Source organism: Allobosea sp. NPDC003192, from assembly GCF_050275675.1.
Taxonomy (GTDB): domain Bacteria; phylum Pseudomonadota; class Alphaproteobacteria; order Rhizobiales; family Beijerinckiaceae; genus Allobosea.
In genome coordinates this window covers 110,378-164,878 of record NZ_JBNNPK010000013.1, presented here as the reverse complement: position 1 = coordinate 164,878, position 54,501 = coordinate 110,378, and the positions used below count along the sequence as shown (strand labels likewise).

The 54,501-nt window shown below is 66.8% G+C and carries 56 protein-coding genes (2 of these 56 only partly in view); 29 read left to right on the top strand and 27 right to left on the bottom strand.

What is annotated here, in order from left to right; all coding sequences use genetic code 11:
- Positions 1–746, top strand: the 3' portion of a protein-coding gene (locus tag ACQKLX_RS18595; protein WP_427363035.1) for a type 1 glutamine amidotransferase. The gene continues 136 nt to the left of window position 1, outside the view; the window shows 746 of its 882 coding nt (coding positions 137–882); its start codon lies beyond the left edge, outside the window; its stop codon occupies positions 744–746.
- A 187-nt stretch (positions 747–933) separates the two neighbouring features.
- On the opposite strand, the gene ACQKLX_RS18590 is transcribed toward ACQKLX_RS18595, so the two are convergent.
- Positions 934–1,539, bottom strand: coding sequence for an NAD(P)H-dependent oxidoreductase (locus ACQKLX_RS18590; RefSeq protein ID WP_427363034.1), 606 nt, complete (start codon positions 1,537–1,539; stop codon positions 934–936).
- A gap of 77 nt (positions 1,540–1,616) precedes the next feature.
- On the opposite strand from ACQKLX_RS18590, the gene ACQKLX_RS18585 reads away from it, so the two are divergent.
- From ACQKLX_RS18585 to ACQKLX_RS18575, 3 genes are all read left to right on the top strand, one after another.
- The gene (locus tag ACQKLX_RS18585; RefSeq protein WP_427363033.1) at positions 1,617–2,225 is read left to right on the top strand and encodes a TetR/AcrR family transcriptional regulator; all 609 of its coding nucleotides are present in this window, start codon (positions 1,617–1,619) and stop codon (positions 2,223–2,225) included.
- 77 nt (positions 2,226–2,302) lie between these two features.
- The gene (locus tag ACQKLX_RS18580) at positions 2,303–3,925 is read left to right on the top strand and encodes an ABC-F family ATP-binding cassette domain-containing protein (RefSeq protein ID WP_427363032.1); all 1,623 of its coding nucleotides are present in this window, start codon (positions 2,303–2,305) and stop codon (positions 3,923–3,925) included.
- Between the two features lie 306 nt (positions 3,926–4,231).
- Positions 4,232–5,914: a mucoidy inhibitor MuiA family protein gene (locus ACQKLX_RS18575; RefSeq protein WP_427363031.1), complete on the top strand. Its 1,683-nt coding sequence runs from the start codon at positions 4,232–4,234 to the stop codon at positions 5,912–5,914.
- A gap of 217 nt (positions 5,915–6,131) precedes the next feature.
- On the opposite strand, the gene ACQKLX_RS18570 is transcribed toward ACQKLX_RS18575, so the two are convergent.
- The 3 genes from ACQKLX_RS18570 to ACQKLX_RS18560 form a co-directional block, all read right to left on the bottom strand.
- The gene (locus ACQKLX_RS18570; RefSeq protein ID WP_427363030.1) at positions 6,132–7,343 is read right to left on the bottom strand and encodes a M20 aminoacylase family protein; all 1,212 of its coding nucleotides are present in this window, start codon (positions 7,341–7,343) and stop codon (positions 6,132–6,134) included.
- Positions 7,344–7,529: 186 nt separating this feature from the next.
- A complete protein-coding gene (locus tag ACQKLX_RS18565) occupies positions 7,530–8,108 on the bottom strand; it encodes a tyrosine phosphatase family protein (protein ID WP_427363029.1) in 579 nt (192 codons plus the stop codon).
- 87 nt (positions 8,109–8,195) lie between these two features.
- The gene (locus tag ACQKLX_RS18560) at positions 8,196–8,762 is read right to left on the bottom strand and encodes a dihydrofolate reductase family protein (protein WP_427363028.1); all 567 of its coding nucleotides are present in this window, start codon (positions 8,760–8,762) and stop codon (positions 8,196–8,198) included.
- Between the two features lie 305 nt (positions 8,763–9,067).
- Here ACQKLX_RS18560 and ACQKLX_RS18555 point away from each other — a divergent pair, with 305 nt between their 5' ends.
- Both ACQKLX_RS18555 and ACQKLX_RS18550 read left to right on the top strand, forming a co-directional pair.
- A complete protein-coding gene (locus ACQKLX_RS18555) occupies positions 9,068–10,360 on the top strand; it encodes an adenylosuccinate synthase (RefSeq protein WP_427363027.1) in 1,293 nt (430 codons plus the stop codon).
- Between the two features lie 31 nt (positions 10,361–10,391).
- Positions 10,392–11,615, top strand: a complete 1,224-nt coding sequence (locus ACQKLX_RS18550) for a histidine kinase (protein ID WP_427363026.1) — start codon at positions 10,392–10,394, stop codon at positions 11,613–11,615.
- Between the two features lie 14 nt (positions 11,616–11,629).
- On the opposite strand, the gene ACQKLX_RS18545 is transcribed toward ACQKLX_RS18550, so the two are convergent.
- Together ACQKLX_RS18545 and ACQKLX_RS18540 are read right to left on the bottom strand one after the other, a co-directional pair.
- Positions 11,630–13,069 carry a S41 family peptidase gene (locus ACQKLX_RS18545; RefSeq protein ID WP_427363025.1) on the bottom strand — a complete coding sequence of 480 codons (1,440 nt, stop codon included), beginning with the start codon at positions 13,067–13,069 and terminating at the stop codon, positions 11,630–11,632.
- Positions 13,070–13,159: 90 nt separating this feature from the next.
- Entirely contained in the window at positions 13,160–14,782 is a 1,623-nt protein-coding gene (locus tag ACQKLX_RS18540; protein ID WP_427363024.1) for a peptide chain release factor 3, read from the bottom strand.
- Between the two features lie 180 nt (positions 14,783–14,962).
- On the opposite strand from ACQKLX_RS18540, the gene ACQKLX_RS18535 reads away from it, so the two are divergent.
- Positions 14,963–16,645: a methyl-accepting chemotaxis protein gene (locus ACQKLX_RS18535; protein WP_427363023.1), complete on the top strand. Its 1,683-nt coding sequence runs from the start codon at positions 14,963–14,965 to the stop codon at positions 16,643–16,645.
- Between the two features lie 4 nt (positions 16,646–16,649).
- On the opposite strand, the gene ACQKLX_RS18530 is transcribed toward ACQKLX_RS18535, so the two are convergent.
- From ACQKLX_RS18530 to ACQKLX_RS18515, 4 genes are all read right to left on the bottom strand, one after another.
- Complete coding sequence (locus ACQKLX_RS18530; RefSeq protein WP_427363022.1) at positions 16,650–17,411, bottom strand: ABC transporter permease; 762 nt, start codon at positions 17,409–17,411, stop codon at positions 16,650–16,652.
- The gene (locus ACQKLX_RS18525; RefSeq protein ID WP_427363021.1) at positions 17,408–18,334 is read right to left on the bottom strand and encodes an ABC transporter ATP-binding protein; all 927 of its coding nucleotides are present in this window, start codon (positions 18,332–18,334) and stop codon (positions 17,408–17,410) included. The genes ACQKLX_RS18530 and ACQKLX_RS18525 overlap by 4 nt, the downstream gene beginning before the upstream one ends.
- 295 nt (positions 18,335–18,629) lie before the next feature.
- Positions 18,630–19,130 carry a hypothetical protein gene (locus ACQKLX_RS18520; protein WP_427363020.1) on the bottom strand — a complete coding sequence of 167 codons (501 nt, stop codon included), beginning with the start codon at positions 19,128–19,130 and terminating at the stop codon, positions 18,630–18,632.
- A 107-nt stretch (positions 19,131–19,237) separates the two neighbouring features.
- Positions 19,238–19,864, bottom strand: a complete 627-nt coding sequence (locus ACQKLX_RS18515) for a hypothetical protein (RefSeq protein WP_427363019.1) — start codon at positions 19,862–19,864, stop codon at positions 19,238–19,240.
- 147 nt (positions 19,865–20,011) lie between these two features.
- On the opposite strand from ACQKLX_RS18515, the gene ACQKLX_RS18510 reads away from it, so the two are divergent.
- On the top strand, positions 20,012–21,307 hold the full coding sequence (locus ACQKLX_RS18510) for a DUF3422 family protein (protein WP_427363018.1): 1,296 nt from the start codon (positions 20,012–20,014) through the stop codon (positions 21,305–21,307).
- Here ACQKLX_RS18510 and ACQKLX_RS18505 read toward each other — a convergent pair.
- The 5 genes from ACQKLX_RS18505 to ACQKLX_RS18485 all read right to left on the bottom strand — a co-directional run bounded on the left by ACQKLX_RS18505 (position 21,304) and on the right by ACQKLX_RS18485 (position 26,080).
- Positions 21,304–21,861, bottom strand: a complete 558-nt coding sequence (locus ACQKLX_RS18505) for a L,D-transpeptidase (protein ID WP_427363017.1) — start codon at positions 21,859–21,861, stop codon at positions 21,304–21,306. The two genes, ACQKLX_RS18510 and ACQKLX_RS18505, sit on opposite strands and share 4 nt — an antisense overlap.
- A 65-nt stretch (positions 21,862–21,926) precedes the next feature.
- Positions 21,927–23,162, bottom strand: a complete 1,236-nt coding sequence (locus ACQKLX_RS18500) for an FtsX-like permease family protein (protein ID WP_427363016.1) — start codon at positions 23,160–23,162, stop codon at positions 21,927–21,929.
- The gene (locus ACQKLX_RS18495) at positions 23,159–23,884 is read right to left on the bottom strand and encodes an ABC transporter ATP-binding protein (RefSeq protein WP_427363015.1); all 726 of its coding nucleotides are present in this window, start codon (positions 23,882–23,884) and stop codon (positions 23,159–23,161) included. The genes ACQKLX_RS18500 and ACQKLX_RS18495 overlap by 4 nt, the downstream gene beginning before the upstream one ends.
- Positions 23,862–24,278, bottom strand: a complete 417-nt coding sequence (locus ACQKLX_RS18490; RefSeq protein WP_427363014.1) for a hypothetical protein — start codon at positions 24,276–24,278, stop codon at positions 23,862–23,864. The genes ACQKLX_RS18495 and ACQKLX_RS18490 overlap by 23 nt, the downstream gene beginning before the upstream one ends.
- Positions 24,279–24,340: 62 nt before the next feature.
- Positions 24,341–26,080, bottom strand: a complete 1,740-nt coding sequence (locus tag ACQKLX_RS18485) for an alkaline phosphatase (RefSeq protein WP_427363013.1) — start codon at positions 26,078–26,080, stop codon at positions 24,341–24,343.
- Between the two features lie 212 nt (positions 26,081–26,292).
- On the opposite strand from ACQKLX_RS18485, the gene ACQKLX_RS18480 reads away from it, so the two are divergent.
- Entirely contained in the window at positions 26,293–26,928 is a 636-nt protein-coding gene (locus ACQKLX_RS18480; protein ID WP_427363012.1) for a class I SAM-dependent methyltransferase, read from the top strand.
- A 151-nt stretch (positions 26,929–27,079) separates the two neighbouring features.
- Positions 27,080–27,697 carry a glutathione S-transferase family protein gene (locus ACQKLX_RS18475; protein ID WP_427363011.1) on the top strand — a complete coding sequence of 206 codons (618 nt, stop codon included), beginning with the start codon at positions 27,080–27,082 and terminating at the stop codon, positions 27,695–27,697.
- A 21-nt stretch (positions 27,698–27,718) separates the two neighbouring features.
- On the opposite strand, the gene cynS is transcribed toward ACQKLX_RS18475, so the two are convergent.
- Together cynS and ACQKLX_RS18465 are read right to left on the bottom strand one after the other, a co-directional pair.
- A complete protein-coding gene (gene cynS, locus ACQKLX_RS18470) occupies positions 27,719–28,207 on the bottom strand; it encodes a cyanase (RefSeq protein WP_427363010.1) in 489 nt (162 codons plus the stop codon).
- A 95-nt stretch (positions 28,208–28,302) separates the two neighbouring features.
- Entirely contained in the window at positions 28,303–29,244 is a 942-nt protein-coding gene (locus tag ACQKLX_RS18465; RefSeq protein WP_427363009.1) for a pentapeptide repeat-containing protein, read from the bottom strand.
- 234 nt (positions 29,245–29,478) lie between these two features.
- Between ACQKLX_RS18465 and ACQKLX_RS18460 the strand changes: the two genes are divergently transcribed.
- The 4 genes from ACQKLX_RS18460 (at position 29,479) to rnk (ending at position 33,160) form a co-directional block, all read left to right on the top strand.
- Complete coding sequence (locus ACQKLX_RS18460; RefSeq protein ID WP_427363008.1) at positions 29,479–29,847, top strand: DMT family transporter; 369 nt, start codon at positions 29,479–29,481, stop codon at positions 29,845–29,847.
- A 122-nt stretch (positions 29,848–29,969) separates the two neighbouring features.
- Complete coding sequence (locus ACQKLX_RS18455) at positions 29,970–30,962, top strand: NAD-dependent epimerase/dehydratase family protein (RefSeq protein ID WP_427363007.1); 993 nt, start codon at positions 29,970–29,972, stop codon at positions 30,960–30,962.
- A complete protein-coding gene (locus ACQKLX_RS18450) occupies positions 30,959–32,407 on the top strand; it encodes an aspartate aminotransferase family protein (protein WP_427363006.1) in 1,449 nt (482 codons plus the stop codon). Before ACQKLX_RS18455 ends, ACQKLX_RS18450 begins: the two co-directional genes overlap by 4 nt.
- 336 nt (positions 32,408–32,743) lie before the next feature.
- Complete coding sequence (gene rnk, locus ACQKLX_RS18445) at positions 32,744–33,160, top strand: nucleoside diphosphate kinase regulator (RefSeq protein WP_427363051.1); 417 nt, start codon at positions 32,744–32,746, stop codon at positions 33,158–33,160.
- 6 nt (positions 33,161–33,166) lie between these two features.
- Here rnk and ACQKLX_RS18440 read toward each other — a convergent pair whose 3' ends face one another.
- From ACQKLX_RS18440 to ACQKLX_RS18430, 3 genes are all read right to left on the bottom strand, one after another.
- Positions 33,167–34,477 carry an FAD-binding oxidoreductase gene (locus ACQKLX_RS18440; RefSeq protein WP_427363005.1) on the bottom strand — a complete coding sequence of 437 codons (1,311 nt, stop codon included), beginning with the start codon at positions 34,475–34,477 and terminating at the stop codon, positions 33,167–33,169.
- A complete protein-coding gene (locus ACQKLX_RS18435) occupies positions 34,474–35,364 on the bottom strand; it encodes a UbiA family prenyltransferase (protein ID WP_427363004.1) in 891 nt (296 codons plus the stop codon). The genes ACQKLX_RS18440 and ACQKLX_RS18435 overlap by 4 nt, the downstream gene beginning before the upstream one ends.
- A gap of 169 nt (positions 35,365–35,533) precedes the next feature.
- Positions 35,534–36,580: an MBL fold metallo-hydrolase gene (locus ACQKLX_RS18430; protein ID WP_427363003.1), complete on the bottom strand. Its 1,047-nt coding sequence runs from the start codon at positions 36,578–36,580 to the stop codon at positions 35,534–35,536.
- Positions 36,581–36,670: 90 nt separating this feature from the next.
- On the opposite strand from ACQKLX_RS18430, the gene ACQKLX_RS18425 reads away from it, so the two are divergent.
- Both ACQKLX_RS18425 and ACQKLX_RS18420 read left to right on the top strand, forming a co-directional pair.
- A complete protein-coding gene (locus tag ACQKLX_RS18425; RefSeq protein ID WP_427363002.1) occupies positions 36,671–37,600 on the top strand; it encodes a tyrosine recombinase XerC in 930 nt (309 codons plus the stop codon).
- Between the two features lie 80 nt (positions 37,601–37,680).
- Positions 37,681–38,262, top strand: coding sequence for a DUF4337 domain-containing protein (locus ACQKLX_RS18420; RefSeq protein ID WP_427363001.1), 582 nt, complete (start codon positions 37,681–37,683; stop codon positions 38,260–38,262).
- A 21-nt stretch (positions 38,263–38,283) separates the two neighbouring features.
- Here the strand turns inward: ACQKLX_RS18420 and ACQKLX_RS18415 are convergent, their stop codons facing one another.
- Entirely contained in the window at positions 38,284–39,084 is an 801-nt protein-coding gene (locus ACQKLX_RS18415) for an SDR family NAD(P)-dependent oxidoreductase (RefSeq protein ID WP_427363000.1), read from the bottom strand.
- Between the two features lie 198 nt (positions 39,085–39,282).
- Between ACQKLX_RS18415 and ACQKLX_RS18410 the strand changes: the two genes are divergently transcribed.
- The 5 genes from ACQKLX_RS18410 to ACQKLX_RS18390 are packed head-to-tail and all read left to right on the top strand — an operon-like array spanning position 39,283 to position 41,184.
- Positions 39,283–39,606 (top strand): ArsR/SmtB family transcription factor, encoded by a 324-nt coding sequence (locus ACQKLX_RS18410; RefSeq protein WP_092162722.1) that lies wholly within the window; start codon positions 39,283–39,285, stop codon positions 39,604–39,606.
- Positions 39,603–40,031, top strand: coding sequence for an SRPBCC family protein (locus ACQKLX_RS18405; RefSeq protein ID WP_427362999.1), 429 nt, complete (start codon positions 39,603–39,605; stop codon positions 40,029–40,031). The genes ACQKLX_RS18410 and ACQKLX_RS18405 overlap by 4 nt, the downstream gene beginning before the upstream one ends.
- A 38-nt stretch (positions 40,032–40,069) precedes the next feature.
- On the top strand, positions 40,070–40,291 hold the full coding sequence (locus tag ACQKLX_RS18400; RefSeq protein ID WP_427362998.1) for a hypothetical protein: 222 nt from the start codon (positions 40,070–40,072) through the stop codon (positions 40,289–40,291).
- 10 nt (positions 40,292–40,301) lie between these two features.
- The gene (locus ACQKLX_RS18395) at positions 40,302–40,754 is read left to right on the top strand and encodes a DUF1801 domain-containing protein (protein WP_427362997.1); all 453 of its coding nucleotides are present in this window, start codon (positions 40,302–40,304) and stop codon (positions 40,752–40,754) included.
- A gap of 25 nt (positions 40,755–40,779) precedes the next feature.
- Complete coding sequence (locus ACQKLX_RS18390) at positions 40,780–41,184, top strand: DUF1801 domain-containing protein (RefSeq protein ID WP_427362996.1); 405 nt, start codon at positions 40,780–40,782, stop codon at positions 41,182–41,184.
- A gap of 32 nt (positions 41,185–41,216) precedes the next feature.
- On the opposite strand, the gene ACQKLX_RS18385 is transcribed toward ACQKLX_RS18390, so the two are convergent.
- The 6 genes from ACQKLX_RS18385 to ACQKLX_RS18360 all read right to left on the bottom strand — a co-directional run bounded on the left by ACQKLX_RS18385 (position 41,217) and on the right by ACQKLX_RS18360 (position 47,454).
- Positions 41,217–41,660: an NUDIX domain-containing protein gene (locus ACQKLX_RS18385; protein WP_427362995.1), complete on the bottom strand. Its 444-nt coding sequence runs from the start codon at positions 41,658–41,660 to the stop codon at positions 41,217–41,219.
- Positions 41,661–41,736: 76 nt separating this feature from the next.
- Positions 41,737–43,146 (bottom strand): amidase, encoded by a 1,410-nt coding sequence (locus ACQKLX_RS18380; RefSeq protein WP_427362994.1) that lies wholly within the window; start codon positions 43,144–43,146, stop codon positions 41,737–41,739.
- 27 nt (positions 43,147–43,173) lie between these two features.
- Positions 43,174–44,031: an ABC transporter permease gene (locus tag ACQKLX_RS18375; protein WP_427362993.1), complete on the bottom strand. Its 858-nt coding sequence runs from the start codon at positions 44,029–44,031 to the stop codon at positions 43,174–43,176.
- The gene (locus ACQKLX_RS18370; protein ID WP_427362992.1) at positions 44,028–44,975 is read right to left on the bottom strand and encodes an ABC transporter permease; all 948 of its coding nucleotides are present in this window, start codon (positions 44,973–44,975) and stop codon (positions 44,028–44,030) included. The genes ACQKLX_RS18375 and ACQKLX_RS18370 overlap by 4 nt, the downstream gene beginning before the upstream one ends.
- 10 nt (positions 44,976–44,985) lie before the next feature.
- Positions 44,986–46,476: an ABC transporter substrate-binding protein gene (locus ACQKLX_RS18365; protein WP_427362991.1), complete on the bottom strand. Its 1,491-nt coding sequence runs from the start codon at positions 46,474–46,476 to the stop codon at positions 44,986–44,988.
- A gap of 240 nt (positions 46,477–46,716) precedes the next feature.
- A complete protein-coding gene (locus tag ACQKLX_RS18360; protein ID WP_427362990.1) occupies positions 46,717–47,454 on the bottom strand; it encodes a GntR family transcriptional regulator in 738 nt (245 codons plus the stop codon).
- A gap of 159 nt (positions 47,455–47,613) precedes the next feature.
- On the opposite strand from ACQKLX_RS18360, the gene uxaC reads away from it, so the two are divergent.
- The 8 genes from uxaC to ACQKLX_RS18320 all read left to right on the top strand — a co-directional run.
- Positions 47,614–49,017 (top strand): glucuronate isomerase, encoded by a 1,404-nt coding sequence (uxaC, locus tag ACQKLX_RS18355; RefSeq protein WP_427362989.1) that lies wholly within the window; start codon positions 47,614–47,616, stop codon positions 49,015–49,017.
- Entirely contained in the window at positions 49,014–49,865 is an 852-nt protein-coding gene (gene kduI, locus ACQKLX_RS18350; protein ID WP_427362988.1) for a 5-dehydro-4-deoxy-D-glucuronate isomerase, read from the top strand. Before uxaC ends, kduI begins: the two co-directional genes overlap by 4 nt.
- The gene (gene kduD / locus ACQKLX_RS18345; RefSeq protein WP_427362987.1) at positions 49,865–50,629 is read left to right on the top strand and encodes a 2-dehydro-3-deoxy-D-gluconate 5-dehydrogenase KduD; all 765 of its coding nucleotides are present in this window, start codon (positions 49,865–49,867) and stop codon (positions 50,627–50,629) included. Before kduI ends, kduD begins: the two co-directional genes overlap by 1 nt.
- Positions 50,626–50,967, top strand: a complete 342-nt coding sequence (locus ACQKLX_RS18340; protein WP_427362986.1) for a cupin domain-containing protein — start codon at positions 50,626–50,628, stop codon at positions 50,965–50,967. The genes kduD and ACQKLX_RS18340 overlap by 4 nt, the downstream gene beginning before the upstream one ends.
- Before the next feature lie 94 nt (positions 50,968–51,061).
- Positions 51,062–52,045 carry a TRAP transporter substrate-binding protein gene (locus ACQKLX_RS18335; RefSeq protein WP_427362985.1) on the top strand — a complete coding sequence of 328 codons (984 nt, stop codon included), beginning with the start codon at positions 51,062–51,064 and terminating at the stop codon, positions 52,043–52,045.
- A 185-nt stretch (positions 52,046–52,230) separates the two neighbouring features.
- A complete protein-coding gene (locus ACQKLX_RS18330; protein WP_427362984.1) occupies positions 52,231–52,764 on the top strand; it encodes a TRAP transporter small permease in 534 nt (177 codons plus the stop codon).
- Positions 52,765–52,767: 3 nt separating this feature from the next.
- Positions 52,768–54,048: a TRAP transporter large permease gene (locus tag ACQKLX_RS18325; RefSeq protein ID WP_427362983.1), complete on the top strand. Its 1,281-nt coding sequence runs from the start codon at positions 52,768–52,770 to the stop codon at positions 54,046–54,048.
- Positions 54,045–54,501: the 5' end (the start) of a mannitol dehydrogenase family protein gene (locus tag ACQKLX_RS18320; protein WP_427362982.1), read on the top strand. 1,013 nt of this gene lie beyond the right edge of the window; only the first 457 of its 1,470 coding nucleotides appear in the window; the start codon lies at positions 54,045–54,047; its stop codon lies off the right edge, out of view. Before ACQKLX_RS18325 ends, ACQKLX_RS18320 begins: the two co-directional genes overlap by 4 nt.

The following is a 54,501-nucleotide window of genomic DNA, read 5'->3' as shown; positions in this document are numbered from 1 at the left end:
CGTCGCTAATCACCGATATCTGCCTGCCCGCCGACGAGGGCGCCAACCTGCCCGACGGCGCCGGCCTTGCCTCCTATGACGGCATCGCCCTGACCGGCTCCTCGCTCCACATCCACAGCCCGGAGCCGGCGGTGACGAGGCAGATCGAACTGATGCGGGCGATCTACCGGAGCGGCACGCCCTGCTTCGGCTCCTGCTGGGGCATCCAGATCGGCGCGGTCGCCGCCGGCGGCACCGTCGGGCTCAATCCCAACGGCCTGGAGATCGGTTTCGCCCGCCGCATCGCCGTCAACGAGGCCGGCGCACGGCACCCGCTACTCGCCGGCCGCCCGGCTGCCTTCGACGCTCCGGCGATCCATTTCGACAGCATCGTCGCCCCGCCGGCCGACGCCACCATCCTCGCCTCGAACGCGATGAGTCCCATCCAGGCCGCCGAGTTCCGCCAGGATGGCGGCAGCTTCTGGGGCGTACAGTACCACCCGGAATTCTCGCTGCGCCTGATCGCCACGATCCTGCGGCGCCACAGCAAGATCCTGATCGAGCGCGGCTTCCGCAAGGACGAGACCGATACACAGGCCTGGCTCGCCGACCTCGACGCGCTCGACGCCGATCCCGCCCGCCGCGACCTCGCCTGGGCGCATGGCCTCGACGACGAGGTGCTCGATCCGGTCAAGCGCGTGACCGAGCTGCGCAACTTCCTGGAGATACGGGTGAAGCCGCAGGCGAGCGTGCGCGGGCGGGCTTGAGACGAGAGAGATTGTCGATCACCCAGACAGGTAGGCGAGGCAAGCGCGGGATCCCCTCTCCCGGATGGGAGAGGGCCGCCGCTGATCATATTGGCAAGGCGGCGCCGTCGCGTCTTCTGCGGATAGCGCAGGCCCTCATCCCTGCCCTTCTCCCACACGGGAGAAGGGTTCCCCGCGCCCTTTGCTCTCAAGCCGCGTCGGCCACTCGGGTTGCTGCTGTCCCGAACACCTTGCCGCCGAGCGCCCGCGCCGTGGCGAGATGCTCGGACATGTCCGCCACCGGCACCAGGAACTCCGAGGTCACGACCGGCGCGCCGCAATAGCCGAAGATACCGTGGTCGATCTGGGTCTTCATCGCGCCGTAATAGCCGTGGCGGGCGAAGGTGCGCATGTCGGCGCCGGCGAGGGCAACGAGGTGTACCGGCAGATGCTGGAGCTTCTTGACCGTCTTCATGTCCTCCAGCTCCTCATAGGCCCAGCCATTGGCGAAGACGCGATCGATCCAGCCCTTCATCAGCGCCGGCATCGACCACCAGTAGATCGGGTAGACCAGCATCAGCGCATCGGCCCGGTCGACCCGCGCCTGCTCGAAGGCGATGTCGGCTGGCTGCGCGATCTCGCGGCGGTGTACGGCGAGATCGTTCAGCGAAAAGCGCGGGTCGAAGCCTTCCTTGGCGAGATCGGCGATCTCGACGGTATGCCCAGCGCCGGTGACGCCATCAGCCAGTGCCTGCGCCACGGCATGGCTGAGCGAATTGGGATCGGGATGGGCGACAACGACGAGGGCGTGCATGGAATCTCTCCTGCGCTGATTGCGATCGGCCAGGGGCCGTTATATACTTTTAGTAAGTTACTTTTGGTACATAAGATATGTCAAGCCTCGAAATCGAACGCCCGCGCCGTCAGCGCCTGACGCGCGAGGATCGCCAGCGCCAGCTGATCGAGACCGCCTGGCGGATCGTCGGCGAGGAAGGAACGGATGCGCTAACGCTCGGCCGCCTCGCCGAGCGGGCCGGCGTCACCAAGCCGGTGGTCTACAGCCACTTCGTCACCCGCAGCGGCCTGCTGATCGCGCTCTATCGAGATTTCGACGCGCGCGAATATGCAGTCATGAACGCCGCGATCGACGGCAGCGAAGCCAACCTGGCCGGCAAGGCCGGGGCGATCGCCTCTTCTTACGTCGACTGCGTCCTGACCCAGGGCCGCGAGATTCCCGGTGTCGTCGCAGCCCTGGCGGGCTCGCCCGAGCTTGCCGCGGTCAAGCGCGACTGCGACCTGATCTTCCTCGAGCGCTGCCGCAACCTGCTCGCGCCTTTCGCCGGGGGCCGGACGATCCCGACCGCGGGCTTGCGCGCCATGCTCGGCGCCGCCGAGGCTTTGTCGCATGCCGCAGCGACGGACGAGATCGGCGCCGACGAGGCCAAGCGGGAGCTGTTCGAGACGATCACCGCCATGGTCGCGCGTAGCGCGCGGGGCTGATCCACGCTTCGGGGTTCCCCATACGCCGGGAGCCCTGTAAAGGCGCGGCAACTCCAGTTTCCAGCGTCCCGGACATCATGATTCGCCTCGAAAGCATCGGCAAGCAGAACGGCCAGCAGATCATCTTCATCGAGGCCTCGGCGGCGCTGCAGAAGGGCGAGAAGGTCGGCCTCGTCGGCCCCAACGGCGCCGGCAAGACTACCCTCTTCCGGCTGATCACCGGCGAGGACCTGCCGGACGAGGGCCAGGTCAGCGTCGATCGCGGCACCACCATCGGCTATTTCAGCCAGGATGTCGGCGACATGAAGGGCCGCAGCGCCGTCTCCGAGGTGATGGATGGTGCAGGTCCCGTCAGCGCCATCGCTGCCGAGCTCAAGGAGCTCGAGACGGCACTGGGCGACCCCGACCGCGCCGACGAGATGGAGGAGCTGATCACGCGCTATGGCGAGGTGCAGGGGCGCTTCGAGGAACTCGACGGCTATGCGCTCGACGGCCGCGCCCGCGAGGTGCTGGGTGGCCTCGGCTTCAGCCAGGAGATGATGGAGGGCGATGTCGGCGCCCTCTCCGGCGGCTGGAAGATGCGTGTCGCCCTCGCCCGCATCCTCCTGATGCGGCCCGACGCCATGCTGCTCGACGAGCCGAGCAACCATCTCGACATCGAGAGTCTGATCTGGCTGGAGAGCTTCCTCAAGGGCTATGATGGCGCCCTGCTGATGACCTCGCACGATCGCGAGTTCATGAACCGCATCGTCGGCAAGATCGTCGAGATCGATGGCGGCACGCTGACCAGCTATTCCGGCGACTACGAGTTCTACCAGCAGCAGCGTGCGCTCGCCGAAAAGCAGCAGCAGGCGCAGTTCGAGCGCCAGCAGGCGATGCTCGCCAAGGAGGTCGCCTTCATCGAGCGCTTCAAGGCCCGCGCCTCGCATGCGGCGCAGGTCCAGAGCCGCGTCAAGAAGCTCGACAAGATCGAACGCGTCGAGCCGCCCAAGCGCCGCCAGACCGTGCAGTTCGAGTTCCAGCCGGCGCCGCGCTCGGGCGACGATGTCGCCATGCTGAAGGGCGTGCATGTCCGCTATGGCGCCAAGACCATCTATGACGGGCTCGACTTCAACGTCCGGCGCAAGGAGCGCTGGTGCGTGATGGGCGTCAACGGCGCCGGCAAGTCGACGCTGCTGAAGCTCATCGCGGGGGCCTCGCAGCCGGATAGCGGCTCGGTCGCGATCGGAGCCAGCGTCAAGATGGGCTACTTCGCCCAGCACGCCATGGAGCTGCTCGACGGCGACGCCACCATCTTCCAGTCGCTCGAAGGCTCGTTCCCGCAGGCCGGGCAAGGCTCACTGCGCGCGCTCGCCGGCTGCTTCGGCTTCTCCGGCGACGATGTCGAGAAGCGCTGCCGCTTCCTTTCCGGCGGCGAGAAGGCGCGCCTCGTCATGGCCAAGATGCTCTACGACCCGCCGAATTTCCTGGTGCTCGACGAGCCGACCAACCATTTGGACATCGCCACCAAGGAGATGCTGATCACGGCGCTGGCGCAATACGAGGGCACCATGCTCTTCGTCAGCCACGACCGCCATTTCCTGGCGGCGCTCTCCAATCGCGTGCTGGAGCTGACGCCCGAGGGCGTCCACCTCTATGGCGGCGGCTACACCGAATACGTCGCCAGCACCGGCCAGGAGGCGCCGGGGCTGAGGGGGTGAGGCGCTGAACGCGCCGAGGCATCCCCTGACGTAGCGAAAACCGCGCTGGCGCCGGCAAGGGCCTGCCATCGTCGCCGGGCGGTGATGGCGCCTAGAGCCCGTTCCGATCAGCTTGCACTGCAAGCTGATCGGCAAAAAATACGGTCTCTAACCAAAAGTGAGAGACGGATTCACCGATCGGTTGGTTCAACCTGATCGGATCCGGCTCTCGCGGCGCTGTCCCGCGTTCCGGCCCAATTCTGCCCTCGCCGCGCCGAAATCCACCGGACAAATCGCGGCTGCCTGATTTGTCGGGGGACTAAAATGATGAAGACCGGACTGGCCGCAGCCTTGATGTTCGTGCCGAGCCTCGCCGGCGCTGCCGAGATCGAACTTGCCTCGAAGATCGACCGCGTCACCGTCTACCCAGACGGCGCGGTAGTGACTCGCCTCGGCAAGGCCTCGCTGCTTGAGGGCGTCTCGCAGATCGTGCTGCGCGGCCTGCCCGCAAGCGTCGACCCCGCTTCGATCCGGGTCGAGGCGCAAGGGACGGGCGCCTTCTCGATCGGCGCGGTCGATGTCCGCCAGGTCCCGGGCGAGGCCCGCCCCGCCCTCGACCAGGTGCTGGAAGGCAAGATCCGGGCGCTCCAGGGCGAAAAGGCCAAGCTCGCCGGCGAGGTCAGCGCGATCGAGGCCAAGCGCGCCACCATCGAGAATTTCGGCAAGATCGGCCCCGACAAGCTCGGTCCCGACGGCAAGGTCCTGCCCGTCAGCGATTGGCCGGCAGTGTTCGACGCGATCGGCACCGCGCTGGTCAAGGTCCAGGGCGAGTTGCTGACCCTGCGCAACCGCATCTCGGATCTCGATGCGGAGATCGCCGCTCTGGAGAAGGCAAGGCCGTTGGCGCCGCGCGCCAGCCAGCCCAGGCGCGACGTCGCCATCGCCGTCGAGGCGAAGGCGCCGGTCGCGGCCGATATTGCGGTCAGCTACCGCGTCGCCGGCGCGAGCTGGCTCCCGGTCTACGAGGCGAGGCTGACGACAGGCAATACCAATGGCGGCGCCGAGATTGCCTTCACCCGCCGCGCCGAACTGCGCCAGCGCACCGGCGAGGACTGGAGCGAGGTCGCGGTCGAGCTCTCGACGACACGCTCGGCGCAAGGCACGCGTGCGCCGGAACTCAATCCGCTGCGCATCGCCTTCTACGAGCCACCGGTGGTCTATGAAGAGCGGGCCCGCCTGCAGCGACAGGATTCCGAACGCGCCGCGAGGCCGCCTGCTTTGGCGATCGCACCGGCGCCCGCCGCGCCCGACCAGGCGCTCGGCGCCGCTGCGCCGAAGCAGGCGGAGGTGCAGACCGCCAGCGTCAGCGCTGGCGCCTATCAGGCGAGCTTCAAGGTGCCCGGCCGGGTCACCGTCCCGCAGGACGGCTCCAGCAAGGCGGTGGTCCTGACACAGGGCAAGGTCAAGCCGGAGCTCTCCGCCCGCGCCACGCCGGAACTGGAGGAGAAGGCCTATCTGGAGGCCAGCTTCAGCCATGAGGACGAGGCGCCGCTGCTCGCCGGCGAGGTCTATCTCCACCGCGACGGCGCCTATATCGGCAAGGGCCGGCTCGGACAGGTCGCGCCCGGCGACAAGGTCGAGCTCGGCTTCGGCGCCGACGACCGCCTCAAGGTGACGCGCGTCCCGATACGCCGGCGCGAAAACGATTCCGGTTGGCTCGGTTCGACCCGTACCGACCAGCGCGAGTTCAAGACGGTGATCAAGAGCCTGCACGCCCAGCCGGTGAAGCTCACCGTGACCGAGCGCATCCCCTTCTCGGAGAACAGCGCGATCACGATCGAATTGCTGTCGCAAAGCACGCCGCCGACCGAGAAGCAGGTCGGCGACAAGCGCGGCGTCTCGGCCTGGAGCTTCGAGCTCGCCCCCGGGGCGCAGAAGGAGATCCGCCTCGCCTACCGGATCAAATATCCCGGCGACCGCGAGGTGATCTTCGACCAGCCACGGCGGTAGGTGGCCGCCTCGGAATTCCTCCGCGCAAGGCTGATTGCCCAGACTCCTCCCTTCCCCCTTGTGGGGAAGGGTTGGGGATGGGGGTGGTGCCGCTTGGCGATTGGCTTCAGAAGATGGCTGGCGCTCGCGACTGCGCGTCAATTCCAACCGACCGCGCCGGTTTTGCGACCCCACCCCTGCCCCTCCCCACAAGGGGGAGGGGTTTCGCGTCGCGCCTCTACTCCGCCGCGATCGCCTGCCAGCCTTGGCCGAGCTCCTGCTCGACCAGCCCGACCCAGTAGCGCACGCCGGCCGGGATGATCTCGTCGTTGAAGTCGTAAAGCGGGGTGTGCAGGCCGGCGAAGGAGCCGTCCGCCGCCACGCCGTTGCCGATGCGCATGAAGGCGCCGGGGCAGACCAGCATCATCTCGGCGAAGTCCTCGCCGCCCGTGCCGCGCAGCATCTGGCCGTTGACATGCTCGGACCCGACTGCGCCCGAGGCTGCGGCGACTGCGACACCGACCTGCTCGGCGGCATTGACCAGCGGGCTGGTGCCGCGATGATAGTAAGCCTCGGCTTCACAGCCCCAGGCCTGCGCCGTCGCCGCGGCAAGCTCGCCGATGCGCCGCTCCACCAGATTGCGCACCTCCTGCGAATAGGTCCGCGCCGTGCCGCCGATGACGAGCTCGGAGGGTATGACGTTCGAGGCGTTCTCGTCGCCGCCATGGATGAAGCCGACACTGATCACGGCGGTATCGAGCGGCGCGACATTGCGGCCGATGATGCCTTGCAGCCCGAGCACGAAATGCGCCTGCGCATAGGTGATGTCGGTCGAGCGGTGCGGCTGCGAACCGCCATGGCCACCGACGCCGCGGAAGGTCACCCGCCAGGAATCGGCCGCGGCGAGGAAGGGGCCGACCGCCGTGCCAAAATGCGATGCGGGCAGGCCCGGCGTATTGTGCAGGCCGTAGATCGCGTCGCAGGGGAAGCGCTCGAACAGCCCGTCGGCGAGCATGGCGTTGGCACCGCCGCGGCCTTCCTCGGCCGGCTGGAAGATCAGGTTGACCGTGCCGCCGAAATCCCGGTTCTCGGCGAGATAGCGCGCGGCGGCGAGCAGCATGGTGGTGTGGCCGTCATGGCCGCAGGCATGCATTCGGCCGGGAAACTTCGAGGCGTGCGGCAGCCCAGTCAGCTCTTCCAGGGCAAGGCAGTCCATGTCGGCGCGCAGGCCGATGGCGCGCTGGCCGGGCTGGTTGCCGCGAATGACGCCGACGACGCCGGTCTTGCCGATCGTCTCGGTGACCTCGACGCCCCATTCGCGCAGCCTGTCGGCGACGAGCCTGGCCGTGCGATACTCTTCCAGGCCGAGTTCGGGATGCGCGTGGATGTCGCGGCGGATCGCCGTGAACTCGGCGTGATGCGCGCCGAGCCAGTCGTCGAGCTTCGTCATGATCGGTGTTCCCCAGCCGCGGCGCTCCTTTTTTGCAAGCATGGCTCATGCCATGCCCGCCGCCGCCCCCTCCTTCTCATACGGCCGAACGCCGCCAAGTCATTCTGCGAACACGGCAAAACAGCCATGCTCCAGAAGACTGACGGCGCGTTGCAGGGTATTGAGCGGGTGGCCAGCGCTGAGCGCTCAGCCCGCCATCGCGACTTCGGCACCGCGCCCGAGATCGGCCATCCACTGGCGATAGCGCGGCTGCGCCTCGAGTTGGTGAGCATAGTGCCGACGCAGGGCGTCGGTGAGCCGACCGCCGCGCTTCAGCTGCGCGTCGGCAAAGCCGATCATCACCGAGTTCGGCCAGGCCTGCGGCCGGATCGCGCGCAGGCGGGCGAACAGGGCGTCCTCGCCTTCCTCGGGCTCCACCTGCGCCATCAGCGACAGCATCGCCGCCGTCGAACGCGAGATGCCCATATGGCAATGGACGAGCAGGTGTCCCTCCTGCCGCTTCAGCGCGGACTCGCGCAGTTTCGCGCCGAAGTCGAGAATCTCGGCGACATGGGCGTCGGTCGGATGCACGCGGCCTTCCTGCGGCGTGATGATGTCGTGGAAGCGCAGGGTCGTCCGCTCATGCGCTTCATAGGCGACGAAGGATTGCAGCTCCGGCAAGTCGGGATCGAGCAGCGACAGCACATGGCTGACCTTGCGCGTGCTCTGCGCCGGCAGTTCCTCGATCCCGCAAATGGTGAGCGTCGAAATGGCGATGGGCAGCATCGGCGTTTGTCCCTGATCCCGAAGGCGTCGGGTTAATCCGCCCTGCCCCCCGCTGCAACCGCCATCGCCGCAAGGCTGCCCTGCCGTTCAGCACCGGACCTCGTAGCGCAGCCACTGAACGCCTTCGCCGAGGGTCGTCGCGCCGGTGAGCGCAAGGTTGCTGCGGACGCCATCGGCGAAGAGCCGCCCGCCGGCGCCGAGCGCGACCGGATAGACCATCAGGTTGTAGGCATCCACCAGCCCGGCACGCTGCAGGCCATGGACGAGCTTCAGGCTGCCATAGACCAGGATGTCGCGACCAGGCTCTTCCTTCAGCGCTGCGATCGCGGCGAGCGCATCGCCAGCCAGGATCGAGGTGCCCTGCCATTCGGCGCTCGTCAGCGTGGTCGAAGCGACATGCTTCGGCAAGGCGTTGATCTGGTCGGCGAAGGGGCTGTCGGTCACATGCGGCCAGACCGCGGCGAAGGCGTCATAGGTCCGGCGGCCAAACAGCAGCGAACCCGCGGCATCGAGTTCTTCCTGCTTCAGCCGCTCGCCTTCCGGCCCGCGTGTGAACGGCCCGGTCCAGTCGCCGAGGCCGGAATTCTCCATGCCGACCGGGTCCTCGATGACGCCGTCGAGCGAGATGTACTGGGTGACGACGAGCTTGCGCATGCTGCTTCTCCTGCGATCCGCCGGGCAGCGCTGCGCTGCTCCTTCTGCCCTGTCGTCGAAGCAGGAACGGCGAAATCGACAGCGCCGCCGAAAAATTCTTTCCCCGGCTTTGCCGTCGTCAGCCTTGACCTTGCCATTCTCTTGGACGAAGAGGGCTTGCAAGGACCTCACCCGAAACCCCGGCCTTGCGCCGGGGTTTTTGTTTGTGCGGCCGCTTGCGACAGCGTGCCTTCCGATCGTCGGCTCCCGTCGAGCGATCGGAATTCACGTTGACCCGGTAGGTCAGCAAAGAGGGAATCATCCCCATGGCGAACGTGGTCGTGGTCGGCGCCCAGTGGGGTGACGAGGGCAAGGGCAAGATCGTCGACTGGCTGTCGAGCCAGGCCGATGTCGTGGTGCGCTTCCAGGGCGGCCACAATGCCGGGCATACCCTCGTCATCGACGGCACCGTCTACAAGCTCTCGCTGCTGCCCTCGGGCATCGTGCGCCCGGGCAAGCTCTCGGTGATCGGCAACGGCGTCGTCGTCGATCCCTGGCACCTGGTCGAGGAGATCGCCAGGCTGCGCGCCCAGGGCGTCGCGATCTCGCCCGAGAACCTGCGCATCGCCGACAATGCGACCCTGATCCTGCCGCTGCACCGCGAGCTCGACCATTTCCGCGAGACCTCGAATTCGGCGCTGAAGATCGGTACCACCAAGCGCGGCATCGGCCCGGCCTATGAGGACAAGGCCGGCCGGCGTGCCATCCGCGTCATCGACCTCAAGGATGAAACGGTCCTCAAGGCCAAGATCGAGCGCCTGCTCGCCCATCACAATGCGCTCCGCCGCGGCCTCGGCATCGCCGAGATCGACGGCGTCGAACTTCTGAAGCAGCTGAAAGAGGTTTCCGGCGAGGTTCTGCCCTACGCCGATACGGTCTGGGCCCTGCTCGACGCGCAGCGCCGCGCCGGCAAGCGCATCCTGTTCGAGGGCGCGCAGGGCGCCCTGCTCGACGTCGACCACGGCACCTATCCCTTCGTGACCTCCTCCAACATCGTCGCCGGCCAGGCCGCGACCGGCTCCGGCCTCGGCCCCTCCGCCGTCGGCTATGTGCTGGGCATCGCCAAGGCCTACACCACCCGCGTCGGCGAAGGCCCCTTCCCGACCGAGCTCTTCGACGAGATCGGCGAGCTGATCGGCCAGAAGGGCAAGGAATTCGGCGTCGTCACCGGCCGTAAGCGCCGCTGCGGCTGGTTCGACGCCTGCCTAGTGCGCCAGACGGTCAAGACCTCCGGCATCGACGGCATCGCGCTGACCAAGCTCGACATCCTCGACGGCTTCAAGGAGATCAAGGTCTGCACGGGCTACAAGCTCGATGGCGAGATCATCGAGCACCTGCCGGCCGGCCAGCGCGACCAGGCCCGGGTCGAGCCGATCTACGAGGTCATCGAAGGCTGGGAAGGCTCGACGGCGGGCGCCCGCTCCTGGGCCGAATTGCCGGCCCAGGCGATCAAATATGTGCGCCGCATCGAGGAGCTGATCGGCGCCTCCGTCTCGGTGCTGTCGACCAGCCCGGAGCGCGACGATACGATCCTGGTCCAGAACCCCTTCGAGGGTTGACGGGCCGGGCCAACGCGGACATGTGAGGCCAATGGCCGATTTCCACCCCATTCTGGCGCGTGCGATCGCCGGACTGACCGACAAGTCGCCGGAAGCGCGCCGCGCCGTCTATGACCGGGCGCGCACGGCACTGCTCGCGCAGCTGCGCAGCCTCGACCCGCCGCTCTCGGAAGCCGACATCACCCGCGAGCGGCTCTCGCTCGACGAGGCGGTGTCGCGGATCGAGGCCGAGATCGCGCTCGCCGAGGCGATCGAGCCGAGCCTGCCGCCTTTGCCTGTCGACGAGCCACCGCCCGCTCCGGCTGCACCTCCGGCGCGCCCGGAGCCGAAGCCGCGCCCGGCGCTGTCGCAGGAGATGCCGCGCTTCGACGAGCCCGCGGCCCGCGACGAGCCTCAGCCGATCCGCCCCCGCGTCGCGCCACCGCGCAAGCGCAGCGTCGACCCCGGCCATGTCCGCACCGCCATCGTCGGTGCCGGTGTCGCGCTCGCCGTCGCGGTGATCGCCGGCGCCGCCTATTACGTCAACAAGATCGCCCCGCAGGACCAGCAGGTCAGGCCGCCGCGCGTCGAGACGCAGGCGCCGCCGGCTCAGCAGGACCAGGCCGGCAAGATCAGCGAGCGCGCCGGCGGCGAGCCCGCCCCGACGCCGAACCAGCCTTCCGGCCAGCGCCCCAACCAGCAGGCCAGCGCCCAGCCCGGCAGCGACCTCACCGTCGCCCAGCGCGCCATCCTCTATATCGAGGTGCCGGAGACGCCGCAGCAGCCGCGCACCGTGCAGGGCCGCGTCCTCTGGCGGCTCGACAGCGACACCGCGGGCCCCGGCCGGCCGGTCGAGACGATCGTGCGCGGCACCATCGAGGTCGCCGATGCCGGGCTCTCGCTCGACTTCACCGTCCGGCGCAACACAGATCCGGCGTTCCCGGCCTCGCACATCATCGGCATGCGCTTCACCACCACGGGCGAGGCTGCGAACGATGCGATCCGCGAGGTCGGCGTGCCGCAGTTCAAGCTGGAGGAAGGCGAGCGCGGCGCGCCGCTCTCGGCGATCTCCTCGGCGCTGGGCGAGAACCTGTTCGTCGCAGCCCTGTCGAACGTCCCGGTCGAGGCCGAGCGCAATCTCGACCTGCTGCGCAATCGCAACTGGATCGACCTGCCGGTGCGCTTCAATTCCGGCCGGCGCGGCATCCTCACCTTCGAGAAGGGCGGCGCCGGCAACCAGACCATCGCCGAGGCGCTGAGCCGCTGGCAGGGCTGAGACGATCCCCCGCCTCAGCGCCCCTGGCCCGACGCCGACTGCCGCATGGCCTCCGACATCACGACGTCCTTGCCGGCGGCGTAGTCGGCGAAGCTCGGCATGATCGTAATGCTCGGCCGAAGGTCGCCGGCCGGCACGCCATAGACATAGTTTAGCAGGAAACAGGTCGTGATCTGCGCCAGGCCGCAGCCATGCTCCCAGTCATGGAAGGCTGTCGTGTAGCGGACCGCGAGCTTCGAATGCGGCAGCACGGTGAGCCCGCCCTCGCCCCAGAACTGCGAGCGATCGCCCATCGCCTCGCCGACGATGACGGCACGCGACCCGGCGAAGTGTTTCAGCCGCGCGGCGGTGCTGATCGCCGCCGAGAAGGTGTTGGCGCTGGTCAGGATGAAGAGCTTGCCGTTGGGCGGCAGGATCTCCGGCAAGCGCCGCGCGAAATCGGCGGTCAGCGTATAGTCGCCTCCCGAATTGAAGCGCAAGTCGACGATCGCATTGCGGACGGGTTTGCGCGCTGCCTCGTCAAGCACGCCGAAGAGGTACTTGGCCACGCCGACCGGACCCTGGTCAGCCACTCGGTTGATCTGCACATGAAGCAGGTCGGGCGCGGGATAGTCGTGCCAGTAATTGGCGTCGAGCCGCGTCAGATATGCCGGCAAGGCAACACCGTCGAGCAGATGCCGCCAACCATTCGGCTGGCTCGGAGCCAGATTACCCTTCGGCCACGAAAAGCGGGTCGCCGGCGCGCGCGTGGCGGCCCTGGCGGTGAGCTCGACAAGAGCCACGCGGCCATCGGTGAACCGGATCTCGAAGCTGCCGCCATTCGCCGCCGCGGCGAGACCGGCGGCATGCAGCAACTCCGGCGAGACCAGAAAATTCGGCACGAATTCCCGGGCGAGATTGGCGGGCCCCCCAACATAGGGGCGCAGCGCCTCGACCAAAGCGGCGGTCGGGCGCCCGTTCACACCGAGGACCTGTCCGCCGAGGAGATCGCGTCGCTCCTCATCGGCAGCGATCACGAACAACCCGTCGCCGAACCAGCCGAGACGGATCGGTACAGCGTTGAAGCCCTGGTCGCCGGCGAGGCCGAGCACGTTGGTGTGGCCATTGTCGGCCAGCGCCACGGCCTTCGCTGCCGCCATCGCCAGGCCGGCCCGGTCGAAATCGCCCCCCCGTAGCTCGAGCGCGGCGACCGCCAGATCGAACGCCGCGCGGCTTTGCGCCGTGAAGCTGCGCTCGACCTCCGGCAGACGGCGCAGATGCGCAAGGTCCTGCAGGTTCCTGTCGCGCCGCGAAGTGGCCGCAGGGAAGTCCGCCTTCGGGTACGGCTTCAGTGTCGGATAGAGGATGATGGCGAGCGGTATCGCGACGAGGGCGAGCAAGGCCGCCACAGCCGCGAGCAGCCTGAGCCCGCGCCGGCGCCACGAGCGCCTGGGAACCTCGCCGTCTTGTTGCATGGGCCTGACCGGTCTCCACCGAATGGCGCCACGCTTATCATCGATCGGGACAGATGGCGGCAGCACGCAACAGCGCTGCCGCCCGGAGCCTCAGCCCCCCGAGACCTTCTGATAGTCCTTCACATCGGAGAAATTGATCTCCGGCGCGCGCTCGGCGTCGTATTTCAGGGTGAATTGCGACGACGCCATGAAGACCGGATCGCCGTCGAGGTCGTCAGCCATCGAGGACGGCTTGGCCGCCGTGAACTTCTGCAGCGCCGCCTTGTCGTCACTGGAGATCCAGCGCGCGATCGCGAACTGGCAGGGCTCGAAATCGACGGGCAGCGAATATTCCGCCTCCATCCGCTCCTTGAGCACGTCGAGCTGCAGCGCGCCGACGACGCCGACGATGGCGGGCGCGCCATCATGCGGCAGGAAGAGCTGGACCACGCCCTCCTCCGCCATCTGCTGCAAGGCTTCGCGCAGCTTCTTGGCCTTCATCGCGTCCTTGAGCTTGACGCGCCGCAGGATTTCCGGCGCGAAGCTCGGCACCCCACGGAAGACGATATCCTCGCCCTCGGTCAGCGTGTCGCCGATGCGCAGCGTGCCATGGTTCGGCAGGCCGACGATGTCGCCGGCATAGGCTTCTTCTGCGATCGAGCGATCGCGGGCGAAGAAGAATTGCGGCGCATTCAGCGGCAGCGGCTTGCCGGTGCGCACCAGCTTCGCCTTCATCCCGCGCGAGAGCTTGCCCGAGCACACCCGCATGAAGGCGATGCGGTCGCGGTGGTTCGGATCCATGTTCGCCTGGATCTTGAAGACGAAGCCGGTCATCTTCGGCTCGCCCGCCTCGATCGGCCGTTTGTCGGCCTGCTGCGCACGCGGGCTCGGCGCGAGGCGTCCGAGCGCATCGATCAGGTCGCGCACGCCGTAGTCGCGCAGCGCCGCGCCGAAGTATACCGGTGTCAGGTGGCCCTCGCGGAACGCCTCCAGATCGAAGGGCTTGCAGCCCTCGCGCGCCAGGAAGACCTCCTCGCGGAAGGTGTCGGCGGCACCATGGGGCAGGAGCTCGTCGAACAGCTTGTCGTCCTCGCCGGCGACCTTCTGGCCGGCATCGCTCTCGTCGCCCTTCTGGTTGCGGCGCAGCGTGTTGGAGGCGAGATCGAGCGTGCCGACGAACTCGCGCCCGCGCCCGACCGGCCAGGTCATCGGCGCGACGTCGAGCGCCAGCGTGGTCTCGATCTCGTTCAGCAGGTCGAAGGGATCGCGCGTCTCGCGGTCGACCTTGTTGATGAAGGTGACGATCGGGATATCGCGCAGGCGGCAGACCTCGAACAGCTTCTTGGTACGCGCCTCGATGCCCTTGGCGGCGTCGATCACCATGACAGCCGAGTCGACCGCGGTCAGAGTCCGGTAGGTATCCTCCGAGAAGTCCTCGTGGCCGGGTGTGTCGAGCAGGTTGAAGACGTGCCCGTCATATTCGAAGGTCATCACCGAGGTGACGACCGAAATGCCGCGCTGGCGCTCGATCTTCATCCAGTCGGAGGAAGTCTGGCGCCGGCCGGCCTTGGCACGCACTTCGCCGGCGAGCTGGATGGCGCCGCCGAAATAGAGCAGCTTCTCGGTCAGCGTGGTCTTGCCCGCGTCCGGGTGCGAGATGATGGCGAAGGTCCGCCGGCGCGCATGGGGCGCCGCAGCGGCCGTCGCGCTGTCGATGGTCGAAAGATCGGTCATGGCGTGGTCAAGACAGGATGCGGCCGCCCGAGTCAATCGGGCGAAGCGTCATCGCGACATCCCGATCAGCGCGGCCTGAGCGGCATTCCAACGCAAATTTAACCAAACCATGCTTCTGTGGGCGGTGGGTTCCCAGCTGCGCCCCGTGACCAAGCCGCGGCCTGCCGTTTCGCGACACAGATGGCCACGCTGCGCACCATCTCGAGCCAGATCCTCGCTGCGATCTCGCTTCTCGTCATAGCTGCCGCGATTGCTATCAGCCTCGGCGTCTACAGCCTCAGCCGCTATGCGACGATGACGAACGAGATGCAGTCGATCACGCATCGCTCCGCCCTCGCCGAGCGGATCAACGGGCTGGTCAACGCCGTCGTGATGGAATCGCGTGGCATCTACATGAGCGAGGGCGCCATCGGAGCAGAGCGCTTCGCGCCGCCGCTGCTGCAGAACCTCGTCGAGATCGAGTTGCTGATGGCCGAATGGCGGCCACTGGTCGAGGAGCAGGAACGGGCCGATTTCGAAAGCCTGCAAGCGCGCGTCCAGGAATTTCTCCACTTCCGGCGCGACATCGTCCGTCTCGGTCGGCAAGGTGCCACCCAGGCGGCGCGCGCAGCCGGCAACGACGACGCCAATCGCGACAATCGCAAGGCTCTCAACGAGACGCTGAAGCGCATTGCGGGCAGCTATGACGGACGCAGCGCCGCGCTCGACGCCCGGCTCGAAGCCATGCAGCGCGACAGCGTCAATCTGCAGATCGGCCTCGGTATCCTCTCGATCCTGACCGGTCTCGGCCTCTCGGTCATGGTCGTACACCGCCGCGTCTCGCGCCCGCTGCGCCGGCTCGCGAAGACCATGCGCAGTCTGGCGGCGGCCGAAACCGTCACGACCATTCCGCTCGTGCGTCGTCAGGACGAGATCGGTGACATGGCGCGAGCGGTCGAGGTGTTCCGCGACAACGCTCAGGCGCGGCAAGCGCTGGAGGCCGCCGCGGCGCGGGAGGATGCCGGCCGCGCGGCGCGTCAGCAGCGGATCGCCGAGGTCGTCGCCGCCTTCGATGCAAGGCTCGCCGACGCGCTGGAAACCGTCGAGACCGGCGCCCATACGCTCGAAGGCGCAGCGCGGGCAGTAAGCGAGATCGCCAGCGCTCGCACCGTGCAGATCGACGGAGCACAGAACGCCTCGCAGGATGCATCCGGCAAAGTCCAGCACGTCGCGGCCGCTGCCGAAGAACTGTCCAGTTCGATCGCCGAGATCGCCGAGCGCGTGACGCGGGCGAGTGCGATGGTCAAAAGTGCCGCAAACGATGCGCAAGGTGTGAGCCAGCGCGTCGAAGGCCTGGCGCGAGCTTCCGAACGCATTGTCAGCGTCATCGACCTGATCCGCGACATCGCCGAGCAAACCAATCTGCTGGCGCTCAACGCGACGATCGAAGCCGCGCGCGCCGGCGAGGCCGGACGCGGGTTTGCGGTCGTCGCCGCCGAGGTCAAGACCCTGGCAAGTCGCACCGCCGAAGCGACGAACGGCATCGCCAATCAGATCGAGGCTTTTCGCGGCGAGGCTTCCGGCGCCGTCGCCGCGATCGGGGCCATCGCCGCGACGATCACCGACGTCTCTCAGCACACCAGCGCCATCGCCGCCGCAACCGACCAGCAGAAGAGCACGACCTCCGAGATCGCCCGCAACGCCCAGGCGACGGCCGATGGCGCCGCGACCGCCGCCATGGCGCTCGACAGCCTCGCCGCCGCCTCCGGCGAGGCGACCGGCGCCGCCGCCGACACGCTGCGCACTGCCGAGAATCTGGCGCGAGAGGCAGAGGCGCTGCGCGGCGCCGTCGCCACCTTCTTCAGCCAGATCAAGGCCGCCTGACGTCTCAGTTCTTCAGCCGGTAGCCGGTCTTGAAGATCCAGGCGATCACCGCGATGCAGGCGGCGAGGAAGACCAGCGTCATCGAAAGGCTGACCGCGATGCCGACATCGGCGACGCCGTTGAAGCTCCAGCGGAAGCCGCTGATCAGGTAGACGACCGGATTGACCAGCGTCACCGCCCGCCAGAACGGCGGCAGCATGTCGATCGAGTAGAACGAGCCGCCGAGGAAGGTCAGCGGCGTGATGATCAGCAACGGGATCGCCTGTAGCTTCTCGAAACCATCGGCCCAGACGCCGATGATGAAGCCGAACAGGCTGAACGTCGCCGCCGTCAGGATCAGGAAGAGCAGCATCCAGATCGGGTGTTCGATCTTCAAGGGCACGAACAGGAAGGCGGTGGCCAGGATGATCAGCCCGAGGATCACCGACTTCGTCGCGGCTGCTGCGACATAGGCGAAGACCGCCTCCCACCAGGCGACCGGCGCCGAGAGCAGCTCGAAGATCGTGCCGACGAATTTCGGGAAATAGATCGCGAAGGAGGCGTTGGCGATGCTCTGCGTCAAGAGCGAGAGCATGATCAGGCCGGGCACGATGAAGGCGCCATAGGGCACCCCGTCGATCGCCTGCATATGCGAGCCGATCGCCGCGCCGAAGACGATGAAATAGAGCGAGGTCGAGATCACCGGCGAGAGGATGCTCTGCAGCGGCGTGCGCCAGGTGCGAGCCATCTCGAAGCGGTAGATCGCCTTGATTGCGTGGAGATTCATGCGTTCGCCCTCAGCAGGCCGACGAAGATGTCCTCAAGCGAGGACTGGCTGGTGCGCAGGTCGCTGAAGCGGATGCCGGCGTCGGCGAGATCCTTCATCAGCGCGGTGATGCCCGTGCGTTCGGCCTTGGTGTCGTAGGTGTAGACGAGCTCCTCGCCCTCGGCCTGAAGCGTCAGGCTGTAGCGGGCGAGGGCTTCGGGGATCGCACCCAGCCGCGTCTGGAGATGCAAGGTGAGCTGCTTCTGGCCGAGCTTGCGCATCAGCTCGGCCTTCTCCTCGACTAGGATGATCTCGCCCTTGCTGATCACCCCGACCCGGTCGGCCATCTCCTCGGCCTCCTCGATATAATGGGTCGTCAGGATGATGGTGACGCCATCGTCGCGCAGGCGCCGCACAAGCTTCCACATGTCCTGGCGCAGCTCGACGTCGACGCCGGCGGTCGGCTCGTCGAGGAAGAGGATCTGCGGCTCGTGCGCCAGCGCCTTGGCGATCAGCACGCGCCGCTTCATGCCGCCTGAGAGCGTCATGATCTTGCTGTCGCGCTTGTCCCAGAGCGAGAGGTCGCGCAGCACCTGCTCGACGATGGCCGGATTCTTCGGCTTGCCGAACAGGCCGCGGCTGAACGAGACCGTCGCCCAGACTGTCTCGAAGGCGTCGGTGGTCAGCTCCTGCGGCACCAGCCCGATCCGGCTGCGCGCGGCGCGATAGTCGCGGATGATGTCGTGGCCGTCGGCGAGGACCGTGCCCGTGCTCGGATTGACGATGCCGCAGACGATGCTGATCAGCGTCGTCTTGCCGGCGCCGTTCGGCCCGAGCAGGGCGAAGATCTCGCCGCGCCTGATGTCGAGGTCGACTGTCTTCAGCGCCTGGAAGCCCGAAGCATAGGTCTTCGACAGGCCGGATATCTGGATGATCGGTTGCATGGGCGAAGGCTATACTCGCAGCACGGCAAAGGGATGAAGCGGGATGGTGCCGTTTCGCCCTGCCGGCACGACATCCCGCGAAACAAGAATGGCCGGGCGAGCCCGGCCATAGCAAGTCCTTCTACCAGATCCTGTCAGCGCATGAAGAACCAGAGCAGGATGATGATCGGGATCGGAACGCCCACAAGCCACAGAATGATCGAACGCATCGACGCTAACCCCTTGATTGTCATCGGATGTAGATGACGGGACAACGTCGCGGGAGGGCCGGCGGTTCCGCCGCCCGGCGCCGATCTCATTTATAGGCGATGCTGTCGATGATCGCCGACATCGCCGCATCATGCGTCTTGTGGCCCTCGAGCGAGGCCCAATAGGTCATCATGATGATCTTGCCGCTCGCAACGTTCGGATTGATCGCGATGTAGCGGATCAGCGACTCGCCGTCCTTGCTCTTGGCCTTGAGCTCGGTGAACGACCAGGCCTTGCCCTTGACCTCCTGCTTCACCGTGCCGGAGGCACCGGTGATCGTCACGCCTTCCTTCTCGAAGTAGACGTTGTGTTCCTTCTGGAGCGTGTCGAGTTCGGCGGGCGCGATCAGCTCGAACCAGAGATAGATCTCCTCGTCCGGCGTTCTGATCTCGACGCCGCGCTTGATCTTCGCGGTCGTCCAGGCATCCGGCACGGTGACGACCGCGACCGGATCGGTTTCGGTGATCTGGAGCGCACCGGCCATGGCCGGCAAGCCATTGAAACCGGCGAGCGCAAAGGCGAGCGCGAGGACAGTCTTCCGCAACATGAGATTCCCCCCGGGATCAGCCAGGTTCCGCACCCCTGCGCGCACCGCGATCCGCTGGCATGACCTGTGTCACAGCCCGCGGCGATGACAAGGCTGCAGGGCGCGTTTCAGGCCGGTTCGGCGGCGCTTGGATGCCAGAGAGGTTGATAGCCGTTCACAAGCGCGGCCAGAGACGTCGGCGGCGTGACGACGGCGACGGGACCGGACGGTTGCGGCCGGCTCGCGACGTAACCAGAGGGCGACCAGAGCAGAGCCTTGTCGCCGCGCAAGGCCAGGAACTCGCCCTCGGGGGTGGCGATCATCGCGCCGTCCGGCAGGCTCTCCGCCGGCATCCGGTGCAAGCGCTTGCGCCTGCCGTCGCGCCGCTCGCGATCGAGCCGCTCGTCGATCGCGGGAAAGAGCGGCAGGTCGGCAAGCCCGAGCCCTTTGACCAGTGCCGCCCGGTAGGCATGGGCATCGGCGCGCCGGCATTCGACGCAGGGTCGGTGTCCGGCGGCGAGCGCCGTCACCTCGTCGCAGAAGAACAGCTCGGTGTAGTAGCGGCCCCAGACATCACGCTGCCGGCCCTTGAACGAGAGCACGCAGCAGATCCACTGGTTCGTTGCGTAGAGCCGCCTCGGCAACGCCTTGGTCGCCGGGTCATGAAACTTGCCGCCGCGATTGCCGAACAGCAGACCCCGCGCCGGATCGGCGAAAAGCGAGCCATCGGGACGGATGCGATTGGGCAGTGGCATGAGACGAGCCTAGGCAGCGGCAGCGCCGGATCATGTCACCAGCGCGCTACCCTTGCGACACCTTGCCGGACTCGCAGCTCGCGACGCTTTCCGGCAAGCTTCCAATCGCGCGAAAGCCGAATGGCGCGTGCAAAGGGGCAGGACAGCATGGATCGGACCACCGAAAACGGCGCACCGCCGCTGCTCGCGCACCCGTCGCGCGGCGCCATCCTCGGCGAGATCCATGCCCGCCCCTTCGCGCCCCTGTCGACGCCGCAGCGGCTGCTTCACTTCGCCTTCATGACCGATCAGGCGCAGGCCGCCGCCGATCGCGAGGCGCTCGCCCGCTTCTGCGTCGAGCGCGGGGTGCCCGGCCCAGCCGAGGGCGCCAAGCACCACCGCGCCCGGCTCAGCGACGTCAGCCTGCGCTGGGAACAGCACAGCGAGTTCACCACCTATACCTGGGAGCTACCCTCGCCTGGTGCCGCCCCCTTCCTGCCCGCGAGCCCGGTGCTGCCGCACGGCATGCTCGCTTTGCCGCAACCGGGTCCGCATCTGGTCGCGGTCGACCTGCATCTCCTGCCGGAGAAGACCGGGCCCGATCTGGAGACGCTCTTCGATGCGGCGAGCCTCGCCGCCTCGCTGGTCGATGGCGAAGCGGCCATCGCCGCGACCGATTTCCGTGCCGGGGCCGATGGTTTTGTCCGCATCCTGGTGCTCGACCGGGCGCTGACTCCCGCAAAAGCCGGTGCGCTGGCGCAGCGCCTGCTCGAGGTCGAGACCTATCGCGTGCTCGCGCTGCTCGGCCTGCCGGAGGCGCATCGCCTCGCCCCCTCCGTGCGCCGCACCGAAGAGATGCTGGTCCGCATCGCCGGCACGATGATGCAGACCGACGGGCTCGCCGCCGACAACGCCCTGCTCGACGAGATGACGGCGATCTCTGCGACGATGGAGTCCGAGGCCGCCTCGTCGAATTACCGTTTCGGCGCCAGCCGCGCCTATGACAGCATCGTCGGCCAGCGGCTGGAAGCGATCGGCGAAGCGCCCTATGGCGGCTGGCCGACCATCGCCGCCTTCCTGTCGCGGCGCATGGCGCCGGCGATGCGCACCTGCCAGATGCTGCAGCAGCGCCAGCTCGACCTCTCGCGGCGGCTCGCCCGCGCCGCCAATCTCCTGCGTACCCGCGTCGACGTCGCGCTCGAACAGCAGAATCGCGACCTGCTCTCCGCGATGAACGACCGCACGCGATTGCAACTGCGCCTGCAGCAGACGGTCGAGGGGCTCTCGGTCGCGGCGATCGGCTACTACATCGTCAGCCTGTTCGGCTATCTCGCCAAGGGCGCCAAGGATGCCGGTTACCTGCCGGTGGATGTCGGCATCGCGACCGCGCTGTTCGTGCCGGTCGCGATCATCGGCGTCTGGCTGATGGTCCGCCGCATCCGGCGCGGCCATAGTGATGGCTAGCGCTGCACGATGACCTTGGTGCCAAGCCTGACGCGATCGTAGAGATCCGTCACGTCGCGATTGGTCATGCGGATGCAGCCCGAGGAAACCGCAGCGCCGATCGTGTCGGGCTCGTTCGAGCCATGGATGCGGTAGAGGCTCGATCCCAGATAGATCGCCCGCGCGCCGAGCGGGTTCTCCATCCCGCCCTCCATATAGCGTGGCAGATCGGGCCGGCGCTTGAGCATCGCCGCGGGCGGGCGCCAATCCGGCCATTCGCGCTTGCGCGAGACGGTCTTGGTACCCGACCAACTGAAGCCTTGCCGGCCGACGCCGACGCCATAGCGGATCGCCTGCCCCTGTCCGAGCACGTAGTAGAGCCGCCTCTGGCTGGTCGAGACCACGACCGTGCCGGGCGCTTGCTTGCCGCTCCACGGCACGATTTGGCGCGGCACCGGCTGCTCGCTGAAGATGTTGAGGAAGTCCGCGACCCCGCGGCTGAGCGCGTTGGAATAAGCGTAAGCGGGTGCGCAGAAAGCGAGACTCGTGACGATAAGAACAATGGCGCGCAGCATGATGATCCCTGCAACGCCCCCCGCCCGGATTTAACCGGAAGAGGCAAAGCGGGGTCAACCCCGGCTCAACCGCGCAGGCCGGCAGTGATCGAGCGGCGATAGGACAGAGCCGCCGGGATCAGCGCCGCCAGCGAGCCGAGCAGCAGGATGAGCCCGACCTGGGCGAACTCCGCCGAGCCCAGCGCGAAGGAGAGCCGCAGGCCCGTCTGCGCCTCGAACAGGCCGGAGACCGCGAGCGTCGCAGCAGCGCCGAGCCCGAGGCCGAGCAGGCAGCCGGCCGCGACCAGCCCGGCCATGCCGAGCCAGACCACCAGCAGCACATAGGCTGGCGGCGCGCCGAGCGCGCGCAGCACGGCATAGCGCCGCCGCCTCAGCCCGGTTACCGCGACAAGCAGCAGGAAGATCGCCGCCAGGATCAGCACCGCGTTGAGAACGGATGCGACGCTGAGCACCTGCCCGACATCGCCGAGCGTCCGATAGAGCCCGACCAGCACCTCGGCCGGGAAGAAGGCCATGGTGCCGCCCTGCCGGTAGCGCGCCCGCAGCGCATAGGCGTCGGCGACCGCCTTCGGCTTCACCACCAGCGCCGGCACGCCGGGAATGCGCTGGCCGTCGAAGGGCGGGCCGAGCGCCGCATCCTCGCCAACATGGCCATTGCCGAGCCCATGCACCTCCCAGACGCTCTCGACCGGCACCAGGATCGCCCGGTCGAAGGGCGAACCTAATCGCGGCAGGCGGCCGACCGCGACATAGGCATGGCCCTCATGGCGATGGCCCGCCTCTTCCGCATCGGCAACGCCGCGCTTGGGCCAATGACCGGCAATCGCATGCGAGGGCTCGATCTTGTCGCCAAGCTTATAGGTGACATCGGCGCCGAGCACCGCCTCGCCCTCGCGCGCGAACAGCCGGCCTTCGCTCGGCTGCAGGCGGCCCCAGCGGCCGGCGAAAGCGAGCGTGGTGCCGATCACCGGATGACCGCGGGCGATGTCGCCGAAGGCCAGCGGCGCGACCGCGGCGACGCGCGGATCGCGGGCGAGCTCGTTGAGCAGGCGCCCGTCGATCAGCGGCAGCGCTTCGGGCTGCAGGTAGATCGCCGACATCAAGAGCTGCGTCTGGCTGCCGGGCGCACCGATCAAGAGGTCGAAATCATCGGCGGCCTTCGCCGAGGCCTGGCGCAGCGCCCGCTCCTGCGCGCCGATGGCGACACCGATCGCCACCGCCAGCGCAACCAGCGTCACGATCGCCGCCGCCGTCCAGCGCAGCGCCCTGAGATCAGCGATGACCATCGGCAGCGGGTTCACGCCGCCGCCTTCAGCTGGAGCGGCCCGTCGCCGATCGCCGCGACATGCTGCATCCGCACCAGCAACGCCTGGTCATGCGAGGCGCAGAGCAGCGTCGCGCCGCTTTCCTTGGCGACCTCGACCAGCAGCGCACCGACCTCAGCCGCGTGCGCCGGATCGAGGCTCGCCGTCGGCTCGTCGGCGAGGATCAAGGTCGGCGCGTTGAACAGGGCCCGCGCGATCGCAACGCGCTGCTGCTCGCCGCGCGAAAGCACGGCGGCACGGCGGCGCAGATCGGTGAGACCCATACGCCCGGCAAGCGTGCTAGCGCGCGAGACCTGGCTCTCCGTCTGCCGCCAGCCCGAAAAGCTCGCCGGCAAGGTGATGTTGGCGAGCACATCGAGCTCGGGCACGAGATGAAAATCCTGGAAGACGAAGCCGACCGTCTCGCGCCGCCAGCGATCGCGCGCCGCGCCAGGTAGCGCGGAGACGACGACGTCCCCCCAGCTGATGCTCCCGGCATCGGGCAGGAAGAACCCGGCGGCGAGATGCAGCAACGAAGTCTTGCCCGAGCCGGAGGGGCCGCGCAGGCCGATCAGCGCACCGGGCGGCACGACGAAACCGGGAATATCGAGCACCCGGAAGGGCCGCCCGCCGCCATCGCGATGATCGACTTGGATGCCGGAGAAGTGCAGCGGCCGCGCCGCGCCGGCCGGCCGCTCAGACACTGTGGAAGCCGGCATCGACGAGCCTGATCTGGCTGACGAATCCGGTCTCGGCATCGGTCGAGGAGCCGATCTCGAGCCGGCCGCTGACCGCGACCTTCTGGCCGGCGCTGACCATCGGCGTCGCCGCGCGCATGAACACCACGACGATGTCGACCGGCCAGTCGGCATCGGACTGGCAGAACGGGCAGATCGCCAGCGGCTCGCGCGTCAGTACGAAGAAATGGCTTTCCGGCTTCAGCGGCGGCGCCATGTAGCCGGTCATCCTGACCGGCTTGCCGCGCAGCGAGGTCGCCCGGTCGGAGAACTGGAAGCCGAGCACGCCGAAGGATTTGTAGAGCCCGTCGAAGGTCAGCGTTTCTGCTTCGGCTGCGAGCGCGCGCAGCGAGACGGGCAGCGCCGCGAGCCCCATGAGGAGCCCGCGGCGGGAAAATATACGGCGCCCTTCCGGGGGCCGCGATGATGAGTTGTCGCTCACTTGCCGCCGAGGGCCAGCGCTTCCGCCATGACGCGGAAGACGAAGGTGTTCGGCTTGTGGCCGCGGAAGCGCTCGGCGCCCGGGCCCATGGCGGTCAGCAGCACGTCGTCGGCAGCATGGACACCGGAGTTGGCGTCGAAGGGCAGGTTGCCCTGCTTGCGGGTGGCGAGCGGACCGGTGCAGTCCTTCTCATTGGCGACATTGGTCTTGCCATCCGGACCCTTCACGGCCGGGACGCGCTCGCCATCCATGAACGGCTTGCCGGTATCGCAGGTGTCCGGATAGCTGCCGAAGGCGACGGCGAGGCGGCGCGAGGTATCGACCTTGGTCGGGTAGCCGTCGGCATCGCGCGGCCCGTAATTCGGCGGCAGCGAGTCGGCATAGGTGCCGAGCTTGTCGCGCAGCAGCTGGCCCGGGCGATCATCGTCATAGGTGCCGATGACCGAGATCGGATGGGCGTGGTCGGGCACGACGATGATCAGCGTGTCGTTGCGATCGCCGGCGAAATCCTTGGCGACCTTGACGGCGTTGTCGAGCATGATCGTGTCGAACACCGCGCGCTCCCAGTCGAGCGAGTGGCTGTACTTGTCGATGCGGGCCGATTCCACCATCAGGAAGAAGCCGTCCTGCGCGCCCTTCAGCATCTCGAGCGCCGCCTTGGTCTGCTCGACCACGTCAGGCTGATCGGGGAACTTCGAGATCGAGCCCTTCTTGGCGAGGCGCAGATCGAAGGCGCCGTCGATGTTCGAGGTGTTGTAGAGGCCGAGCAGCTTCTTGGAGCCGCCGGCGACCGCAGCGTTCATCTCGGTCTTGGTGGTGGCGAGCGCATAGCCCGCCTCCTTGAACTTGGCGATGAAGTCGAGATCGTCGGTGCGCTTGGTGCCTGGGGTCGACTTCGGCAGGAAGTTCGGCGAGCCGCCGCCCATGATCACGTCGGGCTGCACGTCGAAGAACATCTTGACGATGTCGTTGTAGTCCGAGCGGCGGCGGGTATGGGCGACCATCGCAGCCGGGGTCGCATCCTCGATCTCGGCATTGGTGACGATGCCGATCGCCATGCCGGCACGCTTGCGCTTGATCACCTCGGAGATCGTCTCGACCTTGGGGTGGTCGAGGGTCAGCGCGTTCTTGGCGCAGTAGATGCCGAGCGCGTTGACGCAGGACTTGTGGCCGGTGGTGTAGGCGCTGGCGGAGTTGGCGCTGTCGGTGACGACGGAGTCGGTGCCCGAGGTCGAGATCAGCGCCATGTTGGGCATGTCGTCGATGGCGAGTTCGCCGCCATAGAGACCTTCCTGCCAACCCTTCGACAGGATGCGGGCGGCAGTGCGATGCCCGACCGAGAGGCCGTCGCCGACGAAGAGGATGACGTTCTTGGCCTTGCGCTCAGCCGTCGGGTAGACGGTCCAGTTGACGCTGGCCTTCTCATTGCCCTGCGTCGCCTCGACGACATACTGGCCGGCCGGCAGCTGGGCGCCGCGCAGCCACAGCGCCGAATGCTTCTGGCCTTCCTCGTTCTGCACGAACTGGACCTCGCGGCCGAAGGCTTCGGCGACAGGCTTGCCGTTGATCGTGACCTTGACGTCGGCGGAAGCAGGAGCGTTCGGGAATTCGACCTTGAAGTCGAAGCGCGAGCCTTCGAGAATCTCGGCGCGGGTGAGCGGATAGATGGTTTGCGCCATCGCCGGCGCCGCGCTGGCGAGCATCGCCGCCGCCATCAGCCAGGTTCGCTTCTGCATGATACCTCTCCGCCCCAGTGAATCCGGTGGCCGGTCCGTTAAGCGCGCGAGATGACACTATGATTACTGCGACCTCGACAAAATAGCTATGTTATAACAAATCGTTTTCATTGAGATCGACGTCCCGGATCTCCGGTCTCTTTCCCGCGCGGCGGGCAACCAACTGTAGCATTGCTTATGCTAAGCCCGCCTCGCCAAAGGGGGACGACGTAATGAGCACCGCGAGCGATGCCCGCTTCTGGGACCGGTCATCGAAGAGCTATGCCAGGTCACGCATATCGGATCAGGCAGGCTATGAGCGCACGCTGGAACGGACCCGCGCCCTGTTGAAGCCAGATGGGGCGGTGCTCGAGCTGGGTTGCGGCACCGGCACGACGGCCCTGCGGCTCGCGAGCCGGGTCGAAAGCTATCTGGCGACGGACATCTCCGCCGGCATGATCGCCATCGCCGCGGAGAAGCTTGCCGCGAACCCGATGCCGGGGCTCGCCTTCCGTGCAGCGACGGCAGAGACGCTCGCCGCCGAAACAGAGCGGTTCGATACCGTTCTCGGCTTCAACTATCTGCATCTGGTCCGCGACCTCCCCAGCACGCTGCGCAGCATCCATGCCCTGCTCGTGCCGGGCGGCCGGTTCATCTCCAAGACGCCCTGCCTCGGCGACATGAACCCGCTGATCAAGCTCGCTTTGCCCCTCATGCAAATGATCGGGAAGGCGCCCTATGCCGGCGTCTTCAGTGCGCAAGAGCTGAGCGGTCTCATCGCCGCGGCGGGCTTCGAGGTCGTCAGCACGGAACGCCATGCGAGCAAGGGCAAGGACAGCCGCCCCTTCATCGTGGCGCGTAGGACATAGGCGCAGCCGGAACCGAAGGGAGCAATCCCGGCCCACTCGCGTTTCGATCCAGATGGGTAGGTCGAGCGCGGGTCAGTCCTGACAACTCCTGACATCCATGCGCCCTATCAGCCTCGGCCATCGCCTAGGGGAACACCAAAGGGACACTGCCATGCTGACCTTCTATCACTCGCCGCAGTCGCGCTCCTTCTCGATCCTCTGGCTGCTCGAGGAGCTCGGCCAGCCCTATGAGATGGAGGTCGTCGACATCCGCGCCGAAGGCGGCCCGCCGGAGAGCTATCGCGCCATCCAGCCGCACAAGAAGGTGCCGGCGATCGTGCATGACGGCACCACCGTCACCGAGCGCGCCGCGATCTGCCTCTATCTGACCGAGCAGTTCTCCGAGGCCGGGCTGGCTCCCGCAGTCGGCGACAAGGATCGCCCGGCCTTCCTGACCTCGCTGGTCTATACCGACGCCGTCCTCGATCCGATCATCGCGACCTCGATCCACAAGTTCAAATACGAGGCCCGCGGCTTCTCCTTCGGTTCGCACGCCGACACCGTCGCCAATCTCGCGAAGAAGCTCGGCGAGCACCCCTACGCCGCCGGCGAGCGCTTCACCGCCGCCGACACCCAGCTCGGCGCCGGCATCCATTTCGGCATGAACATCGTCGGCGTGCTGCCGCGCCTGCCGGTGTTCGAGGCCTATATGGAGCGGATGATCGAGCGCCCTGCCCTGCAGCGGACCATGCAGAAGGACGGCACGCTCGAACCCGGCCAGGTGCCCTGAGACAAGCTGCCCTGAGCCGGTTCAGTCTTCCTTGAAGCCATAGTCGGGAATGCCCTGCTCATTGCCGTAATATTTGTACGGCAGGAACTTGCCCGACATGGTGATCCTGACCCGGTCACCCCGGGGATTCGGCTCGCGCTCGAAGGCGATATTGAAATCGATCGCCGACATGATGCCGTCACCGAACTCCTCCTCGATCAGTGCCTTCCAGGCGGGGCCGTTGACCATCACCATCTCGTAGAAGCGGTAGATCAGCGGGTCGGTCGGCGGCATCGGCGTGCCGGTGCCCCGATAAGGCACTTCGTTGAGCATGCGCTTTTCGGCTTCCGAGAGGCCAAACAGCGTCGCGGCTTTCTCGGCGAGCGGCTTCACCAGCTTCATCTGGCCGAGCAGGGCGCCGATCACCAGCACCTCCGACATACCGCCGATCTCGTCGGTGATCTGTTTCCAGCTCCAGCCCTTCTCGCGCTTGATGTCGAGAATCTTCTCGGTGAGCTCTTCGCGCTTCATCTCGTCCTCGCCAGTCGCGGCCGCCCATGGCGGCGGTCGGCTGACGGCTAGCAAGGCACGGGCCAGAGCAGCCGGAAGACCAGGAGACTACGCGCTCAGCGCCGACCGAACCGGAACTGCTCGAGCGCCGCGATCTGCTGCGCGACAGGGGAAACCTGGGCGGCCAGCGAAATCCCCTCGAAATGCCGGCGGCCGCGGAAGCGGGCGCGTTCGAAATTCGAGCGGCCGTCGAAGGCGGCGTTGCTGAACCAGGCGCCGCGGTCGAAGCGGGCACCGGCGAAGCTCGCCATCTGGCCGAAACGACTCTCCTCGAAACCGGCATTGCCGGCGAACTCCGCCTCGCCGAAATCGGCGGCCCCGGCGAAAATGCAATCGCCGAACCCCGCCTCGCCGGCATGGCGCACGCCACGGAACTGCGTCACGCCATCGAAGCGCGAGCCGCGGAACCAGGCGTCGCCGATGAACTCCGCCTCGACGAAGCAGGCTACCCCCTCGCAGCGCATGTCGCGAAATTCAGCCGTGCCATGGAGCGTCGCCGCTCCGAAATCGGCGTCGCCGGCGAAATGCGCCCGGTCGAAGAAGGCGTCAGCCCGGAAGCTGGCGTCGCGGAAGCTGACAGGCCCGTGAAAATGCGCCTCGGAGAACCAGGCGTCACCGCAGAAGGCACTGCCGGCAAAGCGGGCAGCCGCCGGAAAGATGATGCCAGCGACATTGAAATCGCCCTCGAAGATCTCGTCGACCAGCGCGACATCGGCAAAGAGGCGCCAGAGCGCGAGAAGCGCGCCGTCCCCGCCGATGCGGCCGCGCAACCGCGCCATCTCGCCGGCCCAGTCGTTCCAGGCCGCCGCGCCCTCGCTTAGTCGCGCCAGCGTCGCCTCACGCCGCGCCGCCATGAAGGCGGAGGCCTCCGGCCCGGCCGCGCCGAAGCGCGCCGCGCGCTGCGCCGCGGCGAAGCCGGCCTGATGCGGCCGCGCCCAGGAATTGAGCTGCAGGAGTTCGGCGCGTGCATCGGGCACGAGCCGGAACAGGCTGGCCATATTCGGATGAGGCCCCAGTTAACGATTCATTAGCCATAAGCGAGCCGCCGAAATGGTTCAATCGCTGCTTTGCTGCCCGATGTCCCTCCCATCCTCCGATCACTCGTCGGTTTCGGCTTTCGATGCAGCACACTTTTAAGGTTACAGGCCGATAACCATCTGTAGCGTAAGGCATTTGAAGTAGTTTCAGCGCGATCCAAGGGTCTCGATTCACCACGCGGGCATTCAGCGCCGATGAACGCCTACCTGCCTCTGATCCTGTTCACGGTGCTGACCAACGCAGCGGCGCAGTTGATGCTGAAGCGTGGCATGGGCGGCGTGGGGCACCTCGATGTCGGCAATGACGGGCTGATTCCCACCGTCTTCCGCGTCGTCTTCAACCCCTTCGTCTTCGCCGGATTATGCACCTTCGTGGTCAGCATGGCCTCGCATCTGATCGTGCTATCGAAGGTGCAGATCAGCTACGCCTACCCGTTTCTGAGCCTCGCCTACGTCGTGGTCGCGGTCTACGCCTATTTCGTCTTCCAGGAGGATCTGAGCCCGGCCCGCATCGCCGGCATCGGCTTCATCGTCCTGGGCACCATTTTCATCGCACAGAGCTGAGGGACGTCATGGACCTGTTCGCCCGCTTCATTCTCCGTCTCGGCGCCCTCTTCGCTGCGGCCCAGCCGCAGCTGAAGCCGATTCCGGTCCCGGCCCGACGACCCGACCAGCGACGCTGAGCCATGAAGCACATCATCATTGGCGGCGACGGCTTCGTCGGCTCGCATCTCGCCGCGGATCTTGTCGGGATGGACGAAGATGTCCTCGTCTGCGACATCCAGAAGAGCGCTCATCCGCACTATGCCAAGGTGCCGTTCCAGCACGTCGACGTCACCGATCCGGCGAGCGTCGACAGCATCGCTTTGACGTCGCAGGACCTTGTCTACAACCTCTCGGCCAAGATGCTGTCGCCGATCGTGACCCGGAAGGAGCGCCACGACTTCTTCTGGCCGGTGAACTACCACGGCACCCAGAACATCCTCGCCTGGATGGAAAAGAACGGCGCCACCCGGCTCGTCCACTTCACCACAGACATGATCTACGGCCATTCGGTCACCGTCCCGCAGGATGAGACGCACCCGGCCAAGCCGCTGGGCGAATACGGCGAGAGCAAACTCGCCACCGAGGCGCTCTGCCAAGGCTATCGCGACAAGGGCTTCCACATCCCGATCTTTCGGCCGCGCCTGATCATCGGCCCCGGCCGCCTCGGCATCCTGGTCAAGCTCTTCCGTCTGATCGATCTCAATCTGCCGGTTCCGATGATCGGCTCGGGGAACAACCCCTACCAGTTCATCTCGGTCTTCGACTGCGCCAGCGCCTGCATCGCCGCCTGGAAGGCCGATTTCCCGAACAGCGCCTACAATCTCGGCTCGGACGATCCGCCGCCGGTGAAGAAGCTGCTCGGCGACCTGATCAAGCATGCCGGCTCGAAGTCGATCCTGCTCCCGACACCGGCCTCCCTGGTCAAGCTGACGCTGGATACGCTCGACGCGATCAACCTGCCGATCATGGATCCCGAGCAATACAAGATCGCCGACGAGATCTGCATCCTCGACACCTCCAAGGCCAAGCGCGAGCTCCGCTGGGCGCCCCAACACCGCGACGAGGACATGCTGCTGGCGGCCTACACCGAATACCGCAAGACCAGGGATGAGCTGAGGAGGAAGGCCGCATGAGCATGCCCGCCTACAAGACGGAAGAAGCGGCTCAGCAGCCTGCGCGCCCGCAACTGCTCAGCGTCGAGGCCGCAAAGCAGCTCGACGCCCAGCAGGTGAAGGAGCTCTTCACCGCCCATATCAACCCGGGGCAGCTGCATTTTCTCAAGCTGCTCGGCTTCGACAAGATCATCGTCGATCGCGCCGAGGGCATGCACTACATCACCCGCGAGGGCCGCGAGATCCTCGATTTCTTCGGTGGTTTCTGCTCGGTCGCCTTCGGCCACAACCATCCGCGCATCGTCGCGGCCCGGAAGAGATTCCAGGACGAGAACCGCCATGAGATCTGCATGGCGTTCATGTCGCAATACGCCTCGGCGTTGGCGAAGAACCTCGCCACCATCGCGCCCGGCGATCTCGACATGGTCTTCCTCGGCTCGACCGGCTCGGAGGCGATGGAGGCGGCGCTGAAGGTCGCCGAGCAGGCGCAGGGGCCGGCCAAGTCGAAGATCCTGCACGCTGCCAACTCCTTCCACGGCAAGACCAAGGGCGTGCTCTCGGTCACCGATTCCAGCCTCTACCAGTCCGGGTTCAAGCTGGTCGAGAACCGGGTGAAGGTGCCCTTCGGCGACGTCGAAGCGGTGCGGCAGGCGCTGGAAAGCGATCCTGCCATCGGCATCGTCGTGATGGAGACGATCCAGGGCGGCGGCGGCATCGTCGAGGCGCCCGAGGGCTTCTGGCGGCAATTGCGCGCACTCTGCGACAAGCACGGCGTGCTCTGGGTCGCAGACGAGGTGCAATGCGGGCTCGGCCGCACCGGCCAGTTCTTCGCCTTCGAGCGCGACGGCGTCGTCCCGGACGTGACCGCCCTCGCCAAGGCGCTCGGCGGCTCCAAGGCGGCGATGGGCGCGATGATCGCCCGGCGCGATCTCTACATGAAGGCCTATGGCAAGCCGAAGACGGCGCTGATCCACGCCCAGGCCACCTTCGGCGGCATGGGCGAGGCCTGCGTCTCGGCGATCGAGGCCCTCAATGTCCTCTATGACGAGGACCTGATGGGCAACGCCAAGCACCAGGGCGACCATCTGATCGCGCGCCTCAACGAACTGCGCGCCAAGCACCCGACCCTGCTCAAGGAAATCCGCGGCCGCGGCCTGATGATCGGCGTTGAATTCCAGGACATCAGCGAGACCATGCCCTTCGGCGTCAAGCACATGGTCGCGCTGCTCGACGACAAGCTCAAGGGCTCGCTCTGCGGCTTCATCGGCGCGCTGCTGCTGAAGGATTACGACGTGCTCGTCGCTTTCACCGAGTACAACCGCAACGTCATCCGGCTGGAGCCGCCGCTGATCGTCACCCGCGAGCAGTGCGATCAGTTCATCGACGCGCTCGACGACCTGCTCTCGCGCGGCATCACCCGCATCGTCACCGACTATCTGCGCAAGGTCGCCGTCGCCAAGGGCTGAGCGGGTCGACCATACCACTTGCCGAAGGGCCGGCTCATGCCGGCCCTTTTGCTTTGGGCTGCATGTCCGGCCAGCCTTGACAGTGGGCCCCCAACCCCCAACTCTATGAACATGACGACGAAGCATCGCCTCGTTTTCCGGGTCGCCCCGATCGCGGAATCCTAGCCCCGGACTCGGCCCGAGCGCGCCCCGAGTCCAGGGGTGCCGTCGATGCTGTCTTTCGTCACCGCAGCACGACATCCAAGGCGTCTCCCCCCGAAGAACCTCCTGAACTTGCCGGTCGCGCTCTGGCGCCGCCGTCGTGCGCGTCATCGCAGGATACGAACCATGACCCAGTTGTCCCAGAAGACCCATCGCAAGCCGAAGATCGTCGTCGGCGAGATCGACCATGAGCGCCTGACCGGCCTCGCCACCACCGCGCTCGAGCGCATCCCGGAGGTCGCCGAAGAGCTGCTCGCCGAGATGGACCGCGCCAAGGTCGTCGCGCCCGGCAAGCTGCCGGCCGATGTCGTGCGCATGGGCTCCTTCGTCACTTTCGATTCCGACAGCGCCCAGCATCGCCGCGTCCAGCTCGTCTATCCGGGCGAGGCGGATATCGAGCAGGGCCGCATTTCCGTGCTGACGCCGATCGGCGCGGCACTGATCGGCCTTGCCGCCGGCCAGTCGATCGCCTGGACCGCCCGCGACGGCAAGAAGCACGTGCTGACGGTGACGGCGGTCGAGCAGCCGGAGCCCGCGCTCACGGCCTCGTAAGCCTGCTCAGGCGGCGGTGACCCGCCGCCAGAAGCTCGACGAGAAGGCCGGATCGACATGGCGCGCAAAGTCGCGCCAATGCGGGAACGAGGCCTCGAAGGTCGCAGCCGACATCCGCGCGTCCTTGTAAGGATTGACCCGCCCGCCAGCCTCGATCGCGATGCCGTCGAGGTCAGCGAACAGCTTCAGCGTCCGCTCGCCGCGATGCGGGAAATCGAGCGTCAACGTCGCGCCGGGGATCGGGAAGGACATCATTCCCGGCGACGGCACGTCGCCGAACAGCTTCAGTACGGTCAGGAAAGAGCTCTCCCCTGCCCTCAGCGTCAGCCGCAACATCGCCTCGACTGCTTCGCGCGCGCTCGCCATCGGCACGGCACACTGGAACTGGCGCAGTCCCCTTGGCCCATAGGCGCGATTCCAGTCGCGGACGCGGTCGAGCGGATAGAAGAACGGGCGATAGGCAATGCGCCTCGGCTCGGGCGTCCGCGGCTGGGCGGCGCGATAGAGCGCGTTGAAGGCGTGCAGGCTCAGCCGGTTGATCAGCGGGAATGGCGGCTTCAGCGGGAACGGCAGGGTCGGCCCGGACTTCGCCGGCGGCGCGTCGGACGCCGGTGCGTGGTTGGCGCGGAAGAACACGCCGCGTCCGAAATGCCCGCCGCTTGCGAGCGAATCCACCCAGGCGACGGTGTAGTCATGGGTCGCGTCCGAGGCCGCTGCGATCTCGAAGAAGCGGTCCAGCCCATCGAAATGAATCGCCTCCTGCAGCATCTCGGCGGAAGCGATCGGCATCAACTGCAGCTCGACGCGGGTGATCAGCCCGGTCAGCCCCATCCCGCCGATCGTGGCGGCGAAGAGATCGGCATTCTGCGTCGGCGTGCAGGTCAGGAGCGATCCATCGGACCGGGCAAGCTCGAAGCTGCGCACATGCCGGCCGAAGGTGCCGGCGCGATGATGGTTCTTGCCATGGACGTCGTTGGCGAGCGCCCCGCCGATGGTGACGAGGCTGGTGCCGGGCGTCACCGGCGGGAACCAGCCGGCAGGGACGCAGAGCTGCAAAAGCTCGTCGAGCAGCACGCCGGCCTCGCAGAGGACGACCCCGCTCTGCGTATCGAAGGAGAGGATGCGATCGAGGCGGCGTGCCACGATCAGCCCGCCGCCATCGTTCAGGCAGGAATCGCCATAGGAACGGCCATTGCCATAGGCGAGAACCGGCTGGTTGCGCTCACGCCCGGCGAGCCAGTCCGCTGGCTCGATCAGGGTGGTATTCCTGGCGTCCAGCCCGCCCCAGGAGCGCAGCGCGGCGCGCGCGTCGCTCACGGCAAGACCTTCGCTCCGACCATGATCAGCACGACGACCAAGCCCATCAGCTGGCTGCGCCAATCCCGGATCATGAACATCAGTGGATCGTCCGGCATGTTGCCGCGCCGGGCCAGGAACCACATACGCGCCATCTGGTAGAGAATGACCGGGCAGACCAGCCAGATCACCTCGGGATGGCGGTAGAGCTGCTTGACCGCGGCGCTGTCGACATAGAGCGCCATGATCAGCGCGCAGGTGCAACCCGACGCCATGCCGAGTTGCGAGAGCGCCTCGATATCCTCGGCCTGATAGCCACGGCCGGCCTTCTTCAGCCCGGACTGGTCATGGGTGATGCGCAGCTCGGCATAGCGCTTCATCAAGGCAAGGCTCAGGAACAGGAACATCGAGAAGGCAAGCAGCCAGGACGACACCGGGATCGCCGCCGCGGCATTGCCGGCGATGATGCGCAGCGTGTGCAGGGCGGCGAGGCCGAGCACGTCGACCAGCAGCTTGCGCTTCAGCACGAACAGATAGGCCAGCGCCAGGACGAGATAGGAGCCCCATGCCATCAGATAGAGATCCGGCCGGGGCAGCAGCGCCGTCAGCGCGCCGGAGGCGATCAGCAGGCCCGGGACCATCGCGTAGGCTTGGCCCTTGCTGATCTCGCCGGCCGCGAGCGGGCGCTTGCACTTGGTCGGGTGGCGCCGATCGGCCTCGACGTCGATGATGTCATTGAGCAGATAGATCGACGACGCCATCAGCGAGAAGGAAACGAAGGCGACGAAGCCATAAAGCAGCGCGTTCGAGGCAAAGACGTCGTGGTTGAGCAGGATCGGCACGAAGACGAGCCCGTTCTTCGCCCAATGATGCGGCCGCATCGCCCGAAGCATCGCCGGTAGAGCCATCGTCCCCGTTTTCGTCGCCAGCCGAACACATGACATGAGACGGCCCGGATTGTTCCGGGCCGCCCGCGCTCATGGCGTGCATTAATGCAACGGGAATCCTAATTCCGCGTCGACCGCAAATCTGCGACACCAGCCTTCTCGGATCATACTTAATTTTTAAATGCCCGCGTCAGCCAGCGGCCATCACCCGCATGATCCCCGCCTGCGGCTCGGCCCAGCGCAATTCACCCAGCCGCAGCATCGCGTTCACATGGGCGAAGACCTCGCTGAAGGCGAAGGAGAGCTGGTGCGGGTCGAGCGGCCGCGTGAACATCACCGGCACCAGTTCGGCGACCGAATGCGGCCCCTTGGCGACAGCACCTGCGATCAGCCGGCAGCGTTCGGCGTGATGGGCGGCGAGCGCGGCGCAGCGCTCGCCAAGGCCATAGAACGGCAACTGGTGCCCTGGCAGCACCAGCGTCCCCGGTGGTATCGCCCGCGGCAGCGTCGCGAGCGAGCGCAGATAGAGTCCCAGGGGGTCGCCTTCGGGATCGACGGCCCAGACGCTGATGTTCGGCGTGATCTTGGCCAGCACCTGATCCGCCGCCAGGAAGACATTCGCCTCGGGGCAGTGGAACATCAATTGCTCCGGCGCATGGCCGTCGCCAGCCAGCACGAAGAAGTCGCGTCCGCCGATCTTGAGCACATCGCCGGCGACGATGCGGGTGAAGGTCGGCGGCAGCGGCGTCACCTGCCTGAGATAGCCGTGCCCCAAAGTCGAGACGACCTGCGTCACCTCGGCCGAGAGCCCGTGGCGCAGATAGAAATCCTTGTAGACCGGCGCCTCCGCCGCACCCGGGCTGAGCGAGATGTTGAGGCAGCCGAGATAGCTGGTCTGACTGGTCAGAAGCGGCGTGCCGAAGCGTTCATGCAGCCATCCGGCGAGGCCGATATGATCGGGATGGAAATGCGTGACGAAGAGCCGGGTCAGGCGCTTGCCCGCCAGCGCCCCGGCCGTCAGCGCGAGCCAGGCCTGCTTGGTCGGTTCGTCGCCGATGCCGGTGTCGATCACCGCGAAGCCGTCGCCATCCTCGATCAGGTAGATGTTGACGTGGTCGAGCCGGAACGGAAGCGCGATCCTCGCCCAGAAGATGCCGGGCGCGACCTCGATCAGCTGGCCGGGCGCCGGCGGCTCGGGGAACGGAAAGATCAGGCCGTGCGGATCGGGAGCGTGCAATTTGGTCAGCCATGAACAATATCTGCAGGGTTCATAGCAGGCGGGGATCGCGCCAGACAACGGTTGTTAAGCCTCGCGCGGCAAGATTGCATGATGAGCGATTTCGACACCCTCCGGCGCGACTGGCTTGCCCATCTCGGCCATGAGCGCCGGCTCTCGCCGAAGACGCTGGAGGCTTATGGCCGCGACATCGACCAGTTTGCCACCTTCCTCACCCATCATCTCGATGCCCCGCCGTCGCTGAAGACCGTGGCGGCCCTGAAGCCGGCGGATTTGCGCGCCTTCCTCGGCTATCGCCGCCGCGACGGCGTCGGGAACCGCACGCTGATGCGCCAGCTCGCGGCACTGCGCTCGCTCGCCCGCTTCGGCGAACGCAGCGGCCGGCTGACCGCCGCCGCCTTCGCCGCGACGCGCGGACCGCGCCTGGGCAAGGGCCTGCCACGCCCGCTCGACGCCAAGGCCGCCGCCGCTGTCACCAAGGCCGACAGCCGCGCCGGCGAGGAGCGGCCCGATTGGGTTCTCGCTCGCGACGCCGCGGTACTCTCCCTGCTCTATGGCAGCGGCTTGCGTATTTCCGAGGCGCTCGGCCTCAAGCGCTCGCAGGCGCCGGTCAGTACCGCCGATGCGCTGACCGTGCTCGGCAAGGGCGGGAAGACCCGGATGGTGCCGGTGCTGCCGGTCGTCGTCGAATCGATTGCGGGTTATCTCGCACAATGTCCGTGGCGGCTGGCGCCCGAGGGACCGCTCTTCGTCGGCGTCAAGGGCGGCCCGCTCTCGCCCCGCATCATCCAGCTCGCGGTCGAGGGCCTGCGCGGCTCGCTCGGCCTGCCCGGCAGCGCGACGCCGCATGCGCTACGCCATTCCTTCGCCACCCATCTGCTCGGCCGCGGCGGGGACCTGCGCGCCATCCAGGAACTGCTCGGCCACGCCTCGCTCTCGACCACGCAGATCTATACCCGCATCGATTCCGCCCGCCTGCTCGCGGCCTATGATTCCGCTCATCCCCGGGCTCGGGGATAAGCCCCTTACCTTTGGTAAAATCGTCTTGATTCCGTCGCACGGACCGGCCATCAGGCCCGGCCTTCCCGAGGGAATCACATATGGCCTCAGCCGCACCAGACGTCACCGAAGACAACCAGCCGACCAGCAAGACCAACAAGCGCATAGCCCTTTTGATCGGCGTGCTCGCGCTCCTGCTCGCCTTCTCCGAAATCCTCGGCAAGAACGCCGAGCAGGACGCGCTCTCCAGGAACATCGAGGCCTCCAATCTCTGGGCCTTCTTCCAGGCCAAGACGATCCGCGGCACGACGCTGCGCACCGCCGCCGACGCGATGGAGGTCGAGCTCGCCGGCGCGACCGACCCGGCTGTGCGCGAGCGCCTGCAGAAGCGCATCGACGGCTGGAAGGCGACGATCGCCCGCTACGACTCCGAGCCCGAGACCAATGAGGGCCGCAAGGAGTTGATCGCCCGCGCCAAGGCCGCCGAAGCCCGGCGCGACATCTCCAGCGCCCGCGACGACAAATACGACATCGTCTCGGGCCTGCTGCAGATCGCGATCGTCGTCTCCTCCGCCGCGATCATCACCGGCGTTACCCTGCTCGCCTGGACCGGCGTCGGCTTGGGCGCGCTCGGGCTCGCGCTGATGGTGATTGCCGAAGTCGCGCCGACCGCGCTGTTCTAGTCGCACAGGGCGCGCGACCGCTCAGTAGTGGATCGCGCCCTTCGAACCGCCGCCGCAGGCGATGGCGTCGCCATTGATCGCGACGCTGCGCGGCGAAGCGAGGAAGGCGACGATGTCGGCGACCTCGGCCATGTCGACCAGCCGGCCGATCGTGACGTTTGCCGCCATGCGGCGCTCGACCTCTTCCGGCGCCAGCCCTGACGCCGCCACCCGGGCCGCGACCACGCCCGGCGTCTTCTCGGTCCGCGTCGTGCCGGGATGCACCACGGTGACGTTGATGCCTTGCGGGCCGAGCTCGTCGGCGAGGTTCTTGGTCAGCGCCGCCACCGCGACATTGCGGATCGAGCCGATCGTCGAGCCCGTCAGCCGCGCCGCCAGCCCGCTGATGTTGATGATCCGGCCCCAGCCATTGGCGGCCATCACCGGCGCCGCCTCGCGGGCCATCCTGAGATAGCCCATCACCTTGACGTTGACGTCGTCGAAGAACAGCGCGTCGGTGATCTCGGCGAGCTTGGGCGGCGTCGCCTGCCCGCCCGGCTTGGCGGCGGCGTTCACAAGTATATCGAGCCCGCCCAAAGCCGCGACGGTGCCGGCGACGACCGCCTTCACCGAGGCATCGTCCTGCGTGTCAACGGTGAGCCCGACGATCCTGCGACCGGTCTCCTGCGCCAGCTCGGCCGCAGCAGCGTCGAGTTCCGCCTGGTTGCGCGCGGCGATGACGACGTCGACGCCCTCCAGCGCCAATTGCCGCGCGATGGCGCGGCCGATCCCCTTGCTGCCGCCCGTAACGAGAGCGCGCTTGCCGGTCAGCATCAGATCCATGGTGAAGTCCTCTAAGGCAGGATGGCGGGGCACGCAGTTGCGACGGCCCCCGCGGTTTCGGGCGCATCCTGCGGGAGCCGCGCGGCCCGGTCCAGCGCGCCTGTCACACCCCTGCCCCGCCTCGTTTGCGAGGGTGCTTGACCAACTCATATCCCTGTGGTTATGAATTAACTCATAGCCAACGGGTTATCGATTGTGATGGCAGACGCCCACGACATGCTGTTCAGGACGCTCGCCGACCCGACGCGGCGCGCCATCTTCGAGCGCCTGTGCCGCGACGGGGAGCTGACGGTCGGCGCGCTGACCGCGCAGGCCGGTGTCTCGCAGCCCGCCGTCTCCAAGCATCTTGGCGTGCTGAAGCAGGCCGGGCTGGTGCGTGATCGCCAGGCCGGCCGGCAGACCCATTACAGCGCCCAGCTCGGCGCGCTCAGCCCGCTGATCGACTGGACCAGCCAGATGGCCGGCTTCTGGGAGGCGCGGTTCGACGACCTCGAAAATTTGCTCGCAAGGATGGATCAATGACCACCGCCACGCAGACCCGCTCCGTCATCGTCGAGCGCGAGATGTCCCACCCGCCGGAAAAGCTCTGGCGCGCCCTGACGCAGCCGCACCTGATCGCGGAGTGGCTGATGAAGAACGACTTCGCACCGACCGTCGGCCACCACTTCAACCTGCGCGGCGAGTGGGGCGGCGTGCTCGATTGCGAGGTTCTCGATATCGAGCCGAACCGGATGCTGTCCTATAGCTGGGACTTCGCCCATGACGATCCCGCCTTCAACCTGAAGAGCACGGTGACCTTCACGCTGACCCCGACGCCCACGGGCACGCTGCTGCGCATGGAGCAGGCCGGCTTCCGGCCCGAGCAGAAGCAGGCCTTCGGCGGCGCCAAAGCCGGCTGGCAGGAATTCCTGGGCAAGCTGGAAGAGCTGCTGGCCCGCGAAGCGTGAACGCTCGCCCCTGCCCTCATCTCAATAAGGAGGTTCCGTTGATCTGGAACGACGTCATCCGGCAGGGCCATCGCTGGCTTGCCCTCATCTTCACCGCGACCGTCATCGCCAATTTCGTCGCCATGGCGCTGGGGCCGCCGCCGGCCTGGATCGTCTATTCGCCGCTGCCGCCGCTCTTCATGCTGATGTTCTCTGGCCTCTACATGTTCGCGCTGCCCTACATCGCTGGCACGCGCGGCGCACGGGGAACTGGCAGCTAGGAGGAGTACAATGGGCGGCAAGACCTCGAAGACGGCAGCGAAGCCGAAAGCCGAAGGTGGGCAGCCCGTCCTGCTCTCGGGCGGCAATCCGCAGATCGCCAAGGGCTATGGCGAAGAACCGGTGCAGGCCTATATCGCCGCGATGCCGGACTGGAAGAGCGCTCTCGGCACTCGCCTCGATGCGCTGATCAGCGAGGCCATCCCCGGCGTCAGGAAAGCGGTGAAGTGGAACTCGCCGCTTTACGGCATGGAGGACAATTACTGGTTCCTCGGCATCCATGTCTTCACCAAGTATGTGAAGGTCGCCTTCTTCCGCGGCGCCGGGCTCGATCCGCTCCCGCCCGGCACCTCCAAGCAGAAGGAGGTGCGCTATCTCGACATCCATGAGGATGACGAACTCGACGAGGCGCAGTTCACCGCCTGGGTGAAGCAGGCCGCCGCCTTGCCAGGCGAGAAGATGTGACGACGACTACGAGGATATCGGCAACATGAAGCAGGTGAACGACAAGACCGGCTATGCAGCCTCGGCCTCCGAGCAAATCGATGCCCGGATCGCGGAACTGACCGACTGGCGCGGTGAGGCGCTCGCCAAGGTCCGCGCCGTCATCAGGCAGGCCGATCCCGAGGTCGAGGAAACCTGGAAGTGGCGCGGCGTCCCGGTCTGGGAGCATGCCGGCATCATCTGCACCGGCGAGACCTATAAGGGCGCGGTCAAGCTCACCTTCGCCAAGGGCGCCTCGCTCCCCGACCCCGCCGGCCTGTTCAATTCCAGCCTCGACGGCAACACGAGGCGCGCCATCGACATCCATGAGGGTGCTGCGATCAATGAGGCGGCGCTGACGGCGCTGATCCGCGCCGCTGTTGCGCTGAACACGGCCGGGAAGAAGAAATAGGCGGCGCCGTCATTGCGGGGAATTCGCGCCGCTCAGCCTGAAAAGAGCAAGTCCATCGGATATGGCAATGCGAGCATCGGCATATCGTCGCGGGCGGTGAATTTCAGGCGACGCGTCTCGATGTCGGTGTGGGAACCAAGCTCGCCGACCGCGCGACAACTGAACAGAGCAACAACATACTCAACCTGATCGCCATTCGGATAGGTATGGCGAAAATCCTTGCCGCCAAAAACACCAAGCAGCCTGGCGGTTTGCACGGAAAGTCCTGTCTCTTCGAGAACTTCTCGGCCAATCGCCTGCTCGGGCGTTTCTCCGGGTTCGATGCCTCCAGCGGGCAGGCTCCATCCTTCCCCGGATGCTTTCTCCTGCAAGAGAAGCCGTCCCTCATCATCCCTTATGACAGCAGCCACCGATGGAAGCAGTATGAGCTGCTGTCCGATCTTCGAGCGCAGGTGCCTGATGTAGTCCGATGACATAACGCTGCTCATGCCCAGCAATCTAGACGACGCAATTCCATGACACTTGGCGCTTGGCCGCCGCTGGATTGCTTCGCTACGCTCGCAATGACGCCAGAGCCGGCGGCACCCGTGGCCATTCCGGCCCCTGCCCGCGCAGCCGCTCCCAGGCCCGCGCCATTTGCAGCACGCCGAGATCGTCGAAGCGTTTTCCGGTGATCTGCAGGCCGATCGGCAGGCCGGATGCGGCCATGCCGGCATGGACCGAGATCGCCGGCTGGTCCGACATGTTGGCCGCCACTGTGAAGACGATGTGCTCGAAGGGCCGCTCGGGATCATGGATCGGCGAGGCCAGCTCGGCCGCGAAGCTCGGCACCGGCGAGACCGGCGAGAGCACATAGTCGAAGGGCTGAGCCGCCTTCAGCGCCGCATGGCGGATCGCCAGCATCTGGCTCATGCCGCGATGCACCTGCGCGCCGGTGAGCGAGCGTCCGCGCTCGGCCCAAGCGTAGATATAGGGCAGCACCTTGTCCTGTCGCTCGCGCGGCAGCGCACCGATCTCGGCCCAGGCGCGCTGGCGCCAGAAATCGTCGAGCCCGTCGAGCATGTCCTGCGTCAGGAAGGGCGGCGCCAGTTCGACGATCGCTCCCACTCTCCGAAAGGCATCGGCCGCCTTGGCGATCGCCGCCCTCACCTCCGGCTCGACCGGCAGGCCGATGCCTGCTTCGAGCTGGAGCCCAACCTTCAGCCCACGCGGCTCGCGCTCGAGCTCGGCCCAGGCGATCTCCTGCGGCGGCAGGCTCATCGGGTCGCGCTCGTCCGGCTTGGAGAGTTCGCGCATCATCAGCGCGGCGTCAGCGACGGTCCGGGTCATCGGCCCGGCGACACGGCCGTAATAGGTCGGATCGATCGGCACGCGCCCGAAACTGGGCTTGAGGCCGACGAGCCCGCACCAGCCGGCCGGCAGGCGGATCGAACCGCCGATATCGGTGCCGACATGGAAAGGACCGTAGCCGGCCGCGCCGGCCGCAGCCGCACCGGCCGAGGAGCCGCCCGGATTCTTCGAGAGGTCGAACGGGTTGCGCGCCAGCTCGTGGAAGCTCGACAGGCCGGAGGAGAGCATGCCGTAATCGGGCATCGTCGTCTTGCCGAGGATGACGCAGCCGGCCTCGCGCAGGCGCTGCGCCGGCGGTGCATCGACGGCTGCCGGGGCAAGCTCCATCGCCGCCGTGCCGAGCGGCACCGGCGTGCCCTTGGTCGCGATGTTCTCCTTGATCGTGCAGGGCACGCCGTCGAGCGGCAGCGCCTCGCCGCGGCGCCAGCGGCCCTCGCTTTCCTTGGCGGCGGCGCGGGCGCCATCGGGATCGTACGCGTAGAGCGCCTTCAGCGACGGCTCCCAGACCTCGATGCGCTGGATCACCGCTTCAGTGACCTCGACCGGCGAGAGCTCACGCGAGCGGAAGGCCCGGAGCATGTCGACGGCGCTGAGATCGGCGAACTCGATCATGAGTGGAACTCCGCATGCATAGTAAGATCAATCGCGAGAACGGCGCATCCGCGGATCAACCGCGTCGCGCAGGCCGTCGCCGAGCAAATTGAAGGCCAGCACCGAAAGCGCGATCGCCGCACCGGGGAAGATGGCGAGCCAGGGCTGCGCCGCCATGAAGGTCTGGGCCTCGTTGAGCATCCGGCCCCAGGACGGCGCCGGCGGCTGCGTGCCGAGGCCGAGATAGGACAGGCCGGCTTCGGCCAGGATGGCGAGTGCGAACTGGATCGTCGCCTGCACCACCAAGACACCGGCGATATTGGGCAGGACGTGTTGGCGCGTGATCGCCATCTCGGTCAGCCCGGCCGCGCGCGCCGCCAGCACATAGTCGAGCGCCCAGCATTGCAGCGCCGCTCCCCGGGCCAACCTGGCGAAATAGGGCAGGCTGAAGATCGCGATCGCGATCACGGCATTCATCATGCCGGGTCCCCAGACCGCGCTGATCATGATCGCCGAGAGCACCGCCGGGAAAGCGTGGCTGAAATCGGCCATGCGCATGATCAGATTGTCGAGGAGCCCGTCGCGACGGATCGCGGCGATCAGCCCGAGCGCGCTACCGATGGTCAGGCCGAGCCCGACCGCGCCGAGACCCACCGCCAGCGAATTACGCGCGCCGACCATGATCATCGAGAACACGTCGCGGCCGAACTGGTCGGTACCGAACCAGTGCTCGGCCGAGGGCGGCCGCAGGCGCTTGAGGATCGCCATCTGCGTCGGCTCATAGGGCGTCCAGAGATAGGAGATCAGCGCCATCGCGACGACGAGCCCGCCGAGCAGCAGGCCGCCCAGGAAGGAAGGCGAGGCCCACCAGCGCCGTGGGCGGGAACGCGGCGCGACCGCGCTCATGAAGCCTGCCTCAGCCGCGGATCGATCAGCCCGTAAAGCAGCTCGATCGCGAAGTTGATGAACACGACCAGCGCGGAGAACAGCATGACGAGGTCCTTGACCACAATCAGGTCATGCTGGGCGATCGACTGGAAGACGAGGCGCCCGAGTCCAGGCAAGGCGAAGACGTTCTCGATGATGATCGCACCCGCCAGCAGCACCGAGAATTGCAGGCCCAGCACGGTGACGACCGGGATCAGCGCGTTGCGCAGGACATGGCGCAGCATGGTCCGCCGCCGGCTGACGCCCTTGGCGCGCGCGGTGCGGACATAATCCTCCTGCATCGTCTCCAGCATGGCCGAGCGGGTGACGCGGGCGAGGATCGCCGCCTGCGGCAAAGCGAGCGCAACGGCCGGCAGCAAGAGCGAGCGTAGCGCCGGCCAGAACCCGGCCTGCCAGCCCGGAAAGCCGCCGGCCGGCAGCCAGCCGGCCCCAACGGCGAAGACCAGCACCAGCAGCAGGCCGAACCAGAAATTCGGGATGGCGAGCCCGGCCTGGGCGAAGACCATCACCGCGGCATCGCCGGCCCGGTTGTGGTTGGCCGCAGCGAGCGCCCCGAGCGGGATGCCAATGGCGGAGGCGAGCAGGATCGCCATCGACGCCAACGGCAGCGTCACCACCATGCGCTCGCCGATCAATTGCGTCACCGGCACTCGATAGGTGTAGCTGAGGCCGAGATCGCCGGTCACGAGCCCGCCGATCCAGGAGAAGAACCGCAGCAAGGCCGGCTGGTCCAAGCCCATCTCGGCCCGCAATGCCGCAAGCGCTTCCGGCGCCGCATTGAGCCCGAGCGTCACCGCCGCCGGATCGCCCGGCAGGATCTCCAGCACGAGGAAGATGACGATCGCCGCGCCGAGCAGCGTCAGGGCGAACGACAGCAATCGGCGCAGGAGATAGCCCGTCATCGCGGCAGCCTCAGCGCCAGCCCACCTCCGCCAGCGGCGTCAGCGGCAGCGGCCAGTCGGTCCACATGCCCTCCAGATCGGCTTTGGTCACGGTGATCTTCGGCAAGATGAAGAGGAAACCGTTCACCGCATCGCGCGCCAGCATGCGCTGGGCGTCGCCATAGAGCTTGTTGCGCTGCGCCTCGTCGACGGTGCGGTCGATCGTCTCGATCAGCGCCTTGAACTCGGGATTCCTGTACTGGAAGTAGTAGTCGTCGCGGGCGTAGTTGGCGATGTCGAGCGGCTCGGTATGCGAGATGATCGTCAGGTCGAAATCCCTGTTCTTGAATACCCGCTCCAGCCATTGCGGGAATTCGAGCGGCTCGATCTTCGCGGTGATGCCGACCTGCGCGAGCAGCGCCGCGACGATCTCGCCGCCGCGCCTGGCATAGGCCGGCGGCGGCAAACGCAGCGTGCATTCGAAGCCCTTCGGGAAGCCGGCAGCCGCCAGCAGGGCCTTAGCCTTGGCGAGATCGACCGGGTAAGTGCCGGTCAGGTCGACATAGGCCGGGTGCAGCGGCGAGAAGTGGCTGCCGATATAGTCGAGATCGAAGCCGTAGATGCCGAGCGCGATCGTCTTGCGGTCGAGCACATGCGAGATCGCCTGGCGCACCCGGACATCGCTGAACGGCGCCTTGGCGTTGTTGATGGCGAGGATGGTCTCGCCCTCGGTCTTGCCGAGCGTGACCTTGAGCTTGGGATCGGCCTTGAGCTGCGGGATCGCTTCCGGCGCCGAGAGATTGGTGAAGACGTCGATGTCGCCGGCGCGCAGCGCTGCGACCTGCGCCTGCGGATCGGAGATGAACCGGAAGACCGCCTTGGCGAGCGCGGGCTTGGTGCCCCAATACTCGTCGTTGCGCGCCAGTTCGAGCCGGTCGCCGCGATTCCAGCGCGCGAACTTGAACGGGCCGGTGCCGACCGGATTCGTCTTGTTGTTCGCCGCCGTCGCCGGGGAGACGATGATCGCATCGCCCCAACTGAGCCCGTAGATGAAATTCGCCGTCAGCTGCTTCAGCTTGATGATGACGGTGACAGGATCGGGCGCCTCGATGCTCTCGATCGGCGTGAAGATCCAGCGCTGGGCATTGGTCGAATCGGGCGCGACCGCGCGCTCGAAGGAGAACTTCACGTCGCGCGACGAGAACGGCGTGCCGTCATGGAAGCGCGCATTCGGCCGGAGCTTGAAGGTGTAGGTGAGATTGTCGGGCGCGAGCGTCCAGCTCTCGGCCAGCGCCGGTACAAGCTTGCCGGTGCGCTCCATCGCCACCAGCCCCTCGAAGATGTTCTGCAGCGTGACTTCGCGGATCGCCTGCGCCGCGCCCGAGGTCGGATCGAGCGTCGGCGGCTCCAGCGTCATGCCGATGGTGACGCTGTCCCTGGCCTGCGCGAGCGCGGCGAGCGGAAGCTGGGTTGCGAGCGCGGCAAGGCCCGCTCCCGCCAGAAGATCGCGCCGCGTCGTCATCGTCCCGCCTCCATGTCGTTGCGGCGCAAGATGGCGCGGGAGATGGGAGCGAGGCAAGTGCAGTGAAGGGCGCGGGATCCCCTCTCCCGGATGGGAGAGGGGTAGGGGTGAGGGACCGCCGTTGATTAATAGGGCGAAGCGGCGACGTTGCGCCTTCTGCGGACAGGGCAGGCCCTCATCCCTGCCCTTCTCCCACACGGGAGAAGGGTTCCCTGCGCCTCAAATTGCCAACGCTGGAAATCAAACAAAATAATCCGGATAGCTCGCCTTGAGATGCACGAGGTCGGGTAGCAGCGTGCCGAGATGCTGGCGCATCGCGACCACCGCGGCGGGAGCATCGTGCCGCCTGATCTCGTCGACGATGGCGAGGTGCTCGCGGATCACCATCGCCATCCGCCCCGGCACCGGCAGCGTCATCCGCCGGCAGCGATCGATCTGGCTTTTGGCTGCCTGGGCGAGCTTCCAGACCCCGGGATAGCCGGCGATGTCGGCGAGCGCCTCGTGGAATTCCTCGTCGGCGAGGTGGAAGTGCTCCTGGTCACCAGCCTCATGCGATTCGTGCAGCACGGCGATCGTCGCATCGAGCCTTGCGATATCATCCGCACTCGCCGTTCGCGCCAGTACCTCGACCGTGGCGCATTCCAGCGCCTGGCGGATGAACACCGCCTCGGGGATCGCGCCCGTCGGGATGCGGGCGACGAAGGTGCCGGCCTGCGGGAAGATCTCGACCAGCCCCTCTTCCTTCAGCCGAATCAGCGCCTCGCGCACCGGCGTTCGGCTCATGCCGAAACGGGCGGTGAGATCCTTCTCCGAGAGCGGCACGCCGGGCCGCAGCACCATGTCGAGGATTTCGCGACGAAGCTCGTCCTGCACGACGGAGGCGGCCGTGGCGCGCCCTGCCGACGCCCCGGCCAGACGCTGCGGCTTGCGCTCGCGGCGCGAGGCACCAGCCTCGCCTATCCCTAACGCCTCCGACATCGTCCTATCCCGGCCATGATCACTCCCTTATTGGACCACGATGCGCGCTCCGCGGCCAACCAGGGCGTACCACGGTCGGGCAGCGCATACTAGTATATTAGTATATTGACATCACCAGCGCCGGCCCTATGGTCCGGCCCGATAGAGGAAACGCCAGCGATGCTGCTGCACGACGATCGTCTTCTGCCTGCCGAACCGGTGACGCGCGGCATTGCGCGCCGCCTCTATGCCGGCGTCCGCGACCTGCCGATCATCTCGCCGCACGGCCACACCGATCCGCGCTGGTTCGCCGAGGACAAGCCGTTTCCCGATCCGGCGACGCTGTTCGTCAAGCCGGACCACTACATCTTCCGCATGCTCTATTCGCAGGGCATCAGGCTCGAGCAGCTCGGCATCGCCCGCAAGGATGGCGGCGAGGTCGAGAGCGATCCGCGCAAGATCTGGCAGCTCTTCGCCAGCAACTGGCACCTGTTCCGGGGCACGCCGACGAGGCTCTGGTTCGAGCACGCCGCCTTCTCGATCTTCGGCATCACCGAGCGCCTCTCGGCCGAGAGCGCCGACCGCATCTATGACCGCATCGCCGAGCAGCTGGAGCAGGACGCGATGCGTCCGCGCGCCCTGTTCGAGCGCTTCAAGATCGAGGCGATCGCCACCACAGAAGGCGCGCTCGATCCGCTGAATTGGCACGACATGATCCGGGAGTCTGGCTGGGGCGGTAAGGTCGTCACCGCCTATCGCCCCGACAGCGTCGTCGACCCCGAGTTCGAGGGCTTCAAGAGCAATCTCGAGCAGTTCGGCGAGCTGACCGGCGAGGATGTCACCAGCTGGAACGGCTATCTTGAAGCCCATCGCAAGCGCCGCGGCTATTTCATCGAACGTGGCGCGACCTCCTCCGACCATGGCCATGCCACGGCCCGCACCGCCAACCTGACTCCGGCCGAGTGCGAGAAGCTCTTCGCCAAGATCCTGAAGGGCAAGTACTCGGCCGAGGATGCCGATCTCTTCCGCGGCCAGATGCTGACCGAGATGGCGAAGATGAGCCTCGATGACGGGCTCGTCCTGCAGATCCATCCCGGCTCCTACCGCAACCACAACCCGCATCTGTTCGAGCAGTTCGGCCGCGACATGGGCTCCGACATCCCGCGCGGCCTGGACTATGTCTCGGCGCTGAAACCCTTACTCGACGCGGTCGGCAATGAGCGCAACCTCACCGTCATCGCCTTTACCCTCGACGAGACCAGCTATTCGCGCGAGCTCGCCCCGCTCGCCGGCCACTATCCGGCGCTGAAGCTCGGGCCGGGCTGGTGGTTCCTCGATGCGCCCGAGGCGATGCTGCGCTTCCGCGAGCTCACCACTGAGACCGCCGGCTTCTACAATACCGTCGGCTTCAACGACGACACGCGCGCCTATCTCTCGATCCCGGCGCGCCACGACGTCGCCCGCCGGATGGACTGCCACTACCTCGCCAGGCTCGTCGCCGAGCACCGTCTCGACGAGGACGAGGCTGCCGAAGTCGCCCACGATCTCGCCTATCGCCTGGCCAAGGAGGCCTACCGGCTGTGACCAGCGCTACCAAGACCATCGACGAACGCCAGGCTGCCCACCCGCGCGATGTGCGCAGCTACGACACCGAGGCGCTGCGCCAGGACTTCCTGATCGAGCGCATCTTCGTGCCCGGCAAGATCGCGCTGACCTACAGCCATTACGACCGCATGATCGTCGGCGGCGCGATGCCGGCGGCCAAGCCGCTGACGCTCGATCCGTTCCCGCCGACCGGCACGCCCTTCTTCCTGGCGCGCCGCGAACTCGGGGTGATCAATCTCGGCGGCGCCGGCTCGGTCACCGTCGACGGCGAGCGTTTCGACCTGCCCAATCTCGACGCGCTCTATGTCGGGCTCGGCGCGAAGGAGGTTTCCTTTGCCAGCGCCGATCCGGCCAATCCGGCCAAGTTCTACCTGACCAGCGCGCCGGCGCATCGCGAGGCCAAGCACCAGCTCATCCGCAAGGACGACGCCAACACCATCCATCTCGGCGCGAGCGAGACCTCGAACAAGCGCACCATCCGGCAATACATCATGCCGAACTCGACCGGCACCAACCAGCTGGTGATGGGCATGACGGCGCTGGAGCCGGGCTCGGTCTGGAACTCCATGCCCTGCCACACCCATACGCGGCGGATGGAGGCCTATCTCTATTTCAACCTCGACCCGGCCCACCGCGTCTTCCACTTCATGGGCGAGCCGCAGCAGACCCGCCATCTCCTCGTCGCCAACGAGCAGGCGGTGATCTCGCCGAACTGGTCGATCCATTGCGGCTGCGGCACCTCGAACTACGCGTTCGTCTGGGCCATGGCCGGCGACAATGTCGAATTCACCGACATGGACGCCGCCCCGGTGGAGACCCTGCGCTGATGGCGACGGCCTCGCCCTTCTCGCTGGACGGCCGCACGGCGCTGGTCACCGGCGCCAATACCGGCATCGGCCAGGGCATCGCGCTGGCATTGGCCGAGGCCGGCGCCAAGGTCGTTGCCTTAGGGCGCTCCAGCATGGCGGAGACGGAGAAGCTAATCGCGGATGCCGGCGGCACCTGCCTTTCGCTTCAGGCCGATCTCCAGCAGGAGGGCATCGCAGCGCGGGTGATCGAGCAGGCTGAGGCGCTCGCCGGCCCGCTCGACATCCTCGTCAACAATGCCGGCATCATTCGCCGCGCCGACGCGCTCGATTTCAGCGAGAGCGACTGGGACGAGGTGATGAACCTCAACCTCAAGGCCAATTTCTTCCTGGCCCAGGCCTTCGCCAAGGCGGCGCTCACCGCCGGCCGCGGCGGCCGGATCGTCAACATCGCCTCTCTGCTCTCCTTCCAGGGCGGCATCCGCGTCGCCTCCTATACGGCGAGCAAGAGCGGGCTCGCCGGCCTGACGCGGCTGCTCGCCTGCGAATGGGCGGGCAAGGGCATAAACGTCAACGCCATCGCGCCCGGCTATGTCGAGAGCAACAATACCGAGGCCCTGCGCGCCGACCCCGACCGCAACGCCGCGATCCTCGCCCGCATCCCGGCCGGGCGCTGGGGCAAGCCATCCGATATCGGCGGCGCGGCGGTGTTCCTGGCGAGCGATGCCGCAGCCTACATCCATGGTGCGATCCTTCCCGTCGACGGAGGCTGGCTGGCCCGATGAGCGACCGTCTCAACTCCTTCTTCCAGCATGATGCCGAGATCGCCTGGGAGCCGACCGAGCCCGGCGTGAAGCGCAAGATCATGGCCTATGGGCCGGACCTGATGGTGGTGCGCGTTGCCTTCGAGCAGGGCGCCGTCGGCAAGGCGCATCAGCATCCGCACCGCCAGGCTTCCTATGTCGAAAGCGGCGTTTTCGACGTCACCATCGATGGAAAAACCAGCCGGCTTTCGGCGGGCGACAGCTTCTTCGTGCCCGAGAATCTCGTCCACGGCGTCGTCAACATCGAGGCCGGGCAGTTGATCGATTCCTTCACGCCGATGCGGACGGAATTTTTGTGAGAGATCGCCGCGCCGGCCGTGCCGGCGCGGCTCCCGCCTGGGGACAAGAACGACCGGAATAAGCCGGCTATCTTTTTGGGGAGAGGACAAGACCATGTTCAATCGACGCAGTTTCTCAGCACTCGCCGGCGTCGCCTTCGCCGCGCTGCTCGCGACTTCGGCTCAGGCGCAGAACGTCACCCTGCGCTCGACCGACATCCACCCGACCGACTATCCGACGGTCGAGGCCGTCCGCCACATGGGCAAGCTGCTCGATGAGCGCACCCAGGGGCGGATCAAGATCAACGTCTTCCACTCGGCCCAGCTCGGCCAGGAGAAGGACACGATCGACCAGACGCGCTTCGGCGTCATCGACATCAACCGCATCAACATGGCGCCGTTCAACAACCTGATCCCGGCGACCAATGTGCCCTCGCTGCCCTTCATCTTCCGCTCGGTCGAGCACATGCGGAAGGTCATGGACGGCAAGATCGGCGACGATCTGCTCAAGGAGTTCGAGAAGCACGACCTGATCGGCCTCGCCTTCTACGATTCCGGCTCACGCTCGTTCTATAATTCCAAGCGCGCCATCAACACGCCCGCCGACATGAAGGGCATGAAGATCCGCGTGCAGCAGTCCGACATGTTCGTCGCGCTGGTCTCGGCGCTCGGTGCCAACGCCACGCCGATGCCGTTCGGCGAGGTCTATTCGGCTCTGCAGACCGGCGTCATCGACGGCGCCGAGAACAACTGGCCCTCCTATGAATCGACCCGCCATTTCGAGGTCTCGAAATTCTATTCGGTGACCGAGCACTCGCTCTCGCCGGAAGTGCTGGTGATGTCGAAGAAGAGCTTCGAGAAATTCAACGCCGCCGACCAGGCGCTGATCAAGGCCGCCGCCAAGGAATCGGTCGCCAAGATGCGCGAGCTCTGGGACGCCCGCGAGAAGGCCTCCGAGGCCAAGGTCAAGGCCGGCGGCGCGCAGGTGAACGCGGTCGAGAAGCAGCCCTTCATCGACGCGATGAAGCCGGTCTACGACAAGTTCGTCACCGACGCGAAGCTCAAGGAAATGGTCGCCGCCATCCAGGCGGTAAAGTGAGCTGACGACCGGGGCGGCTTTTTTAAGTCGCCCCGTTTTTCAAAGCCCTCATCCTGAGGAGCGATCGCAGATCGCGTCTCGAAGGATGCTCCAATCGCCTCCTGGAGCATCCTTCGAGACGCCGCTCAGCGGCTCCTCAGGATGAGGGCTGAGCACAAGCAACCGACATCATTTTCGGACATCCCATGCACGCCTTCACCGCGCTTCTGACGCGCCTCGGCGCCAAGCTCAGCCTCTACGCCCTGTTCACCGCCGGCGCCGGCCTCGTCCTGATGACGATCATGGTCGCCTGGGGCGTGTTCGGCCGCTATGTCCTCAACGATACGCCGATCTGGGTCGAGGCCGGCTCGCTCTTCCTGATGTCCTGGTTCATCCTGCTCGGCGCCGCCGTCGGCGTGCGCGAGAGCGACCATCTCGGCTTCGAAGTCGGCCTCGTGATGTCGCCGCCGCCGGTGCGCGCCGCGCTGATCCTGATCGGCGAGGGCCTCGTCTGCGCCTTCGGGATCGCCATGCTGGTCTACGGCACCCAGCTCGCCGCCGGCACCTGGAGCGACCGCATGCCGATCATCGGCATCTCGCGCGGCTGGGACTATGTCCCGATCGCCGCCGGCGGCGCGCTGATCGCGCTGTTCGCGCTCGAGAAGATGCTGCTCTTCGTCACCGGCGAGAAGCAGGCCCCGCTCGGCTTCGGCCATTTCGGCTCCGAGCAGGAGGTCTGAACCATGGAACTCTGGGTTCTCTTCGGCACCTTCTCGCTGCTTCTGCTGATCGGCGTGCCCGTTGCCTTCTGCCTCGGCATCGCCTCGGTCGCGACCGTCGTCTATATGGGCCTGCCGCCCGTCGTCGTCTTCCAGCAGATGAATTCCGGCATGAACGCCTTCGCCATGATGGCGATCCCGTTCTTCATCTATGCCGGCGACCTGATGATCCGCGGCGGCATCGCCGAGCGGCTGATCCAGATGGCGGCGAGCCTGGTCGGCCATCTGCGCGGCGGCCTCGGCCAGGTCAATGTCGTCACCTGCACGCTCTTCGGCGGCATCTCGGGCTCGGCCGTCGCCGATGCTTCGGCCGTCGGCGGCCTGATGATCCCGCAGATGAAGAAGCGCGGCTACGACGCCGACTACGCCGTCAACGTCACCGCGAATGCGGCGATCATCGCGCTGCTGATCCCGCCCTCGCACAACATGATCATCTATTCGCTCTCGGCGGGCGGAAACCTCTCCATCGCCGACCTCTTCACCGCGGGCGTCATCCCCGGCCTGCTGCTCTGTGCCGCGCTGATGTTCGCCGCCTGGGCGGTGGCGGTGAAGCGCGGCTATCCGCGCGAGCCCTTCCCCGGCCTTGCCGCCGTCGGCCGCTATGTCGTGCTGGCCCTGCCCGGCATTCTGCTGATCGGCATCATCTTCGGCGGCGTCCGCTCCGGCGTCTTCACCGCGACCGAATCCTCCTGCGTCGCCGTCGTCTACGCCGTCCTCGTCACCATCCTGGTCTATCGCCAGCTGACCTGGACGGCCTTCGTCGAGGCGACGCTCGGAGCCGTGCGCACCACCGCCATGGTGCTGCTGGTGATCGGCGCGGCCGGCTCCTTCGGCTGGCTCATGGCCTTCCTGCAGGTGCCGCAGGCGACGATCGCGGCGATGAAGGCGGTCTCGGACAATCCGATCGTCATCCTGCTGATGGTCAACATCATCCTGCTGGTGCTCGGCACCTTCATGGACATGGCGCCGATGATCATCATCTGCACGCCGATCTTCCTGCCGGTGGTCAAGGCCTTCGGCGTCGACCCGATCCATTTCGGCGTGATCCTGATCCTGAATGCCGGCATCGGCCTCAACACCCCGCCGGTTGGCTCGGTGCAGTTCGTCGCCTGCGCCATCGGACGCATCTCGATCGGCGAATCCATGCGCACGATCTGGCCGTTCTACGGCGCCTCTGTTGCCGTGCTCCTGCTCGTGACCTATGTGCCCGGCATCTCCCTCTGGCTGCCGAGGCTGTTCCATTGACCCGTCTGTCCTCCGCCACCCTTGCCTCGCTTCCGGCCACCGTAAGGCGGCCGGGCTATGACCGCGGCAAGCTCAAGCCCGGCATCGTCCATCTCGGCCTCGGCGCCTTCACCCGCGCCCATCTAAGCGAGTTCACCGACGACGCGCTGGAAGCCGAATTCGGCGCCTGGGGCATCACCGGCGCCAGCCTGCAGCGGCCCGACCAGCGCGACCGGCTCAAACCCCAGGACGGGCTCTACACTTTTCTGAAGCGCGCGCCCGCCGGCCCGGAACTGCGCGTCATCGGTTCGGTGCTCGACATCCTCGTCGCGCCCGAGAGCCCGCAGGCGCTGGTCGCGAAGCTCGCGGCGCCGGAGACGAGGATCGTCTCGCTCACCGTCACCGAGAAGGGCTATTGCCACGATCCCGCGACCGGCAGGCTCAAGGCCGACCATCCCGACATCGTCCACGATC

Coding starts and splice junctions, on each gene's coding strand:
- ACQKLX_RS18520 (WP_427363020.1), bottom strand. CDS start 19,130: ATGTTGCGGAAGACTGTCCTCGCGCTCGCCTTTGCGCTCGCCGGTTTC.
- ACQKLX_RS18330 (WP_427362984.1), top strand. CDS start 52,231: ATGCACGCCTTCACCGCGCTTCTGACGCGCCTCGGCGCCAAGCTCAGC.
- ACQKLX_RS18405 (WP_427362999.1), top strand. CDS start 39,603: ATGACCACCGCCACGCAGACCCGCTCCGTCATCGTCGAGCGCGAGATG.
- ACQKLX_RS18540 (WP_427363024.1), bottom strand. CDS start 14,782: ATGACCGATCTTTCGACCATCGACAGCGCGACGGCCGCTGCGGCGCCC.
- ACQKLX_RS18505 (WP_427363017.1), bottom strand. CDS start 21,861: ATGCTGCGCGCCATTGTTCTTATCGTCACGAGTCTCGCTTTCTGCGCA.
- ACQKLX_RS18475 (WP_427363011.1), top strand. CDS start 27,080: ATGCTGACCTTCTATCACTCGCCGCAGTCGCGCTCCTTCTCGATCCTC.
- ACQKLX_RS18415 (WP_427363000.1), bottom strand. CDS start 39,084: ATGGATCTGATGCTGACCGGCAAGCGCGCTCTCGTTACGGGCGGCAGC.
- ACQKLX_RS18395 (WP_427362997.1), top strand. CDS start 40,302: ATGGGCGGCAAGACCTCGAAGACGGCAGCGAAGCCGAAAGCCGAAGGT.
- ACQKLX_RS18335 (WP_427362985.1), top strand. CDS start 51,062: ATGTTCAATCGACGCAGTTTCTCAGCACTCGCCGGCGTCGCCTTCGCC.
- ACQKLX_RS18370 (WP_427362992.1), bottom strand. CDS start 44,975: ATGACGGGCTATCTCCTGCGCCGATTGCTGTCGTTCGCCCTGACGCTG.
- kduD (WP_427362987.1), top strand. CDS start 49,865: ATGGCGACGGCCTCGCCCTTCTCGCTGGACGGCCGCACGGCGCTGGTC.
- ACQKLX_RS18435 (WP_427363004.1), bottom strand. CDS start 35,364: ATGGCTCTACCGGCGATGCTTCGGGCGATGCGGCCGCATCATTGGGCG.
- ACQKLX_RS18410 (WP_092162722.1), top strand. CDS start 39,283: ATGGCAGACGCCCACGACATGCTGTTCAGGACGCTCGCCGACCCGACG.
- ACQKLX_RS18425 (WP_427363002.1), top strand. CDS start 36,671: ATGATGAGCGATTTCGACACCCTCCGGCGCGACTGGCTTGCCCATCTC.
- ACQKLX_RS18560 (WP_427363028.1), bottom strand. CDS start 8,762: ATGCGCAAGCTCGTCGTCACCCAGTACATCTCGCTCGACGGCGTCATC.
- ACQKLX_RS18575 (WP_427363031.1), top strand. CDS start 4,232: ATGAAGACCGGACTGGCCGCAGCCTTGATGTTCGTGCCGAGCCTCGCC.
- ACQKLX_RS18420 (WP_427363001.1), top strand. CDS start 37,681: ATGGCCTCAGCCGCACCAGACGTCACCGAAGACAACCAGCCGACCAGC.
- ACQKLX_RS18375 (WP_427362993.1), bottom strand. CDS start 44,031: ATGAGCGCGGTCGCGCCGCGTTCCCGCCCACGGCGCTGGTGGGCCTCG.
- ACQKLX_RS18570 (WP_427363030.1), bottom strand. CDS start 7,343: ATGACGAAGCTCGACGACTGGCTCGGCGCGCATCACGCCGAGTTCACG.
- ACQKLX_RS18360 (WP_427362990.1), bottom strand. CDS start 47,454: ATGTCGGAGGCGTTAGGGATAGGCGAGGCTGGTGCCTCGCGCCGCGAG.
- ACQKLX_RS18465 (WP_427363009.1), bottom strand. CDS start 29,244: ATGGCCAGCCTGTTCCGGCTCGTGCCCGATGCACGCGCCGAACTCCTG.
- ACQKLX_RS18530 (WP_427363022.1), bottom strand. CDS start 17,411: ATGAATCTCCACGCAATCAAGGCGATCTACCGCTTCGAGATGGCTCGC.
- ACQKLX_RS18585 (WP_427363033.1), top strand. CDS start 1,617: ATGTCAAGCCTCGAAATCGAACGCCCGCGCCGTCAGCGCCTGACGCGC.
- ACQKLX_RS18485 (WP_427363013.1), bottom strand. CDS start 26,080: ATGCAGAAGCGAACCTGGCTGATGGCGGCGGCGATGCTCGCCAGCGCG.
- ACQKLX_RS18550 (WP_427363026.1), top strand. CDS start 10,392: ATGGCCGATTTCCACCCCATTCTGGCGCGTGCGATCGCCGGACTGACC.
- cynS (WP_427363010.1), bottom strand. CDS start 28,207: ATGAAGCGCGAAGAGCTCACCGAGAAGATTCTCGACATCAAGCGCGAG.
- ACQKLX_RS18495 (WP_427363015.1), bottom strand. CDS start 23,884: ATGCCGGCTTCCACAGTGTCTGAGCGGCCGGCCGGCGCGGCGCGGCCG.
- ACQKLX_RS18460 (WP_427363008.1), top strand. CDS start 29,479: ATGAACGCCTACCTGCCTCTGATCCTGTTCACGGTGCTGACCAACGCA.
- ACQKLX_RS18390 (WP_427362996.1), top strand. CDS start 40,780: ATGAAGCAGGTGAACGACAAGACCGGCTATGCAGCCTCGGCCTCCGAG.
- ACQKLX_RS18340 (WP_427362986.1), top strand. CDS start 50,626: ATGAGCGACCGTCTCAACTCCTTCTTCCAGCATGATGCCGAGATCGCC.
- ACQKLX_RS18555 (WP_427363027.1), top strand. CDS start 9,068: ATGGCGAACGTGGTCGTGGTCGGCGCCCAGTGGGGTGACGAGGGCAAG.
- ACQKLX_RS18535 (WP_427363023.1), top strand. CDS start 14,963: ATGGCCACGCTGCGCACCATCTCGAGCCAGATCCTCGCTGCGATCTCG.
- ACQKLX_RS18545 (WP_427363025.1), bottom strand. CDS start 13,069: ATGCAACAAGACGGCGAGGTTCCCAGGCGCTCGTGGCGCCGGCGCGGG.
- ACQKLX_RS18380 (WP_427362994.1), bottom strand. CDS start 43,146: ATGATCGAGTTCGCCGATCTCAGCGCCGTCGACATGCTCCGGGCCTTC.
- ACQKLX_RS18385 (WP_427362995.1), bottom strand. CDS start 41,660: ATGTCATCGGACTACATCAGGCACCTGCGCTCGAAGATCGGACAGCAG.
- ACQKLX_RS18325 (WP_427362983.1), top strand. CDS start 52,768: ATGGAACTCTGGGTTCTCTTCGGCACCTTCTCGCTGCTTCTGCTGATC.
- ACQKLX_RS18490 (WP_427363014.1), bottom strand. CDS start 24,278: ATGGGGCTCGCGGCGCTGCCCGTCTCGCTGCGCGCGCTCGCAGCCGAA.
- ACQKLX_RS18515 (WP_427363019.1), bottom strand. CDS start 19,864: ATGCCACTGCCCAATCGCATCCGTCCCGATGGCTCGCTTTTCGCCGAT.
- ACQKLX_RS18590 (WP_427363034.1), bottom strand. CDS start 1,539: ATGCACGCCCTCGTCGTTGTCGCCCATCCCGATCCCAATTCGCTCAGC.
- ACQKLX_RS18565 (WP_427363029.1), bottom strand. CDS start 8,108: ATGCTGCCCATCGCCATTTCGACGCTCACCATTTGCGGGATCGAGGAA.
- ACQKLX_RS18510 (WP_427363018.1), top strand. CDS start 20,012: ATGGATCGGACCACCGAAAACGGCGCACCGCCGCTGCTCGCGCACCCG.
- ACQKLX_RS18450 (WP_427363006.1), top strand. CDS start 30,959: ATGAGCATGCCCGCCTACAAGACGGAAGAAGCGGCTCAGCAGCCTGCG.
- ACQKLX_RS18365 (WP_427362991.1), bottom strand. CDS start 46,476: ATGACGACGCGGCGCGATCTTCTGGCGGGAGCGGGCCTTGCCGCGCTC.
- ACQKLX_RS18480 (WP_427363012.1), top strand. CDS start 26,293: ATGAGCACCGCGAGCGATGCCCGCTTCTGGGACCGGTCATCGAAGAGC.
- ACQKLX_RS18525 (WP_427363021.1), bottom strand. CDS start 18,334: ATGCAACCGATCATCCAGATATCCGGCCTGTCGAAGACCTATGCTTCG.
- ACQKLX_RS18580 (WP_427363032.1), top strand. CDS start 2,303: ATGATTCGCCTCGAAAGCATCGGCAAGCAGAACGGCCAGCAGATCATC.
- uxaC (WP_427362989.1), top strand. CDS start 47,614: ATGCTGCTGCACGACGATCGTCTTCTGCCTGCCGAACCGGTGACGCGC.
- ACQKLX_RS18455 (WP_427363007.1), top strand. CDS start 29,970: ATGAAGCACATCATCATTGGCGGCGACGGCTTCGTCGGCTCGCATCTC.